This window comes from Streptomyces antarcticus, assembly GCF_026627255.1.
GTDB classification, from domain to species: Bacteria; Actinomycetota; Actinomycetes; order Streptomycetales; family Streptomycetaceae; genus Streptomyces; species Streptomyces antarcticus.
In genome coordinates, this window is sequence record NZ_JAPNLM010000007.1 from 173,015 (window position 1) to 228,775 (window position 55,761).

Genomic DNA, 55,761 nt, shown 5'->3' on the forward strand with positions numbered 1-55,761 from the left:
GGGCACCGCGACCCCCCGACAACGTCTCGTCCACCGGCTCGGGGCCGTTGCACTCCCGCCAAGCCGGGCGGGGACGCGGGCGCCTCCTCGTTCCCGTTCGGAACGTCTCGGGCCCGCGCCAGGCCTCATGTGGACGGCCGCGGTCGCCGGCATCGTCGGGCTGTTCCGGCAGGGCCTGGTACCGCTGGGCAGCAAGCTCAACGGGGCACCGGACAAGGTGTGGTTCCTCGCCCTCCACGTGCCGGAGCCCGGGCAGTGGACGGTGATCGCCGTCATGATCGTGATCGGCTTCGCCGGGTTCCTGTGCGCCTACCTGGTGTACCGGAGCGAGGAGTGTCGCCTCGTTGCCGCGACAGGCGGGGCCGGCGGCGAGACGCCAACTGAGTCCTTCCGAGGTGTACTTCGGTGAAGGGGGCTGTCCTGGCCGACCCTCCCGATGTATCGTTTATCGATAACATCGACAAACGATAGGGCGGTGGGGTTGATGTCCGAAGACCGCAAGCTCCTGGAGCCGCTCGCCGCCGTGGTCTCCACCGGAACCCGCCTGCTCCTGGGCCTCCTCCTCGCCGGCGTCGTACTGAACATCGTCAGCGGCACCATCCCCTTCTGGTCCGGGGCGAGCACGTGTGTCACCGCCGACTGGACCTCTGGCACCTCCGCCACGGCCGACACCGCGTTCACGGCACTGGACGGAGCGAGCGTCAGCTCGATCCCCCGGTACTGTGCGGACAACCCCAGCACCGGCCAGCAGGCCCTGGGCGCACTGTCCGAGGCTCCCGCGCTCGTCCTGCTCGTCGGCGGCCTCGTCGTTCTCAACCAGCTGCTCCGGGCGGCGGCCCGTAACGGAGTCCACACCCGGCAGACCGCGTCCAGGATCCGATTCCTCGGATGGTGGCTCCTGATCGGCAGCCTGGCGGCCGAGCTCGCGCAGGCCGTTTCTCAGGCCGCCCTGCTCACCACTCTCACCGGGGGTGCCACGCTGGCCGGAGTAGCCCTCCACACCGCGACGTTTCCCTACCTGGCGGTACTCACCGGCTTGGGGCTTCTCGTGTTCGGCCGGATCGTGAGCGCCGGCGCGACCATGCGCGAGGACCTCGAAGGGATCGTCTGATGCCCGTCGAGGACACCGAAGGGCACGCCATCCACGTCCACCTGGACCGGCTGCTCGAGGCGCGGGGCATGACACTGGCCGAACTCGCCACACGCGTCGGCGTCACCAACGTCAACCTCTCCATCCTCAAGAACGGCCGCGCCAAAGCCATCCGCTTCACCACCCTGACCAACATCTGCAGGGTGCTCCAGTGCCAACCCGGAGACCTGATCAGCTACCACCCGGACCACGACGTGCAGCGGGAGCGGAGGGGAGACGCCCTTTAGGGCTGCGGCGGCAGGTCTGCCGGCGTCGCCGAGCGTCGTTCTTCGAGCCGGAACCGGCCTCGAACCTGCTGCGCTGAAGTGCCGGGTACTCGCTGATCCGGCCCCGGTCGTGCCACCACCCCCGGACGGCCATCGGCGTCCAGCGGGGGCATGGGAAGCGAGGGGGCGGCCGCGCTTCTCCAGATCATGCCCGAGGACCGGACCCGGCCGTGAGGATTCCTGCGGGAACCGGCCGGCACGGTCCAACCGGAGGGGAAACCCAGACTCGCGGACCGCCGGCTGTGTGATCCGCCGATCTGTGGGGAGACGCCCAAGGAGTCCGGATCAACCCGGAGCGGGGGATCCGAGGAGAAAGGACGCTACCGATGAGTGACTCCGACGCCCGCGGCGACGACGTCTACCAGCCCCAGCCGGAAGACGGGCCTTCCGAGGCCCAGCCGGACATGGACGACAGTCTGGGGGAGCCCAACGCCGACGAGATGCTTGACCAGGGCCACTCACCGGTCGAGCGGCCTTACGGGAGTGACCGCAACGCCACGACGGGCGAGCAGCAGCGAGAGGGCGAGAGCCTCGACGAACGCCTCGCACGGGAACTTCCCGACCAGGCTCCCCCGGCCGGTGACGGCATCGGGGATCTGGTGGACGGTGACGGCGAACCGGTCGACCCGCAAGCGGGCGGGGCCCGAGCCGGGCGACTGGCACCCGTCACCGGCTCCCCGTACGAGAACAACGTACTGGCCCGTGACGTGGGCATCGACGCCGGAGGAGCATCCGCCGAGGAAGCGGCCGTACACGTCATCGAAGAGCCCTAGTCGGTCCAGGACGTCGTAGTGGCGGGGCGGGCCCGCCCATCGCCGCGCGGTCGGTGGGACGCTCAGCTCCGTCGGCGAGCGGCCCACCGACGTGTCGCGCGCACCAACAGATGGAGGGAAGGCAAGGTGACCTCATCATGAGGACAGAAGAGCAACAGGCCCACGCCGCCGACGACTCGGTGGGCGTGCTGGTCTCACGCGCCTCGCAGCAGATTTCCGAACTGGTCCGCGAGGAGATGCAACTGGCCCGGGCGGAGATGACCCAGAAGGGCAGGCGCTACGGGAAGGGCGGCGGCCTCTTCGGCGCGGCCGGCCTGATCGGCATCCTGGCGCTCCAGGCCCTGGTGGCCGCCTGTATCGCGGCTCTCGCGCTGGTCCTGCCGGTGTGGGCGGCAGCCCTCATCGTCACCGCGGTCCTGGGAGTCGTCGCGGCCGTGACCGCGCTGGCGGGCAAGAAGCAGATCGCCCGGGCCGGCACCCCCGCCCCCGAGCAGACCATCGACAGCGTCAAGGCCGACCTGGCCGAGATCAAGGAGAAAGCACACCGATGAACGACGACGCCCGAACCAACATCGGCACCCCCACCCCCGCCACCACCAGCTCCGATGAAACGGAACTGCGCGAGCAGGTCGCGCGCACCCGCGAGGAGCTCGGGCAGACCGTCGAAGCCCTCGCCTCGAAGACCGACGTCAAGGCCCAGGCGAAGGAGAAGGCGGCCGCGGTGAAGGAACAGGCCGCCGACAAGGCCGCCCTGGTCTCCGGCCAGATCCGCGAGAAGGCCGGCCGGGCCGCACAGCTGCTGAAGGACAAGACCCCCGACCCCGTACGGGAGAAGACCGCGCGGGCGGCAGTCCAGGTACGCCAGAGCGCGGCCAGGGCGGGCCAGTACGCGGCGGACAAGACCCCCGACCCGCTCCTCGAGAAGGCCGGCCGTGCGGCGACGGCCGCGCGCGCCAACCGCACCCCACTGATCGTGCTCGGCACCGCACTGAGCGTGTTCCTGCTGGTGCGCCGCAGCCGGGGACGCCGCCGATAAGGCCTCCGAGGCCGCGTACGAGCCGGCCGGGCCGGCCCTGCCCCGGGGCGCCCTCAGCGGCGCGTGGTCGTCGGCGCCGCGTGAACCCGGGCACGGTGTGTCGAAGGCGGCGAGCCGCGCGACGGTCCTCGCCGAACGCCGTCCTCGCCGACGGCCGCCAGCGCCGCGCGGGCCAGCCCATGGGTAACCCGGGACACCGATCTCGCCGATGGACCGGACCGCCGCCCGGCAGGCTTCGTCCGCACGACCCGACCTCAGAGGTTCCGGCGCCGCCGGCAGTAACGGACGCCGGCGTCCGTGTCGCCGGTGATCCGCCGGTGATCCGCCGGTGTCACGGGTCCGTGAGGACCTGAGGCCGTCCCCGGTGGAGCCCGCGCGGCTCCGCCGCCACGTCGGCGCCGTAGAGCCCGCGGACCCAGTTCTCCTGGTAGACGGTGTCCAGGTAGCGTTCCCCCAGGTCAGGGGCTATGGCAACGGCGGTGACGCCGCCGTCCGGGTGGCGGGCGAGCCAGTCCGTCGCCCCGCTGACGACCGTGCCGGTCGACCCGCCGAAGAGGAAGCCGCGGCGGGCGAGGGCCCGGCAGGCGCGCACGGAGTCGGCCTCGTCGACGAGTACGGCCTCGTCGACCAGGGACGCGTCGAGCAGCGGCGGCGGTACGCTCATGCCCAGGCCGGGAATCATGCGCCGCCCCGGGGCGCCGCCGAAGGACACCGAACCCGTGCTGTCGACGGCGACGATCCGCACGGGGCGGTGCCACTCGCTGAAGAAGCGGGCGCACCCCATGAGCGTGCCGGTGGTTCCGGCTCCCACGAACAGTACGTCGAGCTCCGGGAAGCCCCGGGCGATGGCCGGCGCGGTCGTGCGGTAGTGGGCCTTCCAGTTGGCCGGGTTCGTGTACTGGCTGAGCCATACGTACGTGCCGTCGGCGTCGCACAGGTCGCGGACGTAGGAGAGCCGGGCGGCGAGGAAACTCCCGCCGGACTCGTACGCGTTGATGACGTGGACGCTGCTGCCCAGGGCCTCCATCATCAGCCGGGTGGCCAGGTTGCAGCGGGAGTCCGTCACGCAGAGGAACCGGTACCCCTTGCTGGCCGCGATCACGCTCAGGGCGACGCCGAGGTTTCCGGACGAGGATTCGACCAGGATGGAGTCCGGTCCGAGAGTGCCGTCCTGCTCGGCGGTCTCTACCATTTCGGCCGCGGCCTTGAGCTTGACGGAACCGGCGAAGTTGAACCCCTCGCACTTGAGGAAGAGCGGGCAGCCGAGTGCCGGGCGCAGGTCGACGAAGAGTTCCTCTTCGTTGAAGGCGTGGGGAACGGATATGACGTGCACGGTGGTCTCCTCGGGTGGCCGAAGGGCTGCTGGCGGAGGGTGGGGCACGGCTCATCCGTACCTGCGCAGTTCGTGGAAGAAGTCGTCGACGACCTGTAGTTCGCCGGACCGGGCCACCTCGTCGTAGACGTACTTGCCGACGGCGAGGTCGAGGACCCCGAGGCCGAACGGGGAGAACACCGTGGTCCGGTCCGCCGGTACGGCGATCCGCCCGGCCATCACGTCGTCCAGGGTGCCGGCGACGAACCGGCGGTTCCCGGTGAGCCGTTCGGTGAGGTGCGGCGAGGTTTCCGCCCTGAGGCAGTGGTCGATGTCGTCGACGATGTTGGTCGAGGCCAGCAGGACCCCGGGGGTGAGGTCGCGCAGGGACAGGTGCAGCACCAGCGGATGGTGGCCGAACCAGGACGGGTCGCTCAGATGGGGCCGGTCGGCGACGGTGGCGATGACAAGCAAGTCGCTGGCGCGTACGAGGTCCTCGGCGGCGGCGTGCACGGTGACCCGGCCCCCGGCTCCGGACTGTTCGAGATAGGTGCGGAACCCGTACGCGCTGTCGGACGACAGGTCGTGGACGCCGAGTTCGTCGAAGGTCCATCCGGTGCCCGCCAGGAAGGTGTGGACGTAGCGGGCGATCAGCCCGGCCCCGATGAATCCGATACGGGACGGGCGGGCGCGGCCGCGGCTGAGCCAGTCGGCGGCCGACGCGGCGGACGCCGCCGTCCGGCTGGCGCTGATGATGGAACTCTCCAGGCAGGCGTACGGGTAGCCGGTGGCGGGGTCGTTGAGGATCAGGACGGCCGAGGCCCTGGGTATCTCCGCGGTCACGTTCTCCGGGAAGCTGGAGATCCACTTCAGGCCGTCCACCGGCGCGGCTCCCCCGAGGGAGGCGGGCAGCGCGATGATGCGGGCCGAGCGGCGGTCCGGGAACCTGAGGAAGGACGACGGAGGGTTGACGGTCAGGCCGGCGCCGTGCAAGCGGTAGGTGTCCTGGACCACCTGTACGAGGTGCTCCTCGCGCCCCAGCAGGGCATCGTGCACCTGGGTGCCCGAGACGACGGCGAAGGGCGGTACGCGGAGCCGGGCCCCGGACGGGTGCGGCGCCGTGAGATCGGTGGCGGTCATGGCCGGGTCACCTCGATGGTCGGGGAGCAGTCGTTCGGATGCAGCGGTCCGCCCATGGCGACGACCACGTCGCGGGGGCCCTGGAACGCTTCGCGGCTGTGTGCCGTGCGGAGGTTGTCCAGGATCAGGAGGTCTCCCTCCTGCCACGGACGCCCCGCGGCGTGGGCCTTGTAGGCGGTGTCGATGAGGCGGACGGTCTCGGGGGACACGGGGTCGCCGTTGCCGTGGAAGGTGTTGAAGGGCAGTCCGTCGGCTCCGTATTCGGCGGTGAGGTAGTCGTGCACCTCGGGGTCGATCGTCCATTCGTTGAGGAAGGCGATCTGGTTGAACCAGCAACGTCGACCGGTCACCGGATGCCGTAGCACGGCGCTGCGCCGCTGCCGGGTGTGCAGCGTGCCGTCGGGCTGCCATGAGAGGTCGATCGCGTTGGCCCGGCAGTACCTCTCGATCGCGCGCGGGTCGTCGGTGCCGAACGCCTCCGCGGTGGAGGCTCCGATGTCGTTGCCGTAACTGCGGGCGAGCAGCCAGCCCTCGCGGACGAAGCGCTCGGTGACCGCGGGCGGGAGCGCGTCGAACACGTCGGCCGAGTCGGCCACCGCGGTGGCGCCGCCCGCGGTGGGCGCGCCGAGGCAGGCGAACATCATCACGGAGGGGAACGCCAGCGTGTAGCTGAGCTCGTGGTGCATGCACATCGGCTGGTTCGATGGCCATGGAGACGAGGAGTACACGCCGTTCGCGTAGGTGCGCCGGGGTGCGAAGGCTTCGGTGTCCCCGACCGGCGGGGTGCCGAACCCGTCGAGGATCCCGCCGACCTGGCCGGGCTCGCGGATCCCGAGGCCGCGGACGAGGACGGCACCGTGCCCGGCGACCGCGGCGCGCAGCGCGTCGCGGTTCCCGGCCACCCAGCCCGCGGCTCCGGCGGGAGCGTCGGCGTAGAGGAGGGGCGGGAGGCCCGGCCGCGGCCGGCCGTCCGGGAAGGGGGAAGGGGCGGGGGAGGGCATGGACGTGGGCTCGGGCGTGGGCGTGGGCTCGGGCGTGGGCGTGGGCGTGGGCGTGGATGTGTGCGTGGATGTCTGCGTGTGCGTGGACATCGTGATTCCTTTCGGTCTCGTATCCAGCCGTGTCAGCCGTGTCAGCCGTTTCGGCTCCTTACGCCCCGCGGCCGGCGATCAGCCGGGCCAGGTCCGCGAGGCGGGGGTGGTGGGTGAGGTCCTTGAAGGAGATCTCCCGGTCCAGGGCGACGACGACCCGCAGGGCCGACAAGGAGGTGCCGCCAAGGTCGAAGAAGCGGTCCTGCGGGCCGATCCGGTCCACGGGGATGCCCAGGACCTGGGACCAGACGGCGGCGAGGCGCAGTTCGGTCGGCGTGTCCTCCCGCTCCCGGCCGTCCTGGGCGGCGTCGCCCCGCGCCGCGAGCGTGAGCAGCGCCTTGGTGTCGGTCTTGCCGTTGGCGGTCACGGGCAGCCGCTCCAGCCAGTGGAACGCCGACGGGATCATGTACGCGGGCAGCGAGCCGCCCAGCAGGTCGCGCAGACCGTCACTCGCCAGGGCCGCCGGCGCCGTGTAGAACGCCGCCAGGTACGGGCCGCCGCTGTCCCGTCGTACGGGGACGACGGCGGCGTCGCCCACCCCCGGGGCGCGCAGCAGGGCACTGGCGACTTCGCCGAGTTCGATGCGGAAGCCGCGGATCTTGACCTGGCTGTCGCGGCGGCCGAGGAACTCCAGCTTGCCGTTCGGCAGCCACCGGCCGTAGTCGCCGCTGTGGTAGATCCGGCTGCCCGGACGGCAGGGGTCGGTGGTGAAGGCGTACCGGGTGCGTTCGGGGTCGTTGACGTACCCGCGGCCGACACAGATCCCGGAGAAGACGATCTCGCCGGGCGTACCGAGCGGTACCGGCTCCCGGGCGGGGCCCAGGAGGCAGACGCGTACGTTGCCGATGGGCCGGCCCAGCGGGATGCGGTCGGTTGCGTCGGGGACGCGGTTCATGACCTCGTGGTGGGTGTCGTCGGAGGTCTCGGTGAGCCCGTAGGCGTTGACCAGCGGGATACCGGGCTGGTTCGCGAACCAGCGCTCGACGAGTTCCTTCCGTACGGCCTCGCCGGTCACCGACACGCAGCGCAGGTCGGGCAGGTGCCGCGGGTTCCGCTCCAGGGCGGTCAGCACCGCGTCGAGGTAGGACGGCACCACCTGGAGCACGCCGACCCGGCCCTCGGCGACCGTGTCGAGGAAACGCCCGATGTCCAGGACGGCCTCCTGCCCGACGATCAGGGTGCGCCCGCCGGCGAGCGGCCCGGCGAGCAGCTGCCACAGGGAGATGTCGAAGCACTGCGGCGCCGTCTGGGCGACGGTCCGCCCCGGGCCGATGTCCAGGTCGTCGATCTTGGCGTAGAGGTGGTTGAGCATCCCGAGGTGCTCGCACATGACGCCCTTGGGCTCACCGGTGGAGCCGGAGGTGAAGTAGATGTAGGCGAGGGAGTCCGCCGGGACGTGGACGCGGGGGTCGTCGGCGCGGAGCGTGTCGTCGTACGCGGTTTCGATGCTCACGGTCCGCACCTCCGCCAGGGCGTCCAGCGCCCGGTCGAGCGTCGTGGTGCTGCCGGTTTCCGTCAGCGCGAAGCGGCACGAGGAGCGGGCGAGCATGGTGGCGATCCGGTCGGCCGGGAAGTGCGGCTCGACCGGCAGGTACGCCCCGCCGGCCTTGAGGACGGCGAGGACGGCGGCCATCCAGCCCAGGTTGCGTTCGCTCACCACGGCCACGGGCTCCTCCCGGCGAAGCCCCAGCGCGAGCAGGGCGTGGGCCATCCGGTTCGCGCGGGCGTTCAGCTCCCCGAACGTCCAGCTCTGCCCGTCCTGTACGGCCGCGACGGCGTGCGGGTGGGCGCGGGCCCGGCGGGCGAAGAGCTCGTGGGCCCTGAGGTCCGGCAGTTCCCGCCGGGGTCCGGCGAGCGCGGTGACCTGGTGGCGCAGTTCCTCCGCGCTCACCAGGCCCTGCGGCCCCGGCGCGCCTTCCGGGTCCTCGGCGATCAGCCTCAGCGCGGTGAGGTGGTAGCCGACGATCCTGGCGGCGTGGTCGCCGTCGATCACATCGGTGCGGTAGCGCATCCGCAGGAGGTACCGCCCGTCCCGGGCCGTCAGCGCCACCCGCAGCGCCGTACCGGCGCCGGTGGGGCCGAGTGCACCGTACGGGTCGAACACCGCCGGGGGCGCGGACACCGGGAGGCCCTGCTCGACCCGCAGGGCGTCGACGGGAAAGGCGCGGTGGGCGGTCATCGCGGACGCGGCCCGGTCGGCGGCGCGCACGAGCGTGCGCCACGAGCGGGAGTCGGTCGTCAGGTGGCAGGGCAGGGGGGAACCACCCGGCTCGGCGATGTAGCCGCAGCCGGCCCCGCGTTCCCCGGACAGCGTGCCGAGGACCTTCAGGTGCGCGGCGAGCACCACCGAGGACAGGGTCACGCCGAGGTCGTGGGCGAGGCGGCGCAGGGCCGTCGCCAGGTCGTCGGGGATCTCCGCGTCGTGCTCGGCCGTCCCCGGTACGGGTGTGGGGCACCACGGCGGTACGGGGGTGAACCTGCCGGCCCTGAGCATGGTGCTCCAGAACTCCGCGTCGGTGGTCGTCGTCTCGGGCCTTCCCATCGGTCTCACCTTCCTGGCTTGCTGTTCACGGCCGGATGCGGCCGCTGCCGGTGGCGTCGCCGCCACCGCGGTTGCCACCGCCGTTGCCACCGCCGCCGTTGCCGCGGTCCGTCTGCCGGGCCGGGTTTCCTCCCCAGCACGCGTGCGGGGGGACGCTTTCCCCCTTCATGAGGAAGGAGTCGGGGGCGAGTTCGGCGCCGTCGCCGACGGTGACGCCGTAGTGCACGAAGGCGCCGACGCCGAGCGTGCAGCCGGAACCGACGGTGGTGCGGTCCGACTTGAAGGCGCCGTCCTCCTGTGAATGGCACTGGACCACGCTTCCCGCGTTGAGGGTGCAGTCGTCGCCGAGCGTGACCATCGTCCGCTCGGTGAGGGAGCAGCCGTCGTCGAAGATCCGGCTTCCCGCCCGGACGCCCAGCAGCCGCCAGACGAAGCTCTTGAACGGGGTGCCGTTGAAGAGCCGCAGGTACGTCTCGGACGGGACCTTCCAGAAGCGCTCGCGCTGCCAGAAGCGGCGGTCGTAGATCGAGCAGAACAGCACACCGGGCGGGTGCCGGAGGGTGACGGTGCGCTCGACGACGACGAAGTACAGGGCCGTGAACAGCAGGGCCAGGACGTTGGCCAGGGCGACGACCGTCGCGCCCAGCACGTCGTAGAGTTCGGCCGCGACCGCGAACAGGAGGCTGATCAGGAGGAAGTACAGCCACCGCACGAACAGGTACCACGCCATGGTGGCGGCGTTGTGCCGGTTCTTGGCGGCGAGCAGCCTTCGCCGTCCGCCGCCTGTCGTCAGCCGGTCGAAGCTGCTGTCCCGCCGGACCGACCGGGGTATCTCGAAGCTCGGTGAGCCGAGCAGCCCCACGTTCTCCCTGATCCTCCCGTCGACGGGCACCATGACCTTGGTCGCGAGGAGGCAGTTGTCGCCCGTCCTGCCGTGCGGGGGGTACGCGATCCGGTTCCCGAGGAAGTTGTGCGAGCCGATCGCCACCGGGGACACCCGGAACGAGGTGCTGGAGAGCTCGGCGTTGTTGAGGGAGAGCCCGTCCGCGACCATCGTGCCGGTGCCGACGGAACTCAGGTACGGGGAGTCCTGCTTGACCTCGGTACCGAAGTTCGAGCCGGTCTGCTCCACGGGGGAGAGGGCGTACCCGAGGCAGCGCAGGTAGGGGACGATGCCGGAGCTGTCGCCGAACAGGCGCGTCAGAAAACGCCGGTTGGTCATCAGCGTGATGGTCCGGTGCACCCCGTACCGGAAGCCGTAGAGCGGATACACCGTGCCCGGTGTGATGGCCCGGGACAGCAGCCGGGGCACCGTGGCGATCACCAGGATGCCGAGCGGGATGGCCCCGAAGAAGAGCACCGCCGAGGCCGTGACCGCCTCCGCGTAGAACGTCCACGCGGTCAGGGCCGTCGGTCCCGGTTCCAGGGCTGCGGCCAGTTGCGGGGCCTCGGCCAGCAGGAGGCCCACGCCGCCGAAGGACAGCGGCAGGTAGACGAGCAGGACGGCCAGGACCTGGAGGACGCCGTGTGCGGCGCGGCGGACGGTGCCGCAGGCGGCCGGGCCGACCACCGGGTAGGGGGTCCCGGCCCGCAGCGCGGGAGAGCCGTGCCAGTGCTCACCGTCCGGTACCACTTGGCCGCGGTGCAGCGAGGAGGCGTGGGCGAGCCGGGCGCGGTCGCCCACCGCGGTCCCGATGTCGAGGACGCAGGCCTCGCCGACCACGGCGTCCTCGCCCACGGAGACCGGGCCGGTCTGGATGAGGCCGGCCCGCGCCCGGTAGCAGGTGAAGTACACGTCCTTACGGATCACCGCGCCGTCGCCGATCACGAGGAGGTCGGTGCACACCGGCACGTTCCGGGAGAAGACGGCGGCGCCGCGACCGATCCGCGCGCCCAGCGCTCTCAGGTAGAGGACGTAGAGGGGCGAGCCGACGAAGAGCACCGGCGGGGCGGACCGGACGAGGGTCTTGACGGCCCAGAACCGGAGGTAGCCCAGGCTCCAGATCCGGATCTGGCACGGCCGCCACCGGCCGATGAGCACCCACTTCGCCAGGACGGGAAAGGTACACAGCCAGACGAGGACGATCGCCCCGAACAGGACCGACCGCAGGTACACGCCGGCGGGCCCCGGTCCGGCGGAGATCCACTCGTAGCCGGTGACGCCGATGAGCGCGACGAGGTAGGAGTACCCGAGGAACGCCAGGAGCTGTAGGGCACCGCACAGCAGGTAGTGGGGTGCCCCCGTCGCGGCTTCCGGCATCGGCGGCGCCGGCGTCGGAGCCCGGGCCGCGGTCCCTGTCTGCGCAGGAGGTACGGATTCGGGTGCGGTCAGGGCCGCGGCCAGCCGCCCGATCGTCGGATGGCGGTAGACGTCCCTCATCGATACCGGTGGCAGGCCCTCCGTCTTCCTGACCCGTGCGCAGAAGCGGGCCATCACCATGGAGTCGGCGCCGAGTTCGTCGAAGAAGTGGCTGTCGACGGAAACCCGGTCGAGTCGGGCGACGTCCGCGAGCACCCGGGCGTAGAGAAGCTCGGTCCCTGTGTCCGGCGCACTGGCGGCACGGCGCCCCGGGACCGGCTCCCGGCAGCCCGGGGGCGGTGTTTCTACGGGTCGACTGGTCACGACGGGCTCCCTCGGAGGTCCACGACCGGGCCCTGCACGTCACCGTCCGGCTCTGGCGGGCCGGTGCAGGCGGTGGCCGGGCGGCATGACCTTGATTCGGCGCCGAGGGAGGAAAAGATGGGCACACCGTATAAATGGTTCATTAGATGTAAATAGCAGCAAAAATAATAAAAAGTGAGATATATACTTATTTCGTACGTTTCTCCAGCAATCCCTCCGTCGCTTGGCGACGAACGAGCGGTAGAGGGCGAAGAGGAAACGGTCCGTGTAGGAGAACGGGGGCGGACCGGGGCCTCTCCTCTCGCACCGTCGCCTCGGGGGTGATCGGGCTGTGCGGCGCTGCGGTCCCCAGTAAGGCCCACCTGCATCAGGAGGACACATGAGTACCTCACGCATCCGCCGCAGCGCCGCAGTCGCGGCAGCGGCGTTCGCTCTCCCCATCGCCTTGGGCGTGGCCGCCCCGGCGTTCGCCGGCTCCCAGCAGGCAGACCCGTACGGGCCGGCCTGCGCATCGGTGCCCAAGGAGGGCTCCGGCAGTCTCGAGGGGATGGCCAAGGACCCCGTGGCCACCGCGGCGTCGAACAACCCGGCGCTTTCGACCCTCGTCACCGCCGTGGAGAAGGCGGGTCTGGTCGACACCCTGAACAATGCCGAGGGCATCACCGTCTTCGCCCCGACCAACGAGGCGTTCGCGAAGATCCCCAAGGCCGACCTCGACAAGATCCTCGCGGACAAGGCCGAGCTGACCAAGATCCTCACGTACCACGTGGTCGGCGAGAAGATCACTCCGAACCAGCTCAGCGACGGGTCCTTCAAGACGCTTGAGGGAGGCACCCTGACCACGACCGGATCCGGTGAGGAGTTCACCGTCAACGGCAAGGCGAAGATCGTCTGCGGCGACGTCCAGACCTCCAACGCCACGGTCAACATCATCGACACGGTGCTCACACCCATGTGACCCCGCCCCTCGCGGTCCCCTTCCGCCATGCCGTGCGCCCACCCCCGGGCGCCCGGTGTCGCGGGAGGGGACCCGGTGTTGCCCGCGGCGGCCTCTGCCGCGCGCTCCTCGACTCCAGGCACGCCGCGGGCAGGCCAGGCGGGTGACGGCGCTCTGGCCGACGGGGGGCGAGACGTCATTTATGCTTCGAAGCGGCCGCGGGGCGGTGGCGCGGTGGCGCGCCGCTGTACGCGGGACCCGCGAAACGGGGAGCCCGGTCGGTCGAGGAATGCGGCTCGCGCCGGGGCTCGCGCCGGGCAGGGACCACATGATGTTGATCACGAAGATCCGGGGAATCGAGTGGCCGCCGGCACGCGCTCAGTGGTGTGGGGTGCCCAGCCTCCCCGCCCGCGAACAGAAGATCCCCCAGGGAGAAGTGAGGTATGGCTGTGATCTGCGTCGGAGGCATGATCGGAATCGGCAAGACGAGCGTGGCCGAGCTGCTCGCCAAGGAGCTGGGCAGCGAGGTCTTCTACGAGAGCGTGGAAGACAATCCGATCCTGCCGCTCTTCTACACGTCGAGCCCCGAGGAGATCCAGGCCAAGCGCTACCCCTTCCTGCTCCAGCTCTACTTCCTCCAGACGCGGTTCGCCTCCGTCAAGGAGGCGTACAAGCAGGGTGACAACGTCCTCGACCGGTCCATCTACGAGGACTGGTACTTCGCCAAGGTCAATCACGATCTGGGCCGGATCAGCCCCCTCGAGATGCGGGTGTACGAGGGGCTGCTGGGCGAGATGATGCGCGAGATCGACGGCCTGCCGTACCGCAAGGCACCCGATCTCATGGTCTACCTCAAGGCGGACTTCGAGACGGTGCTGCACCGCATCGGGCTGCGGGGCCGTGACTTCGAGCAGGACGAGAGCCTCGTCGAGTACTACCGGACCCTGTGGACCGGCTACGACGACTGGGTGCACACGCACTACTCGGCCAGCGAAGTCCTCGTCGTCGACATGAACAACACCGACGTGGTGAACAACCCCGATGACGCGGCCCGCGTGGCGCGCGAGGTCAAGGACGCCCTGGCGACGGCCAGACACCGGCGCTGAAGCCGTTCCACGCCGGTCGCCTCCACGCCCCCTGCCGAGCCCGTCTCACTTCGCCGTCCGACATCTGGACCGTCGTATCCAGGCCGCCCTGCGCGCCGATCCCTCGCTGGCCGACCAGGCCGTGGAGGAGCTGCTGCGGTACCTGAGCGTCGCCAAGTCCTTCATGAGGACGGCGCTGGAGGACGTCGTGGTGGGCGGACAGACCATCGAGGCCGGCACGACGGTCGTCCTGTCGTACAACACCGCGAACCGCGACTTCGAACGCTTCGGGGATCCCCACCTGCTCGACCTCCGACGGGAGTCCGGCGGGCACCTGGCCTTCGGCCACGGCATCCACCTGTGCCTGGGCGCGCAGTTGGCGCGCGTCGAGATGCGGGTCGCGTTCTCCGCGCTGCTCCAGCGCTTTCCCACGCTGCGCCTGGCCGTACTGGCCGAGGACGTCGCCGTGCGCCCGGAGAGCGCGGACATCCATGGGGTGAAGAGCCTGCCGGTCACCTGGGACGTGTGACCGCACGTCCGCGACGGGGAGGGGGAGGGGGAGGGGGAGGGGCCGTGGTGCCGTGGGGGCCCCGGCCGAGCCGTTGTTTATTTACGGGTCGACCCGTAAGGTAAATGACATGAGTTCCTCTCCGCCTCCCCGGGGGCGTCCCAGAGATCCCCGTTCGCACGATGCGATCGTCGGCGCGACCGCTGAGCTGGTGGCCGAGGTCGGCTACGCCGCGACATCGATCGGGGCGGTGGCCGCACGGGCCGGCGTCGGCAAGGACACGATCTACCGGCGGTGGCCGGGCAAGCCGGAGTTGGTCTTCGAAGCCGTCTTCACGGCCACCGACGACGCTCCCGCCCCGGACACCGGAACGCTGGCCGGGGACCTGACCGTACTGCTGCAGGGCCTGATCGACGAGTTCCACGCGCCTGCCGCCGCGGCGGCCCTCCCGGGGCTGCTCGCCGACTTCGCCGCCGACCCGGAACTGAAGGCGCGCATCCGCGGCGACTTCCTGGCCCCGTCGAAGGAACGACTGCTGGTCGTCTTCGAACGCGCCGTGCTGCGCGGGGAGATCGCGGCTGAAACACCCGTGGACCTGGTCCTGGACACCCTGGCGGGAGCCGTGTTCTTCCACGTGGGGCTGATCGGGGAACACCCTGCCCCGCAGCTGGCCCCACTCCTGGCCGCTGTCGTGGCCAAAGGAATCGAGGTCCGATGAACGGCTGGCTCCTCGCGGCAGGGATCACCGCGCTCGGCGTCGCCGCGGTGCACGTCGTCGGCGGGCACCGGGATGTGGTGCGTCCCCTGCTCGCCGGCGGGATCGCGGACGAACCCAAGCGCGTCCTGCACGCCGTGTGGCACATGGTGAGCGTCGACCTCACGCTCTCCGGACTCGCCCTGATCTGCCTCTCCCTGACGGACGGTACGCGGGAGACCGGCCTGGTGGCATGGTTCGTCGCCGCGCACTTCGTCTCCTACGCGGCCGTCTTCCTGGTCGTCACGCTCTCCGTCGGCTGGCCCAGGCCCCTGCTGCGACTGCCGCAGTGGATCCTGCTCCTGCCGGTCGGGATACTGACAGCGGTGGGCGCCGCATAGCCACATCCCGAAGAGACCCCCAGCGGCTGTCCCCGTCGGGGCTAGCGGCTGTCCCAGTCGAGGCGCAGGACGGCGAGGTCGTCGGTGTGGCGTCCGGCGTTCAGGGTCTGAGTCTCTTCGATGAGGCGGTCGACGAAGGCGCCGGGGTCCGCCGGGGGCAGCCGGTCGATGAGTTCCAGCAGCCCCGCGACTTCGAGCCGGCCGGCGGCGGTGCCGTTGTGGCCTTCGGTGAGGCCGTCGGTGTAGAGGGTCAGGGCTCCGGACGGCGGGAGCGGGATGACCGTGGCGTGCCAGTTGCCCAGTTTCGGGGCGACGCCCAGGGCGACGCCGTGCGCCGCGGGCAGCTGGCGGCTGCCTTCGTCGGTGGTGAGGAGGGGTTCGTGGTGGCCGGCGAGGTGGAGGGTGGCCGTGGCCGCCTCCTGGTCGAGGGTGAGGAGGGCGCAGGTCGCGAACAGCGGCAGGCCGCCGCGCTCGGCGTGCAGGATGCGTTCCATCAGGTGCAGGAGAGCGGGGCCCCGGTGTCCGCCGAGGACTAGGGCGCGCCAGGCGATGCGCAGGCAGACGCCGAGGGCGGCGGCGTCCGGGCCGTGGCCGCTGACGTCTCCGACGACGGCGTGCAGCAGCCCGTCATCGCCTTCGACCACGTCGAGAAAGTCGCCGCCGAGGAGGGCGCGTTCGGCTCCGGGCAGGTAGCGGGTGGTGACGGTCACGGTAGAGGTGTCGAGGATCGGCTGCGGCAGCAGCCCGCGTTCCAGACGGACGTTCTCCTCGGCCCGCAGGCGGGCGGCCTGCGCTTCGGCGCTCGCGCGTTCGGTCCGGCTGCGGTAGACGGCGTAGCGGACCGTCCGGTGCAGCAGATCGGCGTCGACCTTCCCCTTGACGAGGTAGTCCTGGGCGCCGGCGGCCATCGCGTCGGCGCCCGCCTGCGCTTCGGACAGGCCGGTCATGACGATCACGGCGGCGTGCGGGGCCACGCCGCGGAGGGTGGTGACCGCGTCGGTGCCGGCCATGTCGGGCAGGTGCAGGTCCAGCAGGACGCAGTCGATCGGGCCGCGGGCCAGTTCGGCGCGGGCCGCTGCGAGGGTCGTCCTGGTGGTCAGCTCGAACCGGAGCCCGGTGTCGTGGAGGAGTTCCCCGACGATCAGGGCGTCGCCTTCGTCGTCCTCGACGAGGAGGATGCGGTACACGGCCTCGCCGGGGGCGACATCGGGTGAATCGGTCACGGCTGCGGCTCCGCGCCGGCTCGGGTGGCCTCCGGAAGGATGGAGACGCCGGGGTTCTGGGGCGGTTCGGGGGCGAGGGTGAAGGAGATCCGGGCGCCCTCGCGGTAGTCCGGGTCGATGGAGATCGTGCCGCCCTGGAACTCGACGATCTTCTTGCACATCGCGAGGCCGATGCCGCTGCCGGAGTAGGCGTCCTTGGTGTGGAGGCGCTGGAAGATCACGAAGACCTTGGCGGCGTACTCGGGCGCGATGCCGATGCCGTTGTCGGTGACCGTGAAGCGCCACAGGTCGCCTTCCCGGGCCGCGGTGACGTGGATCTCCGGCGCCCGGCCAGGGCGGCGGAACTTGACGGCGTTGCCGATCAGGTTCTGCCAGAGCATGCCCATCTGGGTGGGGTCGGCGGAGATCGCCGGCAGCGGGTCCGAGGTGATGACCGCCCCCGACTCCTCGATGCTCACGTCCAGCGAGGACAGGGTCCGCTTCAGCACCTTGTCGAGGTCGACGTCCTGGTGGTCGTGGTGGACCCGGCCGACGCGGGAGAAGTCGAGGAGGTCGTTGATGAGGGTCTGCATGCGGTTCGCCCCGTCCACGGCGAAGTCGATGTACTGGTCGGCCTTGGCGTCGAGCTGCCCGCCGTACCGGCGCTGGAGGAGCTGGGTGAAGCTGGAGACCTTCCGCAGGGGTTCCTGGAGGTCGTGGGAGGCGACGTACGCGAACTGCTCCAGCTCGGCGTTGGACCGCTGGAGGTCGGCGGCCTGCGCGTCCAGACGCTGCCGGGTCTCCTCGGCGAACGCGAGCTCCCGTACGAGACGGCGGCGCATGAAGTCGATCTCACCGCTGAGGTGCCGCAGGTCGGCGGGGCCGGTCGGGGTGATGGGGTGGTCGAAGTCACCGCCTGCGATGGCCCTCGCGTCCGCCCCGAGCTGCTCCAGCGGCCCGTTGATGCCCCGTCGGAGCCCTTCGAAGACCAGGATGGCGAGGAGGGCGATGACCGCGGCGATCGTGGTGAACACCCAGTTCCTCAGGGCCGTCGTGGCCAGCAGGTCTTCCCTGGCCCGGGCCTGCTCCTCGCGCAGACGCTCCTGCTGGGTGGTCATGGCCGCCCGCACCTCGTCGAAGGCCGTCTTGCCCTCCGCCGCCCGCTCGGCGGCCAGGGGTGAGGCCTCTCCGGACGGTGAGGCGGCGATGGGCCGGGCGATCCGCTCCTGCCACGCGCGCACGGCGTCCTGGACCGCCCTCTGGTCGGCGGGTGCGGCCCGGTCACGGCCCAGCAGCTCCTGGAGCCGGGCGGTGAACTCCTTCTCCTCGGCGAGCCCCTTCTCGTAGGGTTCGAGGAACGACACCGTGCCGGTGAGGCCGTAGCCGCGGATGCCGGTCTCCTGGTTGAGCAGGGCCGACTCCAGGCGGAACGAGGTGCTCAGGGCGGGAGACCGCGTGTCCACGAGCTCCTCGCTCAGCGAGGCGGTGCGACCGAGCACCCACGCCCCGGTCGCCCCGAGCAGCGCCAGGACCACCAAGGCCGACGCCACGCCCGCGCGCAGCCAGCGCCGGGTCGTCCACGTGGCAAGCGGCCGCGTGCGCGGGCGCCCTTGATCGCCGGTCATCGTGTGAACCCCTCCGCAGTGGAGCCGCCCTCGAAGGAGTGCGGCCCGCACACTCTAAGGGGAAGGCGACAACCTGTGTTGTCGAGGACTGACCCGGGGGTCTAAGGTGCCGGACATGCCTGGCAAGAACTTCGTGTTGCGGACGACCCCGCAGGAGACGGCCGCGGTCGCGGACGCGGCGGTCGGCGCTCTCGCGCGGCGCCTGGCCCTGCGTCTGCTGGAATCCCCCGTCCATCCGTCACCGGACGATCCGGCGGGGGCGCTGGCCCTGCTCCACCTGCTGGACCACCTCCAGCAGGCCGCGGAACGCCTTCAGCGCGACGCGGCGGGAGCCGCGGCCCGCGCGGGAGCCGGCTACCCGCAGATGGGCGCCGCATGCGGCATGACCCGCCAAGGCGCACGCCGCCGCTGGCCGGGAATCTTCAACCACACCGACGAAGCACCCACGGAGCATCCGATGATGACCACCCCCGACCGGCCCTTCGACGTGCTCCTCGTCGAGGACGACATCGCGGACGCCATGCTCATCGAGGAAGCCCTCTCCGAGCGCGGCGCCCGCAACCTGGTCCAGGTCACCGACGGAGTCGCCGCGCTGGAACACCTGCGCGCGCCGGGCAGCGTCCGCCCGGACCTGATCGTCCTCGACCTCAACATGCCCCGCATGAACGGCCGCGACCTGCTCCGCGTCCTGAAGAGCGACGCCGACCTCCAGACCATCCCCGTGGTCGTCCTGACCACCTCCGCCGCACCGGACGACATCGTCGGCGCGTACAGCAGCCACGCCAACGCGTACGTGACCAAGCCGGTCAACCTCGAGGAGTTCGAGCAGGCCGTGCAGAGCATCGACGCCTTCTACCTCGACACCGCGAGCCGCCCCCGCACCTGACCCGCCCCGCACCTGACCCGCCCCACGCGTGATCCCCCGCACCCGTATCCCCGACGTGGACGGCCCGCGTAGGCGAGCGGCGGCGGGAAGGATCCTGCCACCGAGGTGTGGGGTGATGACCCGCTGGACGGGGGTAGGCGGTGTTCCCGGACGTCCGACGTCGGACGTCGGACGAAGAGACGAAGAACAGAGGCAGCAAATGGTCGCGGGGCAGCACAGGGGCGATCGTGCGGGGCTGCCGTCGGCAGTTGTGGACTGCGCGCTCTACGAAGACGGGCACCGCGTTCCCGGGCAGGTGGACCTGGGCAAGGTCATGGAGCGGATAGACCCGCGGGCGGGGCGCTTCGCGTGGATCGGCCTGTACGAGCCGACCGAGGAGCAGTTGCAGGAGGTCGCCGAGGCCTTCGGCCTGCACCCGCTGGCGGTGGAAGACGCCGTCCACGCCCATCAGCGCCCGAAGCTGGAACGCTACGACGACATGCTGTTCCTCGTCCTCAAAACGATCGTCTACGTGGACCACGAGAAGGTCACCGCGACGAGCGAGATCGTCGACACGGGCGAGATCATGGTGTTCGCCGGACCCGGCTACGCGATCACCGTCCGCCACGGCAGCGCCCCGCCGCTCGACGACGTCCGCCGCCGCTTGCAGGAGGACCCGCAGCAGCTGGGCTGTGGTCCCGCCGCCGTCCTGCACGCCGTCGCGGACATGGTCGTCGACCGCTACGTCGACGTCGCCGACGCCTTCGCCGGTGATGTGGACACCCTGGAGAGCGAGGTCTTCTCCCCGGACCGGCCGGTCGACGCCGGGCGCATCTATCAGCTCAAGCGTGAACTCCTCGAGTTCAAGCGCGCGGTGATGCCCCTGGCCCCGGCGCTGCAGCGCCTCAGCGAAGGCGCCGTCCCACAGGTCCCCAAGGAGGTCGCCGCCTACTTCCGGGACGTGGCCGATCACCACCAGCGGGTCAGCGAACAGATCCTGTCCTTCGACGAACTCATCACCGGCATGCTGAGCGCCAGCATCGCCCAGCTGGGCGTCCAGCAGAACGCCGACATGCGCCGCATCAGCGCCTGGGCCGCGCTCATCGCCGTCCCCACCATGATCGTCGGCGTGTACGGGATGAACTTCGACCACATGCCCGAGCTGAAGTCGCCGTACGGCTATCCCGCGGTCTGGGTGGTCATCGTGACCGCCTGCACCGTCATCTACCGCGCCCTGCGCCGCAACAGATGGCTGTGACCGCCCGGTCCGGAAGGCGCGACGAAGGCTGTACTCCGGAGGCGCCGCCCCTGTTCTGATCCCGATCCTGATTCCGATTCCGATGGCGACGGGCCTTGACCACGAGGGATCAGTGCCGGGTCCGTCGCGTGGAGGCGATCACCAGCGAAAGGACGCCGGTCACGGTCAGACTCCCGATCATGACCAGGCCCACACCGATCATGTAGAGCCCGCTCCCGTCGTCCGACCAGTCGTAGTACGCGGCGACGGTCAGCCCGATGCTGGTGCCGAACACCGCGGCCACGCCGTACGAACGGGAAGCGGCCCAGGACACCATCGCCAGCAGCGTCAGCCCCAACCCGATCACCTGCCACGCCTCGTACGGACCGGTCGTGGAACCGTCGGTTTGCACGTCACGGTGCTGGTCCCAGCCCAGCCAGGCGGCCCAGGACGCCATCGCCAACCCGGCCAGCACCGGGACCGCCAACTGGTGGACAAGAGTCTTCGGCAGTTCTCTTCGCATGGCCCCAGTGTCGCGCCCCACCCGAACTCCCCCCAGAGCGCGCGTACTCAGTCCCGGCCTGAGTAACACGCGTCCGCGCGCGTGCTCGCCCGGATCGTCCTCCCGTCGGGCGGCATCACCATCGCGGGCCCCGGGCGGTCCGCGGCGCGGCCGAGGGTTGGGCAGGTGGGGAGCGGCGTGGTTGGCTTTGGGCCGTACGGATGAGCGAGGACTGCCGGAGGTGCCGGGACAGCCTCCGGGGAGGGCGTGGAGCGCTGTGGGAGTACGAGTACAGCAGCCGGCCGCGCTGCCGGGGCAGCTCCGGGACCGGGCACGCCTGGCGGCCGTGAAGGCGACGGGCCTGCTGGACACGGGGCCGGAGCAGGTCTTCGAGGACCTCGCCGGTCTGGCGGCCCGGGTCACCGTCTCGGGGCGGGCCTTCATCACGCTGGTGGACGAGCACCGCTCGTTCTGGAAGGCCTGCGTCGGTGTGGACGCGGTCGCGGTCCAGGACCGGCAGAACCCGGTCGAGGAGAGCTTCTGCTCCTTCCTCGTCGGCCTCGACGGGGCTCCGTTCATCGTGGACGACGCCGCCAACGACCCCCGCACCCGCGACCACCCGTCCGTCGCGACGATGGGCATCGGCGCCTGGGCCGGCTACCCCCTTCTCGGCTCCGGAGGGGAAGTCCTGGGCAGCTTCTGCGTCATCGACGACAACCCCCGCCCCTGGACTCCCGCCGACCTGACGACGCTGGAGACCCTGTCGCGCGCGGTGGGCGCGGAGATAGGCCTGCGCCAGTCCCTCACCGCCGCCCAGAACGCCCACAGCCTCTCCGCGGACCTCGCCCACTCCCTGCAGCAGGGCCTCCTGCCCCCGGCCCCGCCCGCCGTGCCGGGCATCGAGGTCGCGGCCTCCTACACCCCCGCCTCCCGCGCCGGACGCTCGGACATCGAGGTCGGCGGCGACTTCTACGACCTGTTCCGCACCCGCGGCACGTCCTGGGCCGCCGTCCTGGGCGACGTGTGCGGCAAGGGCGTCCAGGCCGCCCAGGTCTCCTCCATGGCCCGCTACACGATCCGCGCGGTCGCCAACGAGAACCACACTCCCGCCGACGTCCTGGCCCACCTGAACACGGCGATGCTCGCCCAGGGCGCCCCACGGTTCCTGACGGCCGTCTACGCTCGCTTCCGCCTCACCCCCGCCGGCATCGCCGGCACCCTCGCCCTGGCCGGCCACCCGCCCGCCTTCGTCCGCCGGGCCGACGGCACGGTCCGGGAGATCGGCGTACCGGGCCAGCTCCTGGGCGTCTTCGACCCCATCCGGCTGACCGACACCAGGTTCCGCCTCGGCCCGGGCGACCTGTTCCTCCTGTTCACCGACGGCGCGACCGAGGCCCGTGCCCGCCCCGGGCGCCCGGACCGTACGCGGGACGTCTTCGACGACGCCGACCTGGCCCGCACCCTGGCCGCCACGGCCGGCATGAACGCCGCCGACACCGTCGGCCACATCAACAACGCCCTCGCCGCGCGCCACGCGGGGTGGGCCAGCGACGACACCGCCCTCCTCGCCCTGCGCGTCCCCGACGACCACCGAGGCTGAAGGCCCCGGCCATGGACACCAGCCCGGACCCTCACAGCCGGCTCACCGTCCTCGAAGGTCCCATCACCAGGCCCCCGGCCCGGGTCCCTCCTGCGCGGCACCTCGACCTGCCGGGACGAGGGGACGTTGCGAGCGGCCCTGGTCCGCGCCACCCTCACCGGCCTGCCCGTGACCGTCGAACTCGACTCCCTCGAACACGCCGTCGGGACCCTCCTCGGCCTGTGTTTTGGATCATGGGCCGCCCGAAGCGGTGCACGGCTCTGTCACCGGTATGTTGGCGGCGGGGCGGACACGGAACCGCACCGCCGGCGAACGGCCGGCAGACGCTGGGGAGCGCAGGTGGAGCAGCAGGTCGAGGTCCAGGTCCATGTCCTGGGCGATGAGGACGGTGTCCGCGTCATCGTGTGTGCGGGCGAGTTCGACCAGGAGACCCTGGAACCCCTCCGGGCGGCCTGCATGGCCGCCGCCGACGATCCCGGCGTACGCCGGATCGTCCTGGACGTCACCCAGGTCGCCTTCGCCGACTCCTCCATGCTCAACCTGATGGTCCGCATGCTGCGCACCGGTCGCCTGGTCCTGGCCGGCCCGGTGCCCCCTCGGCTCGGCCGGCTCCTGGACCTCACCCAGGCCCGCGACCTGTTCCCGACGGCTGACGGCATCGAGGCGGCACGCACCCTGTAAAGGCGCGGCAGATCGCGTCGTGCCAGTGCGGCGCGGTGCCGCGGGGCAGTGCCGCGCGGACGATGCGCAGGGCTTCGTCGGGGTCGATGCCGAGGCGGGCGATGACGGCGGCGGGCTCGCCGGATGCCGACGCCTCCACCGCCGCTACGAACGCAAGGCCGAACACTTCCTCGCCTTCGTCGGCATCGCGGCACTCCTGATCGGATACGCCGCCTCAACAAGCGGATCAAACCGAGAAACCAGTGAGCCGAGGCCGGGCTTCCTCGCGTCCGAAGGTCAGCACCTTCGCAAGCACCTCGCGCATCTCGTCAATGCTCTCGGCCGGCACGTCGAGCACTGCCTCGATCTTCGCGTCCTCCAACTCCAAGTCATCCAGACGATCGGGGTCCAGCGACACCGTGAGCAGGCTGCCCGTCAGAGCCACCTCAAGGACACAGCCATAGGCCGTGCACTGGTCCGGGGTCATCACGCAGTACGTGTCGAGCCCGAGCGAGATGTCCTGTACGGACGGTTCGCCGATAGCGCTCGTGAACAGCAGGAAGAAGCCCTCATCCTCCTCCGCCACACCAGCCTGCATCTCGCCTTCAGCGTCGACCTCGGCAGCCACCGCACGGGCTGTGAACCTGTATGTCATACACCGGTTCTACCAGGAGCCCAGCACAGCTCACGCTCACCCCCTCCGCCCACGAGTGCTGAAGCCACCTCCACAAGAAACGACGTCTTAGACCGACCGGCAAATGGTGCGGACCGGCGCTGGCCTACGGCTCCGAGGCAAGACAGGCACGGGCCTGAGTGATCATGGAGTTCTCTACGCTCAGTGATTACCGGAGGGCCCGTGCCTGCTGTCCCATCTTGCCTGCTCGAACCCCTGTGGGACCAGTTCGCCGACCTCCTGCCCGTACGGGACGAGTACGCGCCGACCCACCCACTGGGCTGCCACCGCCGCCGAGTCGCCGAGTCGCCGACCGGATCGTCTTTGAACATGTCGTCCAAGTCCTGGTCCACGGCTCCGGATACGAGCGGCTCTCCAGCCCCGGGTGCTCAGACCGCACGATCCGACGCCGTGTCAGACAGTGGGCCGAGATGGGGATATCGGAACAGGTCCACGCACTGGCACTGGAGGCGTACGACCGAATGATCGGCCTCGGGCTGGCCGAGATCTCGGTGGACGGCTGCATCACCAAGGCTCCTTCCGGTGGCGAGAAGGCCGGCCGCTCCCCGGTCGACCGCGGCAAGCAGGGCTGAAGCGCCCGGTTTCCTCCGACGCGGCCGGGGTGCCGCTGGGGATCGTCTCGGCCGGCGCCAACCGGCACGACTCACCTCTGCTCGGCCCCACCCTGCAAGCCACGAAGGATCAGGTCGGCGCCCTGCCGGACAACGTGAACGTCAATCTGGACCGCGGCTACGACAGCGGCAAGACCCGTGAACTGCTGGATGAGTTCGGCTTCACCGGTGAGATCGCCCGCAAGGGGATACCCGCCCCGATCCAGGCGGGGAAGCGGTGGGTTATCGAGCGCACGCACTCGTGGATGAACGGCTACGGCAAGCTGCGGCGGTGCACCGAGAGGGACGGCAAGGCCGTGGATTTCTACCTCTACCTGGCCGCCGCCCTCGTCACGCTCCGCATGCTTGTCCGCCGCGCGACCAGCCTCTACCGCTGGGACGACCGCCCCACCACCCGCCGCCTCAAGTGACCCATTTGCCGGTCGGTCTTAGCCGCAACCGGCGGCCGCCGGTTGCGGCCGAAGCCGGGAACGGACTCCGCCCCGCCGGGTCCTGATGGACAGGGCCCAGCGGGGCGGAGGACGGGATGGAGGACGGGGCGCGGGAGATTCGTTTCAGTGGCTGCGGCGCCCGGCCACGAGCCGGTACAGCAGGAGCAGGATGACCGAGCCCACGATGGCCGCGATCCAGGTGGACAGGTGGAAGAATCCGTTGATCGATTCGACTCCGAAGATGACCTTCCCGAGCCAGCCGCCGAGCAGTCCGCCGGCGATGCCGATCAGCATGGTGATCAGGCAGCCGCCGGGGTCGCGGCCGGGGGTGATCGCTTTGGCGATGGCGCCGGCCAGCAGTCCGATCAGGATCCAGGCGATGATTCCCACGGTGTGTCCCCTCAGCCCTTCAGTTCGGTGACCAGTGCGGTGCAGAACGCGGGCAGGTCGTCCGGGTTCCGGCTGGTGATGAGCGTGGAGGGCGCCGCCGTGCAGACGTGAACCTCTTCGTCCACCCAGTTGCCACCCGCGTTGACCAGGTCTGTGCGCAGACTGGGCCAGGACGTCAGGGTGCGGCCGCGCAGGACATCGGCCTCCACCAGCGTCCACGGCGCGTGGCAGATCGCCGCGACGGGCTTGCCCTGGTCGAAGAAGCTGCGGACCAGCGCGACGGCCTCCGCGTTCACCCGCAGCGCGTCGGGGTTGGCCACACCGCCGGGCAGGACCAGAGCGTCGAACTCCTCGGCCTTGGCCTCGCCCACGGTGAGGTCGACGGGGAACGTGTCGGCCTTGTCCAGATGGTCGAACGCCTGCACACGGCCCGGCTCGAGGGACACCAGGGAGGGGCTGCCCCCAGCCTGGACGACGGCCTGCCACGGTTGGGTCAGCTCGACCTGTTCGATGCCCTCGGTGGCCACCAGGAACGCCACGCGCATGAAAATGTCTCCTTCGGAAGTGAAAGTCACGATCTGTCTATCGACTGTCCCATGGTCGGAGGACGAAACATCGAAAGGGGATCAACTACAACATCCCGGGCTGGTCGGCACCGTGTGCCGCATCCGGTAAGGACTCCGTGGTCAGGTCGCCATGCAGAAGGGTCACTCACCATGTCGGACGCCGTGTCGGACGCCGTACCGCTGCCGGTTCATCTCGACGAGGAGGTGCACTGACTCGCGGCTACCCCTGCCCTGCCGTCCGAGCTCGTACGTCGCCTCCTCGCCCATCGCGAGGGATCGGGCAGGGGCGGCAGCCTGTACGACCAACTACCGGCGGCTTCCCCACCCGGTTCCGCCGGCCGACGATCCCGACGAGGGCGTACGCAGGGAGCTCGCGAAGCACCCAGACCTCCCACCGGCGCTGCGCGACGAGCTCGCCGCAGACCCCGATCCGACCGTCACGCCTCGCCGTACGCCTACTCCGTGCATCGGCCGCGATGGGAGAACCCGGTGGCGTCCGGCCGACGACTGGCAACTGGCCCTGAGGGAGGTGGACTTGCCGGTCGAATCCCTGCATCGCCTTGCCCCCGACCCCGACCGCATGGTGCGCCGCGTGACAGCGGCCCATCCCCGGCTGCTGGCGGAGGGCTTGGCGAGGCTGCTGGTCGACCCATCGGAGTCCTTCGCGAGCGCCGCGGCGGGCAATCCCGACCTGTCGTCCGCGGCCATGCACAGGATCCTCGCCCTGGCAGGCCTGTGACATCGGATCGCACGTCGCCGACGGCGGCGAAGCCGTGGACGCCCGTACCGTGCGTCGACTCCCCTCCCTGGGCCGCTGTTCGAAATCGATTACCTCACCGTCGAACGCCCAAAAATCTATGCTGGCTGGAGTAGACATTGGATTCCGGTCTGGTTATGGTTTCTCTCGTAGCCCAGAGAGACCGAAGGGCCTGGCAGAGACGAACTGCCGGGCAGCAGTACCCGCAAGACAGGTAGTCGCAGTTCAGCAGTGCGGTGCGGTGGTGGAGTTCCGAAGCCAGAGCGGTTGCAGGACGGCGACGGGACTGGCGACCGGACCGGGTGGCCCGCAGTCATCAGGGGCTGCCGTCGGCAGTACGCAGTACCCAGCAGTGAAGTCAGTGAGTGGTACCTCGGTGAAGGCGTCGGCTGCGGGCGCGCGCATCGGGAGGTTCGGCAGTGGGGTTCCAAGCCAGAGCAGACGCAGGACGGGCGACGGGGCTGGCTGCCGAAGGCGTGGCGCTCGGTCAGGTCACGCGCAGTACGAGCAGTTCGCATCACCAGCAGTTCGCATCACGAGCAGTACGCAGTTCCCGTTGGTAAGCAGTTGATCGCCTGAGGGATGAACGGAGGGATTGGGCGCCATCAGGATCGCCCGGACGGAGTGTTGAGTCCGGGTACCGCAGGACATCGATAGTGAGGTGGTCTCCGGTCAAGCAACCGCGATCCCCGCAGCCCCGGCAGCATTCCGGTCGGGCACGCGGACACAGAAGGCCGGCGCAGGATCAGGGCCGGCAGATGGTGTAGCAGTTCCTTCGGGGCCCTGGTGCCACAGGCACCAGGGCCCCTCCACGCGTTCCAGCACAGCTCGCGCGCGAGGCGACTCGCCGACCAGGGCACGCACCGGTCGGCGCAACCTCGCGAACGCTTGATTCGTTGATCCCAGGTCCAGCCCTGCGACCGAAGCGAGCCACCATGAGCCACCCGACCGGCCTGTCACCCGAAGCTGTCGACGCCCTCCACCGCCTCAAGGACCAGCGTGACGTCAACACCGTGATCCTCCACTGCGCCCCGGCGCCGCATGCGCTGGAGGTCGAACTGGTAGGCAACCTGACCCACGAAGAGCTCCTCCAGGCCCTTCCGCCGGACGCGGCGCGCCTGGTCGTCCACGAACTGGCCTTCGCCACCCGGGAGGGTTCGCGCAGGCATGAGACGGTGCTGATCCAGTGGGCCCCGGCGGAGGCCGGCGGACAAGAGGAGCCCTGTACCGAGGGATACGCGGCCCTGAAGGAGTTCCTCACGGACACTCGCATGCATCTCACCGCCGGGCAGAAGGACCAACTGGACTACCGAAGGCTGGTCGCCCTGAACGGCTGAAGGCCCATACGCCGCACGCGCGTCGAGCGGCAGGCGAAGGGCCGGATCAGAAGGTTGACCGAACGCGATGTCAGTGGTCCGTGCAGAGATGGGCGGACTCAGCTTCCTGAACTGCTGGAAGTCCGCCGCGAAGCCCGTGTACTCGTCCTCGTCCTCGGCCCACGCCTCGACCCACGCCTTGGCCGATGCCTTGGTCGATGTCCTCCGGTTCATCGACGGCAGCGAGGACGAACAGATGGATCCGGACGATGCCGTCAAGGTCCTGGAAGGCATCACGCCATGACGGCCGACACCCCGCTGGGCAGCCCGGATGGCAAGGGGGACGTTCGTCGTGGTCGACAGCAAGCGCCTTGAGAACTTACCGACAAGCCCCCGGGCAAACGACCCCGTTCAGTCCCACCAGTTGAACATCAGCTCGCCGACTGTGCTGGGGCGCCAGTAGCCCACCTGTTCCAGCTCTTCTTCGGCGAGCTCACTGGTGTCAGCCGACAACGGCTGGCTGATGCTCGCCCTCCTCGCCCTCGGCGCGCTCTTCCTGGCCGGCTTCTTCCGCTGGGTCCGTGCCAGGGAACGCGCAGGCAAGGAACCGCTGCTCTCCACCAGCCTGTTCCGCATCCGCACCTCCAACCTCGGGCTCGTCACCCAGAACACCCAGTGGCTGCTCCTGATGGGGGTGTCCTTCACGGTGGCCTCCTACCTGCAGGTCGTCCGCGGCTACGACGCGGTCCAGACCGGCGTGATCTTCACCGCGGCCACCCTCGGAATCCTCGTGTCCTCCCTCGCAGCCGAACGCCTCGCCAAGCGCCGCGCACAGCGCACGCTCATCCTCACGGGGTTCGTCACCACGATCGTCGGCATCATTGTTCTGATCATCGTGGTCGGCGGCTCCCCCAGCCCCTGGGCCTTCGCGCCCGGACTGCTCCTCATCGGCCTCGGACTCGGCGTGATGCTCACCCCCTCGGTCAACATCGTCCAGTCGAGCTTCGCCGAGGACCAGCAGGGCGAGATCTCCGGCCTGTCCCGCAGCGTCTCCAACCTCGGCTCCTCCCTCGGTACGGCAGTCGCAGGCACCATCCTCGTCGCCGGCCTCACCAGCCACGCCTACGCCGCTGCGATGATCACCCTGGGAGCCGTCGGACTCATCGGCCTCACCGCCGCCGCACTCCTTCCTCACCACCCGCCACACGCCCCCGCCCCCACCGGCCGACAAGACGCACCCAACCCGGCCGGCGATAAGTGAGCAAGAGGTCGTTCTCCGATGAGGCGGCGCGAATGCGGGTCAGCATCCCTAGCGACCGGTCACGCCTACCTTGGTCCGGGCTCCGGCAACGCTGGCCGGCCGGGCACGCCCTGATGAGGCTGGCCGCTGCCTCCCGCCAACCGGCCGGATGCCCCTGGCGCCCGGCCGCGCAGGCCCGCCGAGGGCTTCTCACTCCTCCTCCCAGATGGCCGGGGCACGGCAGGGGCCGCAGGCTGCCAGGCGGGTCCGGCAGGTCCGGCAGGTCGGGCAGACAGAGCGAATAGCGGACCAGCATGTTGATGTGATGCCGCACGAACGTGCCGTGCCGCAGCGTCGAGGTGAGGGCAGATCGCGCCCGGCGCCCTGTACCGCGCGGGTGGCGATCAGCGTGGCGGGGTCGGCTGCGAGGCCGCACAGTAGCGAGGCGACGGTGAATGCGCCGGTACCCAGCAGGAAGATCCGCCCACGGCCGTAGAGGTCCCCGAGCCGGCCGCCGGTGATCATCCCGAGGGTGAACGTGAGCGCGTAGGCGGCGTGGATCCACTGCGGCCGCACACGGTGTCGGCGCGGCGGGCACGTGGCGCGGTGGCGGCGGCGTTGAGGTGGCGGGGCAGCCGCTGCGCGGTGCCGGAGCCGGCGGTCACTTTCGCGGGCATGCTGGGCATCACCGCGGGGCCGACTCACCAGGCGGGGCGGATCGGCCCCGGTGAAGTAAGGCGGGTGAGGTCGGCGACGAGTTCGCTGAAGCGTGCCTCGCCCAGCGCCTCTCGCCACGGTGCGACGGCAGTTTGGGCCGCCTGGTCGGCGGCGCGAGTGGCGGCCCAGCCGGTCTCGGTCAGCGCCAGCAGCCGCGCGCGGGCGTCGTGGGGGTGCGGGTGCCGCACAACGTATCCCTTGCGGACCAGCTCCTCGACCAGCTGGGCGGCGGCCTGCTTGGTCACCCCCAGGTGCTCGGCCAGTCCGGCCGTGGTGGCGCCGCCCAGGGAAATGCGGGCGAAGGCGAAGCCGTGTGCGGGCCGCAGGTCCTCGAATCCCTGTTGGGACACGCGAGCGTGGATCTCCTGCACCAACTGTCCGGAGAGTGCCAGCACGAGTGCGGAGAAGGCCAGAGCGTCATCCATACCTTGACTATAACTCGTCAAGCTGCTTGTCTTTATAGACAAGTAAGTTGTCTACCAGGAGGCTGGCATGTCCTTCATCCGCAGTGACGAGGCCGTCGTGCACGAGATGCACGGTGTCCGCTTCGTTTCCTACGTCCGTCCGGGCACGGGCAGCCGGGACCTGGCCGCTTGGCGCGGCGAGATCCCGGCCGGCACGGTGGGTCCGGCCCACATGATCAGTCACGAGGAAACGTTCTACGTCCTGTCCGGTCGCCTGCGGCTCACCATCGGCGGCGAGAGCGCCGAACTCGGCGCCGGTGACGCGGCGGTGGCTCCGGCAGGGTCCGAGCTGGCGGTTGCCAATACCACCGACCAGCCCGCGCACATGTGGGTCACTACACGGGCCGGGCTCAGCGCCAAGCTGGCCGACGGCAGCACCATCACGCCGCCCTGGACGCGTTAGACCGACAGAGGGCCGGTGGTCACGCCTTCCGGGTCAGTGCCGCCTCGGTCACCACCGTGCCGTCTGCCGTCTGCCGTATGCCGTCCGCTGCCCGGCAGGTTGACCTGCTGGGCAGTCGGCCGTGAGCGGGATGTGCCGGGTGCCGATATCGGCGGGTCCACGTACGTGTCGCGTGACCGGTCGACCGGTCGACCGATCGACCGATCGACCGATCGACCGATCGACCGATCGACCGACCGACCGCCGGGCGGGGAGCAGGGGGATACATGGAGTGGGTCGGGGGCCGGGGGCCGGGGGCCGGGGGCCGGGGCTGAGGCTGCCGGGTGCCTGGAGGCGGCTTTCACGCCCGGCGCCCGCCTCGGGACGGGGTACGACGATCCGACAACGCCCGTCATCGTGACGCGCATCGAGGAGGTGGCCGAGATGCGCGTGCCCAGCGGCCGTCTCGTTGTCGATGCGCCTTGGGACGACGACGACACCTACAGGTACGCGCGAGGGGTGCCGACGAGGCCCCCGACGGGAACTGGCGGTGCGGATTCCCCCGGGCGTCTACCGGGTGGAGATCGCGTGGACGGCGGGCCCGTACGAGTTCTTCGGTGAGCGGTTCGACGGCGTTGAGTGTGCCGCGACCCGCCCGTGCGTCAGCAACGATCACGTGGCCGGGTGGGAGGTGGGTCTGGGCGTCGACGACGACGTCGACGGGCTTCGGCCGGGCGAGGTACCCCGCTTCGGCGCGGACGCCAATGTTGGCTGCTTCGCCGACGCAGGTGCGTGGACGACTCTGTGCGCGCCCTTTCGCACGCGCGTGGACGGCCGTTGGGAGCCGCGAGACCGAGGGCGTCTGCCGGACGGGTGCGAGCGGATCAGTGACAAGTCGCGACAAGCCGATCTGGTCACGTTCACGGCCCAGTCGGGCGGCGTCGTCTGGCTGGGCCGTACCGCGACCGGCGACGTGGCCACGATCGTCGTCACCATCGGTATGACCGGCGCCAAGGCCTGACACGGCACCCGCACGGGGCTTGGAGCTGGAGTTCGCCGGGCCTCCACACTCCCTTGAAGGCCCAGGCGAGGTGTCCGCCGACGGGCATCCCCGCCCGGTCTGGACGAGTGAGGGACGATGATCTCCTGAGCAGGTTCGTCGTCCCCCCTGCCGGCGTCCGCGCGGGTCCGGAAGAGTGGGGTTCGTCCGCTCCTGGGGACGCAGGGCAGGGGAGAGAGCGGGCGGAATGAGCACAGCTGATGAGTGGGTGTACTGCGGTGACGAGGGCCATTTGGTCCGGCCGGTGCCCGGGCGGTTGTACGTGAGGCTGACGGGCGGACCGCTCGACGGCCAGCTCCTCGACGTCACCAACCTGCCCGACCAGGAGCGGGTGGACGGTGTGCTTCTGGCCACGGATCGGGGCCTGTTCGGGCCCGGCGGGCGTGCGCTCTACAGTCCCGCGGAGCCCGCCGACCGGGAGGGCCCGTTCCTCTGGGACGGCGACACTCCCTGACCGCTCCCAGGTCGCTCTCGGACCACTTCCTTCGCGCTGGCGGGGCTTACCGTCCCCGCGGCCCGCGAGCAGGTCGAGGAGCAGGCCGTTCTGCAACAGGGCCGGCTTTCCCTTTCGGCCGCGGGCGGGCTCGGACACGGTTAAGGTCATGATCAATCCGTGCCGACATGGGTGCGCGGGACAGGACCGGTTCCCAGGCGCTCTGGAACATGACCGGACCGCCTCCGGCCCCGGTGCTCCGACGGAACACCGGGGCCGCGCTGTGTACCCCGCCCTCAGAAGCGTGGCACAGCAGGACCCGCCGAGAATGCTGCGGAGCCGAGGGCTACGGCCTGGAGGTCTGACCCCCGGCCGGATGATCTGCTGGAGCCGGCCGCCGTAGACCGCGGGCAGCCCCACGTGACGCAGGGTGTCGGACACCGTGAGAGCGATGGGCACGAGCCACGTCGCCACGTCTCTGGTCGACCTCGACGCCGCCGAGGATGTGGCGCGGACGCTCGGCCGACTGGTGAGGGTGCGGCCGGTGCCTTCGTATCTACGTATCCCCGTATCATCCGGCAGCGGGAACGGCCGGCCGAGAGGAAGCACCTTCATGTCCTGGAGCGAGGTGTCGGGCGGGCAGCTCGCCGAGCTCGCCGCGTTCGCACTGGAGTACGCGGGTGACGCGCCGGTGGCGGGCGCGGGCGCCGGTGCTGGTACGGGCGCAGGAGCCGGCGTCCGAGACGTGTTCCTGTTTGCCGACGACATCGCGGACCGGTACCTGTACACCTTCGCGGACCTGGCCGAGGCCCGCGAGCACCTGGCCGACCCGACCCACGGCTACCTCCGGTGCGCGCTGGCCTGGCGACCCGGCCCGGACGTGCTCGCCGTTCAGGCCCAGGAGATCGGGAGCAGTACGTCCTTCACGCTGACCCGGCGCCGCTTACCGGAAGGGCCGGCCGGCGAGGTCGTACGCACCGAGGGGACGCGAGCGGTGCTGCCGCCCTCGGGAACGGCGGCGAAGACGAAGGCGGACCCGGAGCCTGAGCCGGGCGATCCGGCGGATCCGACGGAGTCGGCGGACCTGGCGGAGCTGGAAGGCGCGCTCGAGCGGGCCGTCGACTCCGGGGAGGGGCTGGTGAAGGCGGAGGACCGGCTGCGGAGGTGGGCCGGCCCGGGGGGCGAGGAGGGCTGGGAGGCTGCCGAGAGGTGGTTGCGCAGCCGCTTTCCGATCGAGGACGCGTACGAGGGCGGGTACGAGGACGCGTACGACCCGGCGGACGACGCGTCTCCGGAAGGCGCCTCGGAAAGCTCCCTGGGCGGGGTCCGCACGCCTGGGCGGTACGTGATCACCTTCCGCGAGGGCGACGCCCCGACACCGACCGGCCCGGTCGCGGCCCTCGCCGCATGGGACCGGGTCGCCCGGGAGGCCCGCGAGGTGCTGGGGCTGTCGGCGGGCGCGCCGGACGAGACAGCCGTGGCCCATCCGGTCACGGGCGTCCGCCTGGCCCTGGACCGGACGTCGGGCCGGTACGAGGTGTCCCTACCCCTTACGGGTGACACCGTGCCGCCGACAGTGGCGCTGGAGCAGCTCTGCCAACTGGCGCTGAGCGTCCAGTTGGAGACCGGCCTGCGCGCCGTCGACCCGCAGGCCGGCCTGTACGTCGACCAGCTCGGCGGGGCGAAGTGGGCACGCCGGTTGAGCCTGTTCGCCCGAGCCGTCCGTTCGTTCCGCCCGGGCCCCTCGTGATGGTGACCGGGCGGTTCGGGGCCGGACGCTGACCCCAGGCGCATCCCCGTGGCCGCCCCCGTCCAGTCGGCGGGCACCCAATGGAAGTCAATCCGAGGAGTTCGGCATGGGTGTTTTCGTGGTGCGAACAGGGCTGTCCGTGTAGCGTCAGCGTCAGCTGTCATGGTTCCGAAGTACCGGTCACCCGTGAGCGCAAGTTTCACGGGTGATTTTGCTGTTCAGCGTCTCTGAGGACCAGGGCGATCACCTCCGGCTCCCGCACGGTGCGGGACCGGTTTCTAGTCCCTTGGAGGACACATGGCCAGCGGAACCGTCAAGTGGTTCAATTCGGAAAAGGGCTTCGGCTTCATCGAGCAGGACGGCGGCGGCCCGGACGTCTTCGCCCACTACTCGAACATCGCCAGCTCCGGCTTCCGTGAGCTCCAGGAAGGCCAGAAGGTGAACTTCGACGTCACCCAGGGCCAGAAGGGCCCCCAGGCGGAGAACATCACCCCCGCCTGAGCTTTCCCCGCTCATGACGGGCGCCGCGGTCTCAGCGGCGTTGCCGTATGAAAGCCCGGCCGGCGCGGTTTGCCGGCCGGGCTCCGGCATGTGCGGCTCGGGCTCCGGCTCGCGGGAGAGGGGAGGCCGAAGCGGGCTTTCCTCGCCTTTGCGACACTGGTCGGGTGACGGACAGCGAACGGCAGACGGGCCGCCGCCTGGAGCGGGCGATCCTGGAACTGCTGGAGCGGCGTGGCCCGACCGCGACGATCTGCCCCTCCGACGCCGCCCGGGCCGTGTACGACGGGGACGGCGACGGCTGGCGCGCGCTCATGGAACCGGCCCGGCAGGCGGCCCGGCGGCTGGTCGCGACCGGCGAAGTGGAGATCACTCAGGCAGGCCGCCCCGTCGAGCCGGCGGGGGCACGCGGTCCGATCCGCATCCGCCGCGCCCCCTGACACGACCCGCCCGGACCTGACGCGCGATCGTCCGGCGGGATCGGGCCGGAGCTGTGGTCGGGTGCCCCCGGGATCCGCGGTGGGAGGGTTGACCGGGGCCGAGGCTGGGCAGCCGCTGGCCGTGAGCTCGAAACCCAGGCCGGCCACGACCCCCGACGGGCACCACGTCGTCATCGACGGCCGCCGGTGGCGTGCCACCGATCCGGCCCTGGACGAAGACGCCGGAGCACGGCTGCGCGTCCACTTGATGGCGGCACGGCGCGCGGTCGGCGCAGCCCGCCGCGCCGACGACCCGCAGGCCGAACGCGCCGCCCGGGACCGGGTGCAGACGGCGAAGGTGGCGCTCGGGGAACGTGGCGTCCCCTGGTGGGAGCAGAGCGCGGAGGAGCGGCGCGCCCGCTGGACGGAGGGACTGGCCGCGCTCGACGCATGACCCGGCGCATGACCCGGCGCATGACCCGGCGCGCGACCCGGCGCGCAAGGGGACCGTGCGGGCGTACGAAGCCTCGTGCGGGGCCCGCACGGCACCCCGGACGTCTGGGCGGATACCGGCGAGGCCGTCCCCGTACGTCTGGCCGGTATCCGACCGTGACGCGGGCTTCCAGCACGGCTCAGGCGCCCCTCACCGGCAGCCCCACAGGGTGACGGCCCTTGAACGCCTCCGGGGTCGCGTCGCGTCCGGTCACCCTGCGCACCTGCCGTCAGGGAGGACAGGCGGGCGGGGAGGACCGGCGGTCACGAGGTCCGGCCGTCCGGCCGTCTCCGCGGTTCCGCCGTGCCCGGCACGGCGTACGTGTTCCAGCCTCGGGCCCTCGCCCCGGTCGCGCACCTTCGGGCCGGCGTCGCGGTACGGGCGTTCGAGCCGGACGGGACGGCCGCGTCGGCCCTGGTGGGCACGGGCCGGGTTGCTTGGATGTGGCCATGAGTCCAGTGCACTGGTTGTTCGGCGACCAGCTCGGCCCGCACTTCACCGCCACCGCCGCCGGCGGGAGGCCGCGGAACACCCAATGGCTGCTCATCGAGTCCCGGGCCGTCTTCCGCCGCCGCCGGTTCCACCGGGCCAAGGCCCATCTGGTCCTCAGCGCCATGCGCCACCGGGCCGCCGACCTCGGCCACAGCGCGCGGTACGTCGAGGCGGAGACCTACCGGGAAGGCCTGGCGCGCGCCGTGGGTGACGCACCCGTCTCCGTGCACCACCCCACCTCCCGCGCGGCCCTCGCGCTGGTGGACTCGCTGCCGCAGGTCACGGTCCACCCGGCCCGCGGGTTCCTGGTCGGCCACCGGGAGTTCGCCGACTGGGCCGCACGGCAGAAGGGCCGGCGGCTGCTCCAGGAGAACCTCTACGAGCACACCCGGCGCACCCACGACATCCTGATGGAAGGGGACCGGCCGGCCGGCGGCCGCTGGAACCTCGACCACGACAATCGCGAGCCCCCGCCCCGCGGCCGGGCCACCCTGGGCGCGCCGGGGCCGTACCGGCCCCGGGAGGACGAGATCGACGAGGGCGTCCGGCGGGACCTGGACCGCTGGGAACGCGAGGAGGGCATCACCTTCGTGGGCCGCGACGGCCCGCGCCTGTTCCCCGCGAGCCGCCGCGAGGCGCTGGCCGCGCTCGACCACTTCGTCACGCACCGTCTCGCCGGCTTCGGCGCGCACGAGGACGCCATGCTGGCCGCCGACCCCGTGATGAGCCACAGCCTGCTGTCCTCCTCCCTCAACCTCGGGCTCCTCGATCCGTGGGAGTGCGTGAGCCGGGCCGAAGGCGCCTGGCGGGCCGGGCTCGTTCCGCTCAACAGCGCCGAGGGGTTCGTCCGGCAGGTCTGCGGCTGGCGCGAGTACGTGTGGAACCTGTACTGGCACCTCGGCGAGGAGTACCGGCACCGGAACGACCTGCACCACACGGCGCCCCTGCCCGCGTGGTTCGCGGAGCTGGACGCGGACGCGCCCGGGGCCCGCTGCCTGTCCACCGTGCTGGCGCAGGTCCGGGACACGGGGTGGACGCACCACATCCCCCGGCTGATGGTCCTCGGCAGCCGGGCGCTGCAGCAGGGCTGGGAACCGGCGCAGGTGACGGACTGGTTCCACCGCTGCTTCGTCGACGGCTACGACTGGGTGATGCTGCCGAACGTGGTGGGCATGTCGCAGTACGCGGACGGCGGGCTGATGACCACCAAGCCCTACACCTCCGGCGGCGCCTACATCCACCGGATGAGCGACCTGTGCGGGGGCTGCCGGTACCGGCCCGGTGACCGTACGGGGGAGCGGGCCTGTCCGTACACCGTCGGCTACTGGTCCTTCCTGGACCGGCACCGCGCACGGCTGGAGGGGAACCCGCGCATGGCCCAGGCCGTACGGGGGCTGGACCGGCTGGCGGACGTGGCGCAGGTCGTCCGGGCCCACCGCGACGCGGGCGACGGCCCGCCCTGAGGCATCCGCGGGCGCGCCCCGCCGGTGCGGCATCGGGCCACCTACAGTGGAAGACCAGCCGGGGCGAGTACGGACCGGGCTCCCCGTCCCCCGGGCTCCGGTCCCCCGGGGCTCCCCATCCCGGGCTCCCCATCCACAGCCCCCCAGCCCGGCCCCCTCGCGGGGCCGACCGCGACAGATCCGCAGGAGACGCACATGGGCGCCGCCCCGCCGCACGCCACGGGCCCGGACGGGCACGCGGACGCCCTGTTCGGCCTGGAGGACATCGACACCGGGCGGGAGAGCCGCCGCCCGGCGGACGCCGGCCCGCTGTTCCGCGACTCCCCGGCCGCGCGCCGCCTGCTGTCCGTACGGGCCATTCACGCCGAGCCCGCGGCCGCCGCATCGCCGCGCGGGCGGCAGGTCCTCGCCCGCTTCCCCGGGGCCGAGGTCGTCCCCGTGGACTCGCACTGGCGCATCCCGGACCTCCACGGCAACGAGGGGAACGTCGACCGCTGGGTCCGCATCAAGAGCGAGGTCCTGGTCCTGGGGGAGCGGAAGACGCTGACCACCCGCCCCAACGGACGCTCCGCGGACTGGATCGCCCCCGGGCACGCCAACGGCTGTGCCATGGCCTGCGCCTACTGCTACGTCCCGCGCCGCAAGGGTTTCGCCAACCCGATCACCGTGTTCACCAACATCGAGCGCATCACCGCCCACCTCTCCCGTCACGTCGCGCGCCTCGGCCCCAAGCCGGAGGCGAACCAGTGCGACCCGACCGCATGGGTCTACGACATCGGGGAGAACAGCGACTGCTCGGTGGACGCCCTGATCAGCGAGAACGTCGGGGATCTGATCCGCGCCTTCGCCCGCTGGCCGACCGCCAAGGCCTCCTTCGCCACCAAGTTCGTCAACCCGGACCTGCTGCTCTGCGACCCGCGCGGCCGCACCCGCGTACGGTTCTCCGTCATGCCGCAGGAGGACTCCAAGCTGCTGGACATCCGCACGAGCCCGGTGGCGAGCCGGATCGCCGCCGCCGGGGACTTCCTCGAAGCGGGGTACGAGGTCCACTTCAACCTCTCGCCCGTGGTCATCAGGCCCGGCTGGGAGCGGGACTGGGCCCTCCTGCTGACCCGCATGGACGACGTCCTGCCCCGCGCGGTGAAGGAGCAGGCGGCAGCGGAGGTGATCATGCTGACGCACAACGAGGACCTCCACGAGCTCAACCTCGGCTGGCACCCGCGCGCCGAGGACGCCCTGTGGCAGCCCGGTCTCCAGCAGCCCAAACGCTCCGAGAACGGCAGCGCGAACGTCCGCTACCGCGACGGCGTGAAGGCCGGGGCGGTCGAGACGGTGCGCACGCTCGTCGCCACCCACGCGCCGTGGCTGCGCATCCGCTACGCCTTCTGAAGGCAACTCCCGCAAGCCCCGCCCCTGCCGGCCGGGCGCCGGGCGCCGCCCGCGCGCCCGTGCCGCTCACTGTGATGGTCAGGGGGCGAACAGCTTGTCCTGCTCCGCTCGGAGGGCGTCGATCAGCCGGTTCGGTGGCAGGGTCACGTCCGCGTAGGTGAGCACGGCGTCCCGCGGCACGGCGCGGCGCAGGACGCAGCCCTCGGCGACGCCCATCGGCAGCAGGTCCTGCGTACGGGCCGTCCCGTGGGCCTCGGCCACGCCGTAGGTGTCGTAGCCGCCGATGCCGTCCACCGTCGCTCCGGCCGACAGGTCGCGCTTGGCGGTGGCGACCACGTCGACCCGCGGTCCGGCGGTCGGCGTCAGGGCCGGATCGGCGAAGTCGACGGCGCGCGCGATCGAGTGGGGCACCTCGAAGTGGCACAGGTGGTAGGGGGCGTAGAAGCTGTACAGCGGACCCTTGCCGAGCTTGTACAGCTCCAGGTAGTGCCGCTGCCTCGGGTCGTCGTGGGTGCCCAGCACGTACACGCCGGGACCGGGTTTCGCGCCGACCACGTAGTCCACGACGCCACCGAGCTCGCGCAGACGGTCCGGGTCGTAGTGCGCGGTCAGCTCGTCCACGTGGCCGGTGTGCGTGCGCCCGTACATCCCGCGCCGGCCGACCGTGAAGCCGAAGGCGTTCGCGACGACGGCCTGTTCGAAGGAGACCTTCGTCCCGTCGGCGAAGCTGGTGACCATGTGTACGTTCTGGCCCCAGCGTTCGGCGAAGTGCCGCTGCGTCGTCGGCGTACGGTACTCGTCCTGGAGGCCCTTGACGTTGCCCGCCACCAGGGGTGTCACTCCGAGGCCCCGGACGAAGCGCAGCAGGTTGCCCTGGACCGCGGGCTGGTCGCCGTCGGCGGCGGTCAGCACGACCCCGGCCTCGCGCGCCCGGTGGGCGAGCAACGGGCCTACCGTACCGTCGAGTTCGGCGTTCATGGTCACCACGGGCAGCCCGCGCCCGATGGCCGCCGTGGTGACCCGCGCGCCGAACTCCACCGCGCCCGTGGCATCGACCAGGCAGTCGATGCCCTCGGCGGCGAGCAGGGCGAACGCGTCCTCGGTCACCACCGTGCGCCCGGCGGAGACCTCCGCCTCGATGCGCCCCGTCGTCTCCGCGCGTACGGGCCGGATACCGGCCTCGGCGCAGGCGCGTTCGGCGCTGGCGAGGGTCCGGTTGGCGACCGCGGCCAAGCGCATCCCGGGTACCGAGCGGACGATGTGGCGGGCGAGCCCGCGCCCCATGAAACCGGCGCCGACCAAGGCGACGCGGATCGGACGGTCCTGTTCCTCGCGCCGGCGCAACGCGGTGTCGACGATGATCATCGCGAGCTCAGCGGGGCGCCGTCGGCGTGCGGCAGCCGCGCCGTGCCGGTCAGCAGCGGCCAGCTCGCGTCCTTGGCCGAGACCAGTTCCACCGCTGCCGGCCACTGCACCCCGAGCACCGGATCGTCCCAGCGCAGTCCGCGTTCGGCGCGCGCGGTGTAGGCGGCGGACACCTGGTAGAAGGTCTCGGCGTCGTCGGTCAGCGTCAGGTAGGCGTGCCCGAAGTTCCGGGGTACGTGCATGGCCAGCCGGTTCTCCGCGGTGAGAGCCGCTCCGAAGTGAGCGAGGTAGGTGGGGGAGTCGGGCCGCAGGTCGACGATGACGTCGTAGACGGCCCCGCGGGTGCAGCGGATGGTCTTGGCCTCCGCGTTCGGCGCCAGCTGGTAGTGGAATCCCCGCAGGGTGCCCTTGCGGTGGTTGAAGGACAGATTGCACTGCTCGACCACCGGTTCGAGCCCGGCCGCCTCGAATTCCCCGCGGCAGAACGAGCGGGCGAAGAAACCCCGCTCGTCCTCGGCAGCCTCCAGCTCGATGAGCGCGGCACCTTCCAGCGGGGTTTCGTGAACCAGCATGGCGATTCCCTGAGGTGAGTCGTGTCGGCACGGGAAAGCGAGGCTACGACCGCGGGTCGAATTCGGGCAACAACCCGTTCGACCTGCCGCGCTACTTCCACGCCTTCTTCCGCGCTGCCTTCCGTGTGACCTTCCGGGTGTCCTGCCGCGCGACGGGTCCGCCGGCTGTTTGCCGGACGGCCTTTCGACTGCTTATCGTCCGCACTTGAACACGGTGAGCCTGTTCATAGCGGGAGTTGACGCCGAACCGGACCCGCTCGCTATCCTCGCGCAATGCGTCCGCTGCCCGTCGCAGAGCCAGGAAATCCGGATATCCGGTCCGCCACCCGCTATTTGCTGTGGCTCGCGGGCCGTACCGCCCGCCCGCTGACCGCCGCCTCCTTCTGCGGGCTGCTCTGGCTCGGATCCCAGGCGCTGATGCCGGTCGTCATCCGCGAGGCCATCGACGAGGGCCTCGTGCCCGGCGACATGGACGCGGTGCTGTACTGGTCGGCCGTGCTCCTCGGCCTCGGTGTGGTGCAGGCCCTCTCGGGGACCGTGCGCAGGCGGCTCAACCTGTACAACGCGCTGTCGGCCGGCTTCCGCACCGTCCAGCTCGTCGTCGGGCACGCCAACCGGCTCGGCGCATCCCTCGAACGACGGGTGGACGGCGGTGAGATGGTCAGCATCGGCACCTCGGACATGAACTCGATCGGCAACGCCTTCGACATCGTCGGGCGGACGGTCGGCGCGGTGTTCGCGGTGGCCCTTGTGGCCGTGGTGCTGCTCGACCAGTCCGCCTCGCTGGCCCTGATGCTGCTCGTGGCCCTGCCCGCCATCATCCTCCTGATGGGCTACACCCTGCGCCCGCTGCATCGCCGCCAGGGCGCCTACCGCGAACTCCAGGGCGAGCTGACGTCGCGGCTCACCGACGTGGTCGCCGGGCTGCGCGTCCTGCGGGGCGTAGGCGGCGAGACCTCTTTCGCGCGGTCCTACCGCGAGCGGTCCCAGCGGGTACGGGACGCCGGATCGCGGGTCGCAGGGGCGGAGGCCCTGATCCGGGCCGCCCAGGTGCTGCTGCCCGGGCTGCTGGTCGCCACCGTCACCTGGATCGGCGCGCGGGCGGCCCTCTCGGGCTCGGTCACCCCCGGCGAGCTGGTGGCCTTTTACGCCTACGCCGCGTTCCTCGTGGAACCGCTGGGCATCTTCACCGAGACCGCCGACCGGTTCGCCCGCGCCCACGTGGCCGCGCGGCGCGTGGTGGCCGTACTGGCCCTACGGCCGGAGACGCGGCCGGAGACGCGGCCGGCACCGGCACCGGTGCCGGTGCCTGAGGGTTCCGCGCGTCCGGCGTCGGTGGCCACGGTGGGCACAGGCCACGCGTCCGTGGCCCCCATGGCCCCCGTTGGCGCGCACCCCGCGCCCGTGCCGCCCGCGCCCGTGGCCCCACCCCCCGGGCCCCCGGCCGGCGCACGTCCCGGCGACGAGTCCGCCGGACCGGACCGGGCCCGCCGTGCGCCGGTCCTGGTGGACGAGCGCTCCGGCCTGACGGCGCCCGCCGGAGTGCTCCTCGCCGTGGTCGCACCCCCGGCGGAGGGCGTACGCCTCGCCGACCGCCTCGGCGGCTACACCGACGCCCCCGTCACCTACGACGGGCTGCCGCTCGCGGGGCTGCCGACGCGGGAGGTCCGGCGCCGGATCCTGGTCGTCGACAACCGCTCCCGGCTGTTCCGGGGGCCGCTGCGCGACGCGCTGGACCCGCACCACCGCGCCGACGGGGCCGCCATCGCCGCCGCCCTGCGCGCGGCGGCGGCCGAGGACGTGGTCGAGGCGCTCCCGGACGGCCTGGACACCGAGATCACCGGCGACGGGCGCCGGTTCTCCGGCGGCCAGCGGCAGCGCCTCGTACTGGCCCGGGCCCTGCTCGCCGACCCGGACGTGCTGGTCGTGGTGGACCCCACCTCGGCGGTGGACGCGCACACCGAGGACCGGATAGGGCGGCGCCTTCGGGCCGCGCGCGCCGGGCGGACCACCGTGCTGATCAGCTCCAGCCCGCTGCTGCTCGACCGGGCGGACCAGGTGGCCTTCCTGCCGCGCGGCCGCTTGAGCGCGTCGGGCTCCCACCGCGAACTGCTGGCCGGCGACGAGGAGTACCGCCTGGTCATCGAGCGCGAGACCGGCGGGGGCGCACCCGCGGACCCGAGCCCCGACCCCTTCGCAGCCCCGCCTACGGGCCCACCGCCCGCCCCCCTGGCCTCCCCCCGGAGCACCGAATGAGCAGGGCCCCGCTGCCCGTCGCCGGGACGGCGGAGGTACGCGCCCACGCCCGCGCGCTGGCCCGCCGCCACCGCGTGGACCTCGCCTGGATGCTCGCGCTGCACGGCCTGGCCGCGATCTGCGGACTGCTCGGGCCATGGCTCATCGGCCGGCTCATCGACGAGGTGGTCCGCGGCACCACCGCCGACGCGGTCGGCCGCCTCGGCCTCGCCCTGCTGCTGTCGCTCGTCGCGCAGGCCGTGCTGACGTACTGGGCGGTCCAGCGCTCCTGCCGGTTCGGGGAGAAGGTCACCGCCGAGGTCCGGGAGGACTTCGTCGACCGCGTCGTCGTCCTGCCGCTGTCCACGGTGGAGGACGCCGAGCCCGGCGACCTCATCACCAGGGCCTCGCGCGACACCGACGCCCTGACCAACACGGTGCGCTACGCCGTTCCCGAAACCCTGATCGCGGTGATGACCTGCCTGTTCACCTTCGGCGCGCTGATCCTCGTCGATCCGCTCACCGCGCTGCCGAGCCTGGTCGTCATCCCGCTGCTGTGGACCGGCACCCGCTGGTACCTGCGCCGCTCGGGCGACAGCTACCGCAGGCGCGGCGCCAGTTACGTCGCACTCGGCGACGACCTCGCCGAGACGGTGCCGGGCGCGCGCACAGCCGAGGCGCTGGGCCTGCAGTCGGCGCGGCGACGGGTGCTGGACGGCGCCCTCGGCGAGGCGTACGAGGCCGAGCGGCACACGATGTGGCTGCGCAGCTCCTGGTACCTGCTGGTGGAGTTCAGCTACGTCGTGCCCGTGGTCGCCACGCTGGCCGTCGGCGGCCTGCTGCACACGGGCGGCCTGGCCACCCTCGGCGAGGTGGTCACGGCCACCCTGTACGTCCGGCAGCTGATCTTCCCGCTGGACGACGTGCTGAGCTGGATGGACGAGCTCCAGATCGGCTCCGCCTCCCTCGCGCGGGTCCTGGGCGTGAGCAAGCTGCCCGCCGACCGGCGGCCCACCGGCGCGCGGCCCGGCGGCAAGGAACTCGTCGCGCGCTCCCTCTCGTACTCCTACCTGCCCGGGCGGGACATCCTGCGCGGAGTCGACCTCCGCCTCGCCCCGGGCGAACGCCTCGCCATCGTGGGCCCGTCCGGCTCGGGGAAGTCCACGCTGGGCAAGCTGCTCGCCGGCATCTACGAGCCGGGGAGCGGAGCGGTGGAACTGGGCGGGGTGCCCCTGCTGGACCTGAGCACCGAGGAGCTGCGCGGCAGGATCGCCCTGGTGACCCAGGAGCACCACATCTTCCAGGGCACCCTGCGGGAGAACCTGACGCTCGCCCGTCCGGCCCCCGAGGAGGAGATCGGACGCGCGCTGAAGACCGTCGGCGCCGAGCAGTGGGCGGCGGACCTGCCGCGAGGTCTGGACACCCGCGTGGGCTCCGCCGGGTACGAACTCACCGCCGCGCAGGCCCAGCAGGTGGCGTTGGCCCGGCTGGTGCTGACCGACCCGCACACCCTCGTGCTCGACGAGGCCACGGCGCTGCTCGATCCGGCGACGGCCCGGCACGCCGAACGGGCGCTTGCGGCGCTGCTGAGCGACCGCAGCGTCATCGCCATCGCGCACCGGCTGCACACGGCCCAGGACGCCGACCGCATCGCGGTGGTCGAGGACGGCCGGGTCAGCGAACTCGGCAGCCACCACGAGCTGCTGGCGGCCGACGGCGCCTACGCCGCCTTGTGGCGTGCCTGGCACGGCAATTGAGATCGTTGCCGGAAACGAGGTCTCGGTCCTAGCCTTGGAGATATGAATCCAAGGCAGCCACATGTGGATTGGGACAGCCTTTTCGGCGTCGACTACGACCATTTCGACCTTCCGGACCTCACCCCGGAACTGAGCGCCAAAGAAGCATCGGACATGATCCGGCTCGGCGGTTTCGAGCCCGGCACCACCCTTCTCGACGCGCCCTGCGGACACGGTCGGCACGCGAATGTGCTGGCCTCCAGGGGATATACGGTGACCGGCATCGACCGTGACGAGCGATTCCTCTCCATGGCGGCCGAAGAGGCCCGGCAGATGGGCGTGGACGTCGAATACCAGCACGTCGACCTGCGCGAAATGTCCTTCGACGCCGAATTCGACGGAGTGGTGTCCTGGTACAGTTCCTTCGGCTACTTCGACGACGAAACCGACCGGGACATCCTCCGCCGCTACCGTCGCGCGCTGCGCCCCGGCGGCCGGTTCCTGCTCGACATGCACTCTCCGTACCGGCACATCCCGAGCGTGCTCGCCAACCACGAGATGCACGTCGACGTCCTGCGCCGCGGTGCGGACATGGCCATCGACATCCAAGAGCTCGACGCGGTGGCCAGCCGCTACTACGCGGAGAAGATCACCATCCGGGACGAGAAGGTGGAGCGGGCCCACTACAGCGTCCGCATGTTCAACGCGCCGGAGATCCTCGACTGGTTCCGTACCGCAGGGTTCTCCGCGGCGCGCGTGATGGACGAGCGCGGCGGCACGTTCACGGTCGGCAGCCGGCGCCTCATCGTGCTCGGCACCGCCTGAGGCCCGTCCGCCCGTCCGCCCGTCCGCCCGTCCGCCCGTCCGCCCGTTCGTCAGGGGCGCCGCGGGCGCGCCGCCCGGGCCTCCCTCCTAGACACCCCGCACATCCGCACACCCGCAGGACACCCCACCCCCAAAAGGCAGCCAGTTCACCGTGAAGGAGCGTTCCGTGGTCGTCAGTTCCGCCCAGAGTTCCGCCCGGCTCATGGCCTCGATCGACAGGTTCCGCACCACCGGCATCGACGTGGAGCACCTGCGCGCGCACTACGCGGCACACCGCTGCGCCCAGTTGCCGAAGGTCGCCGACGTCTCCGAGCTGCGCACCGCGGCCCGCTCCGCCTACGAACTGCTGCGCGGGGAACCCGTACTGGACGCGCAGGAGCACACCGACGAGGCGGGCACGCTCGGCTACGGCTTCCGGCTGCTGCGCATCGACGCGAAGTCCGACTCGCCGGAGCACACCGAGCGGGTCACCTCCGTGTTCCGCGAGTTCGGGCTGCTGGGCTGGGCCGAGCGGATGGCCGCCGACCTCCTGCCCACCGTCAACCGGATCACCGGCCGCGAACTGCGCTACGAACGCGTCTTCCTGCTGGCCTACCGGGAGGGCGACTACATCGGCCCGCACGGCGCCGAGCAGGACACCGACCTCAACCGCTTCAACCTCCAGTTCCCCCTGTGCTACGACTCGGTCGGCTCCATGCGCATCCTGCGCGAGGGCTACCTGGAGCCGATGTACGACCACGACGGCGACGCCCGGCTGCTCGGCCCCCGCATGTGGCACGAGGTGCCGCCGCTGTTCCGGCTGCCGGGCGGCCCGGATCCGCTGCGCCTCGTCGTCTCGCTGCGCCTGATGGCCGCGTAGTGACGCCGCCCGGACCCGGGGGAGCGGCCGAAGCGGTGGAGGCCGAAGCGCTGGAGGCCGAGGCGGTGGCGGCCGAGGTCTTCCGGCGCCACGGCGTGGACTTCGCGCAGGCGCGGCGGGCGGCCGGCTGGACCAACGCCACCTGGCTGGGCGGCGCTCTCGCGGTGCGCGTCGCGGGTACGCCGGGCTCCGGGGACCTGGAGCGGGAGACCCGCCTGGCGGCCGTACTGCCGCCCGAGGTCGGCTACCCCCGGGTGCTGGAGAACGGCACCTCGCGCGGCCGGCAGTGGGTGGCGACCGCACGGATCCCCGCCGTCCCGCTCGACGAGGCCTGGGCCGGCCTGGACTGGGACCGGCGGATCGAGGCCACCCGGCAGCTCTGGGCCAGGGCGCGGGCGGTGCACCGGGCCGACCCGGCCGCCGCCGCTCCGCTGGCCCGGCCGCGCAGCCCGTTCTACGCCGCGTCGCCGGGCGAGTCGGGGGACACGCTGCGGTCCCTGCACGCGGCCGGGGTGCTCACCGACGGCGAGCTCGACCGGCTGCTCCCCGCGCTCGACCGGTACTGGGCGGCGCTGCCCGGGGAGCGGCCCGTCCTCAACCACGGCGACCTCTCCCCGGTCAACGCCCTGTGGGACGGCACCGGGGTGGTGTCGCTGCTCGACTTCGAGTTCGCCGTACTCGCTCCCGTGCACCTGGACCTGAACGAGCTGGTGAAACTGGCCTTCGCACCCCCGGAGGCGGGCACCGCGCAGACCGGTCCGGACGCGGCGGGCCGCCTCCGGCTGCGGCAGGCCGTACGGGATCTGGCCCGGCCGTTCCTGCGCACGCGGGCGGGCGTGGACCTGCTGATCGGGCACAGCATCCAGTTGGAGGCGTGGGGCCTGGAACGGGAGCTGGCCAAACCGGGCCGCGAGGCGTTCCGTACGTGGGAGCCGTACCGGATGCTCGTCGCGTGCGCGCACCGGGACGGCGGCTGCTACGCCCCGCTGCTGCGCGACTGAACGCAGGACCGGACGGGGGCGCCGCCGAGGGGCGGGCAACGACCGGAAGACCGAGCCGAGAAGGGACCTCACGGTGATACGGACGCTTTTCGTGGACGCGGGCGGCGTGCTCTACAACAACATCAACGAGGAGACGGACTTCCTCGTCCGGGTGGCCGACCGGTACGGCGTGGACCGTACGGAACTGGCCCGGCGCGTCGAGGAGGCGGCGCCCTCGTACGAGGACGGCGGCACGCACGTGCACCGGGTCTTCGAGCGGATCGTCGCGGCCGGCCGCGGCCGCCCCTGCGGCGGGCCGGCGGACCGGAGCTGGCTGGACCGCGCCTACACGGACAGCGTGCACGCGTACGAGGACAGTTTCCGCGCACTGCGCGCACTGCGCCGGGAGCGGCCGGGCCTGGCGGTGGTGCTCACCAACAACGAGGCCGAGCACTGGGACCGGCTCAAGGACGCGGCCTTCGGCCACTTCGCGCTCTTCGACTCGGTGTGCTCGTCGTGGCGGGTGCGCCGGGTGAAGCCGTCCGGATCGTTCTTCGCCGAGGCCCTGCGCAGATGCCGGGCGACGGCCGCCGAGACCCTGCTCGTCGACGACCGCGTCAATGTCCTGCGGGCGGGGGCCGCACTCGGGATGCGCACGCTGCACGTGTCCACGCCCGAGGTCCTCGCCCGTCGGCTCCGACAGGCGGTCGGGGGCGGGAGCCTGCCGGCCACCTCGTGACGGCCCCGCGGGCAGCCGGGCTCAGTCGGTGATCTCGTGCCTGTTGTCCAGCACCTTCCGGAACGCCATGACGATGTCGTTGACGGCATCGAGGGGCGCCAGGAGGACCTCGTGGCCGAAGCTGACCACGCTCTCGTGGATGCTCTTGGCCACGGGAAGGTCGAACCGGGAGGGGTCCACCCGGGCCAGGTAGTCGGGGCCGGTGGCGAACCGACGCCGCGAGCTGGGCCGGTTGAGCGGATTGTCGTTGAGCGGCCGGTGCGTCTGCATCACCGGGAAGCCGAGCTCGGCCGTCAGCGCCTGCGCCACGCGCTCGACCGGAGCGACCGCGAGCAACTCGTCCGGCAGCCGCACCGCGTAGCGGTAGTAGGCGCGGTCGGTCGTCCCCGGCGACGTGTCCTGGACGGTCAGCCCGAGCTCGCCGAGCCGGTCGTCCAGGTGCTCGGCCGCCCGTACCCGACGGGCGTTCTGCCCGTCCAGCAGACCGAGTTGGTCCAGCAGCACCGCGGCATGGAACTCGGAAAGGCAGGCGTTGCTGCCCATCAGCCGCCCCGTCTCCTGGAGTTCCATCTCACCGATGCCCACCTCGTCGCGCCGCAGGATGCGTCCGTCCGCCCGCAGGTGCTCCGCGCGGCCGGCGATCTCCGGGTCGTCCGTGACCACGGCCCCGCCTTCGCCGCAGGTCAGCAGCTTGCTGCCCTGCATGCTGAAGACTCCGGCCGCGCCGAACGCCCCCACCGGCCAGTTCCCGTACCGGGCACCGTGGGCGTGGGCGCAGTCCTCGATCAGGGGCAGCGCGTGCCGCTGGGCGATGTCCAGCAGCGAGTCCAGGTCGGCGACCGCCGAGTAGGCGTGGACCAGGGTGATGGCCCGGGTCCGCTCGGTGATCGCGGCCTCCACCGCGGCGGGATCCAGGCAGTAGGTGGCGGGATCTACGTCGACGAGGACGGGCACGGCGTTGATGCCGAGCACGGCGGAGGCGGAGGCCACCCAGCTCAGCCCGGGGACGATCACCTCGTCCGACGCTCCGACCCCGCAGGCCTCCAGTGCGATGGCCAGCGCGGCGGTTCCGGTCGCCGTCGGCACGCAGATAGCGGAACGGCAGTAGTCGGCGAATGCCTCCGCGAATTGCCGCTCGTAGGATTGCCGCCCCTGATAGGCGCAACTGATCGTCCAGCGGCCGCTCGTCAACACGTCTTCGAGACTTTTCAATGCCCGGTCGCCGGGTTGTGGCCAGCGCGGCCACTCACGGTCGGTCAGCCGAGGCCCGCCGGAGATCGCCAGTGAAGTTCCCATGGTTGCCCTCGCCTTTCCAGGAAGCGACGAATGAGAGCGGAATTTACGCGCCTCCGTGCGGCGTACGCCACAGGGCGCGGGGCCCCGTACCCGCCGGACTCCGGGCCTTGCGGCACCCGTTCGACTGAGGAACGCGCGCAGTCGAACGGGTGGGTACGCTGCGCTGGACCGGCCACCGGAATGGCGGTCCGCTTCTTCACGGCCTCCGCGTCTTCAGGGCCTCCGCTTCTTCACGGCCTCCGCTTCCTCGCGGCCAATGGCGGGAACAGGGAAAACCATCCGGCAAGGGGAGTCAGCGATGTCCGGTAATCCTGAAGCGAAACACGGATCCGCCCGGCGCGCGCGGGTCGTCGTCGTGGGGGGCGGTCTCGCCGGACTGGAATGCGCCACGGCCCTGGCGGGACACGGGGTCGATGACATCCTGGTCCTGGAGGCGGGCCCGGGGGAGGACCTGGACCACATCCACCGGGCGTACAGCCGCGAAAGGGCCTCGGAGATGGTGTTCGCCCCAGAGGGCGACCCGTACTTCCACCGCCCCTGGTCCTCGCGGACGCGGCCGCACTACACCGGCATCTCGGGCCTGCGCCGCCGGCTCGGCGGCCGGTCGCTGTACTGGCACGGGGTGATCCTGCCCCTCGAGGACTGGGCGCTGCGCGAGCCGTGGTGGCCGGCCGCCGTCGTGACCGACCTCACCACGGGCCACCGGGGCGGCCCCTCCCTCTACGAGCAGGTCACCGCCGACCTCCTCGAGTGGAGCGGCGCCCCGGCCGGGGACGCCGCCGGACCGGGGACACGCCGGTTCGGCGGGCGGTCCTTCCTGCCGCTGCCCCGGGCCTGCCGCGCCGTTCCAGGCGGCGACCGCTGGGAGGCGTACACCCCGCTGGAGCGCTGGCGCGACGGGGACGGGCGCGTGGCGCCGCCGCCGGGGATCGGCGTCCGCTGCGGCACCGACGTGCTGGCGGTGGAGGTGCGCGGCGGCCGGGCCCGGGGCGTCGTGATCGGTGACGGTGCCGGCGGGACGCGGACGATCGCCGCCGACACCGTGGTCCTGTGCGCGGGGACCGTGGAGAGCACCCGGCTGGCCGTCCAGGCCCTGACGGTGGCGGGCGTGCTGCGCGAGCCGCGGCTCGGCGGCCTCGCCGACCACATCGTGCAGGGCTTCGTGGTCCGCCTGCCCTCCGGCGGCCCGCCGCCCGGCTCCTTCTACGTTCCGACGAGTCCGGCCACGCGGTCGTACCTGCGGATGGACGTGACCCCGGACGGTCCCGGCGCCTGCCTGCTGGACGTCCGGATCACCGGGGAGCAGCTCCCGGACGAGCGGAGCGCCGTCGAGTGCCGGCCCTCGGCCGCGTTCCCCTGGCCGACCCGGGTGCGGACCGGGCTGGGGACGGAGGACCGCCAACTGGTCGCCGCGCAGCGCCAGGTGCTGCGGGACTTCTGGCGGGCGGCCGCCCCCGAGGTCGGAGTACGGGCGCGGCCGCTGGAGTTCACCGCGTTCGGGGACGCCGACCGGGACAACACCCGGGTCCTGCCCGGGCGTACGCGGCGCCAGCCCGTCGGCCGGCCGGAAACCTGGACCAGTCTGCTCGGCACCGAGGACCACGAGGGCGGCAGCCTGCCGCTGGGCCGGGTGCTGACCCCGCGCCACGAGTTCGCCGGCCTCCCCGGCCTGTACGCGGCGGGACCCGCGGTCTTCCCCCGGCTCGGCGCCGCGAACCCGTCGCTCACGACCATCGCCCTGTCGCGCCGGCTCGCCGCGATCCTCGCCGCCGGGCCCCGCTGACGCACACCACACCCAGGAGGAAACGTGCCAGGACCCGGATACCGCTTCGTCGGCGAGGAGGAGCGGGAGAACGTGCTCGCCGTACTCGACCAGTGGAGCGCAGGCCGCGAGACCTTCGACGCACCCGAGGAGGGCGTGTGGGTGCGCCGTTTCGAGCAGGCCGCGGCCGACCGCTTCGGCGCCGCCCACTGCCTCGGCGTCAACAGCGGCACCTCGGCGCTGATCGCGGCGCTCGTCGGCCTCGGCATCGGGCCCGGCGACGAGGTGATCGTGCCCGGCTACATGTTCGTCGCCTCGATCGCGTCGGTGCTGTACTGCGGGGCCGACGCCGTACTCGCCGAGATCGACGAGTCGCTGACCCTCGACCCGGCGGACGTGCGGGCGAGGATCACCCCGCGTACGAAGGCGATCATGCCGGTGCACATGCTGGGCGCACCCGCGGACATGACCGCGCTGCGGGCCTTGGCCGACGAGTACGGGCTGCACCTCGTCGAGGACTGCGCGCAGAGCGCGGGCGGCAGTCACGCGGGACGCGCGCTGGGGACGATCGGCGCCGTCGGGGCCTTCTCCCTCAACCACTTCAAGGTGATCACCGCGCTCGCGGGCGGCTTCGTGCTGACCGGCGATCCGCTGGTGTTCCAGCGGGCGTACTCCTTCCACGACCAGGGGTGGTTCCCGTACCGCCGGGACCGGGGGGAGGGGCACCGGCTGCTCGGCATGAACCTGGGGCTCGGCGAGCTGCACGCGGCGGTGGCGCTGGCGCAGCTCGGCAAGCTCGACCGCGTGCTGGAGCGGGTCAGGGCGGTGAAGCGGGAGATGGACGAGCGGATCGGGGACCTGCCCGGGGTGCGGCGCCGGACGCTTCACGACGCGGAGGGCGAGTGCGGGACCTTCGCCGTGTACGTCTTCGAGGACGCGGGGCACGCCCGGCGGACCGCCGAGCACCTCAAGGTCAAGCCGCTGGCGCAGTCGCCGACGCACCACTACGGGAGCCTGCCCGCGCTGACCGCGTTCGGCCGCGGGGACCGCTCGGCCGTCCCCTTCCGGGCCCCGGGCACCCTGCCGCCGGCGCATTCCTACGAACCCGGCTCGCTGCCGCGCACGGACAGCGTCCTGGGGCGCTCGCTGGCGCTGGCTACGGGGGTGTCCGACAGCTACCTGGGGGCGGGGTTCGGGGTGCACGCGGGCTCGTCGTCGCAGGAGATCCGCGAGGCGGCGGCCACCTTCCGGCGGGCCGTCCTGGGCGGCGGGACCGGTTGAGGGGCGGGGCCGGCTGAGGGGGCGCGGCCGTCTTGGGCAGTGGGACCGGTTGAGCGGTGGGGCCGGTTGAGGGGCGGGGCCCGTTGCGAGGGTGCGGGTCAGAGCACCTGGGCGCGGAGCCGGCCGGTCAGTTCCGCGGCCAGGCCGCGCCGCGCGTACACCAGCCAGGGCCCGTCCAGCCGGTGGCCGCCGGCCAGGTCGTCGACGTCGCCCCCGGCCTCCCGTACCAGCAGGGCGGCCGGGGCCCGGTCCCACACGTGTCCGCCCTCGTCGACGGCCGCGTCCACCCGTCCTTCCAGCAGGTCGCCGATGAGGCAGACCGGGGCGTCGACCCAGGTGGTGCCGGTCTGGACGCGGGCGGCCGGCGAATCCGGGAAGAGGAAGCCGCCCACCCGGGCGGAGCGCAGCGCGACCGTCTCGTCCGGCATCCGCAGCCGGCGGCCCGCCGACAGCGGCTCGGCGCCGGCGGAGGCGTACGTGCCGGACCCGGACCGGGCCCACCACCTGCGGCGTTCGGTGGGCCGGCTGAGGACTACGGCCCTGAGCGCGCCGTCGACCTCCAGCGCCACGTGGGTGCCCCAGGCCCGCTCGCCCGCCAGGAAGGGGATCGTGCCGTCGATCGGATCGAGGATCCAGCGGCGTGCGGTCCCCGCGTGCCCGCTCGCCGCCGGAGTCGGCCCGCTCTCCTCGCTCAGGACCGAATCCCCCGGCCGCTCCGCCGCCAATACCTCCAGCAGGGCCTTCTCCACGGCGAGGTCCGCCTCGCTGACCGGACTTCCGTCCGCTTTCCGGTGCGAGCGGGGTCCGTTCCGGAAATGGCGGAGCGCAATTGCGTCGGCCAGGTCCACCAGGCGGTGCGCGAGCCGTATGTCGCTGTCGATGTCCATCCCAACACCCTAGCCAGGCAAGCGAGTTGAACGCAGTAGCGGACATTCGCCGCTGAAGGCGCCGGTGTTAGCCTCGGGCATGCTCATGGAGAACAAGCTCGTGGAACGCCGGAGCCTGCTCCGGCTCGTCTCGGACCAGTTCCCGGATTGCCTTCCCGGCGGAGCGGAAGCGTTCGAGCCGGAATTCTTCCCGCTCGGCGAGGACAGCTGGTCCTACCGCTGCGGACCCCTGTGGATCAGTGTGCGCCGCGATCTCGACGGGCATTTCCCCGGAGCCTACGAAGCGGCCGTGCGGCTGCGGGCGAGCGGAATGGATTTCGTCCTCGCGCCCCTGGCCGGACGGGACGGCCGCGTCGTGTACACGGTCGCGGGGCTGCCGGTCGTCGTCTTCGCGTACGCCGAGCGGGCGCTCGCCGCCGCCGCGGACCCGACTGCGGCCCAGCTCGGCCTGCTCGTGGCCCGGTTGCGCAGGATCCACGGATTCTCCTCGCCCGCCGAACTCGGCGCCCAGGTGCCGGTGGAGGACTTCCGGTTCCCCTTCGAGACCGATCTGGAGAAGGCGGTCCAGGCCGCGCTGGACGGGGCGGCCGCCGAGCGCGGCCCGTACGGCGGCCCGCTGGCGGAGCTCCTCTCCGTACGGTCGGACCACCTCGCCGCCCTTCGGCGGGAGGCGGCACGGGTGGCCGCCCGGTGCGCCGCGCTGTGGCGGGCCGAGCGTCCGGTGCTGACGCACGGGGACCTGAGCCCGGACAACGTGCTGTTCGGCGCGGGCGGGGAGATCCTGGACTGGGGCGGGGCCATGTGGGCCCCGCCGGAGCGCGACTGGTCGGCCCTGATACGGGCGTTCGGGGCCCGGCCCGGCGGCCGGGAGCCGTTCCTGCGGTTCTACGAACTGCGCTGGACCCTGGCGGAGATCGCCGAGTACGCGGCCCGCTTCTTGGCGTCCCACCTGGGCGACGCCGACGACCGGGCCATGTGGGACAGGCTGACCCGCTACCTCCCCGAAGGCTGACCCGCTGCCTCCCCCCGGGGCTGACCCGCTGCCCGCCGAAGGCTGACCCGGCCTCCTCCGCCGCCGCGGCGGAGGGGACCCCCGGTGGCTACGACGAGATCTGGGCCCTGCTGTGGTCCCCGAGGACGAGCCGGTGGGCGTGCGGCACCGGCGGCGCCGGGGTGACCTGGACGTGGCGGCCGATGAGCGAGGCCTCGATGCGCCGCACTCCGGTGATGGACGCTCCGCGCAGCACGATGGAGAACTCCAGCTCGCTGTCCTCGACGAGGCACTCCTCGGCGATCGAGGTGAACGGTCCGACGTAGGAGTCGGCGACGACCGTACCAGCGCCGATGACAACGGGGCCCACGACCCGGGAGTTGCGCACGACGGCGCCCTCCTCGATCCGGACCCGGCCGATGATCTCGCTGTTCTCCACCAGACCGTCGCAGTGCGGCTCGATGGTCTCCAGCACCAGCCGGTTCACCTCCAGCATGTCGGTGACGTTGCCGGTGTCCTTCCAGTAGCCGGTGATCTGGCTGGACCGGACGTCCCGGCCCTCGTCGATCAGCCACTGCACGGCGTGCGTGATCTCCAACTCGCCCCGCCAGGACGGCTTGACGGCCCGGACGGCCTCGTGGATGGCCGAGGAGAAGAGGTAGACCCCGACGAGCGCGAGGTCGCTCTTCGGGTGGGCCGGCTTCTCCTCCAGGCCGCGCACGCGCCCCGACGCGTCGAGTTCCGCGACGCCGAAGGCACGGGGGTCCGAGACGTGGGTGAGCAGGAGGTGCGCGTCCGGCCGGTGGGCGCGGAATTCGCGGATCGGCCGGTCGATCCCGCCGACGACGAAGTTGTCCCCCAGGTACATCGCGAAGTCGTCGTCTCCCAGGTAGTCGCGGGAGACGAGGACCGCGTGGGCCAGGCCCAACGGCGCCGACTGGGGAATGTAGGTGACGTCGAGGCCGAATTCCGAGCCGTCGCCCACGGCGTCCGATATCTCGCGCGAGGTGTCCCCGACGACGATTCCGACGTCCTTGATTCCCGCGGCCGCTATCGCCTCCAGCCCGTAGAACAGCACGGGCTTGTTGGCGACCGGGACTAATTGCTTGGCCGAGGTATGGGTGATGGGCCGGAGGCGGGTCCCCGAGCCGCCGGCGAGTACGAGGGCTTTCATCGTGTTCTCCCTGGGTGGTGTGGCAAGAAAGGTACGACGCTTGGCGCGTATCTGTCCCGGCATGATCCGGGCGCGTATGAACTGTGTATGTATGCGCGCCGTCAGGGCTGGTCGGGCTGGCCGGATTTTGCCGTAGGGAGGGCTAGTTACATTCCCGGAGGCACCTTCCTCGGTGGGAATCGCGATGGTCGGCCCGTCCGGGACGGCTCAGGGGCGGTCGTATCCGTTCCCGGTGGGGGCGTTTA

General features: G+C 71.6%; 55 protein-coding genes and 3 pseudogenes (1 of these 58 running past the window's edge). 40 read left to right on the forward strand and 18 right to left on the reverse strand.

Annotated elements, in window-relative coordinates; translation table 11 throughout:
* The 6 genes from OTB16_RS39550 to OTB16_RS13560 all read left to right on the forward strand — a co-directional run.
* A protein-coding gene (locus tag OTB16_RS39550; protein ID WP_420717685.1) for a hypothetical protein crosses the window boundary here: on the forward strand, positions 1-409 show its 3' portion. Its footprint begins 401 nt before the window's first position; 409 of the gene's 810 nt are visible here — the last part of the coding sequence; its start codon lies beyond the left edge, outside the window; its stop codon occupies positions 407-409.
* A gap of 75 nt (positions 410-484) precedes the next feature.
* A complete protein-coding gene (locus tag OTB16_RS13540) occupies positions 485-1,111 on the forward strand; it encodes a hypothetical protein (RefSeq protein WP_267720385.1) in 627 nt (208 codons plus the stop codon).
* Positions 1,111-1,377: a helix-turn-helix domain-containing protein gene (locus OTB16_RS13545; protein WP_267720386.1), complete on the forward strand. Its 267-nt coding sequence runs from the start codon at positions 1,111-1,113 to the stop codon at positions 1,375-1,377. Before OTB16_RS13540 ends, OTB16_RS13545 begins: the two co-directional genes overlap by 1 nt.
* Positions 1,378-1,742: 365 nt before the next feature.
* Positions 1,743-2,189, forward strand: a complete 447-nt coding sequence (locus OTB16_RS13550) for a DUF5709 domain-containing protein (protein WP_267720387.1) — start codon at positions 1,743-1,745, stop codon at positions 2,187-2,189.
* A gap of 137 nt (positions 2,190-2,326) precedes the next feature.
* Complete coding sequence (locus OTB16_RS13555) at positions 2,327-2,740, forward strand: phage holin family protein (protein WP_267720388.1); 414 nt, start codon at positions 2,327-2,329, stop codon at positions 2,738-2,740.
* Entirely contained in the window at positions 2,737-3,225 is a 489-nt protein-coding gene (locus tag OTB16_RS13560) for a DUF3618 domain-containing protein (RefSeq protein ID WP_267720389.1), read from the forward strand. Before OTB16_RS13555 ends, OTB16_RS13560 begins: the two co-directional genes overlap by 4 nt.
* A gap of 331 nt (positions 3,226-3,556) precedes the next feature.
* On the opposite strand, the gene sbnA is transcribed toward OTB16_RS13560, so the two are convergent.
* From sbnA to OTB16_RS13585, 5 genes are all read right to left on the reverse strand, one after another.
* A complete protein-coding gene (gene sbnA / locus OTB16_RS13565) occupies positions 3,557-4,558 on the reverse strand; it encodes a 2,3-diaminopropionate biosynthesis protein SbnA (protein WP_267720390.1) in 1,002 nt (333 codons plus the stop codon).
* Between the two features lie 51 nt (positions 4,559-4,609).
* A complete protein-coding gene (gene sbnB, locus OTB16_RS13570; protein ID WP_267720391.1) occupies positions 4,610-5,677 on the reverse strand; it encodes a 2,3-diaminopropionate biosynthesis protein SbnB in 1,068 nt (355 codons plus the stop codon).
* On the reverse strand, positions 5,674-6,678 hold the full coding sequence (locus tag OTB16_RS13575) for a TauD/TfdA family dioxygenase (RefSeq protein WP_267720504.1): 1,005 nt from the start codon (positions 6,676-6,678) through the stop codon (positions 5,674-5,676). The genes sbnB and OTB16_RS13575 overlap by 4 nt, the downstream gene beginning before the upstream one ends.
* Before the next feature lie 148 nt (positions 6,679-6,826).
* Positions 6,827-9,310 carry a non-ribosomal peptide synthetase gene (locus OTB16_RS13580; RefSeq protein WP_267720392.1) on the reverse strand — a complete coding sequence of 828 codons (2,484 nt, stop codon included), beginning with the start codon at positions 9,308-9,310 and terminating at the stop codon, positions 6,827-6,829.
* Between the two features lie 25 nt (positions 9,311-9,335).
* Positions 9,336-11,933, reverse strand: coding sequence for a Pls/PosA family non-ribosomal peptide synthetase (locus OTB16_RS13585; RefSeq protein WP_420717686.1), 2,598 nt, complete (start codon positions 11,931-11,933; stop codon positions 9,336-9,338).
* 379 nt (positions 11,934-12,312) lie between these two features.
* On the opposite strand from OTB16_RS13585, the gene OTB16_RS13590 reads away from it, so the two are divergent.
* From OTB16_RS13590 to OTB16_RS13610, 5 genes are all read left to right on the forward strand, one after another.
* A complete protein-coding gene (locus tag OTB16_RS13590; RefSeq protein ID WP_267720393.1) occupies positions 12,313-12,891 on the forward strand; it encodes a fasciclin domain-containing protein in 579 nt (192 codons plus the stop codon).
* 422 nt (positions 12,892-13,313) lie between these two features.
* Positions 13,314-13,976: a deoxynucleoside kinase gene (locus OTB16_RS13595; protein ID WP_267720394.1), complete on the forward strand. Its 663-nt coding sequence runs from the start codon at positions 13,314-13,316 to the stop codon at positions 13,974-13,976.
* Positions 13,912-14,484 carry a cytochrome P450 gene (locus OTB16_RS13600; RefSeq protein ID WP_420717687.1) on the forward strand — a complete coding sequence of 191 codons (573 nt, stop codon included), beginning with the start codon at positions 13,912-13,914 and terminating at the stop codon, positions 14,482-14,484. The genes OTB16_RS13595 and OTB16_RS13600 overlap by 65 nt, the downstream gene beginning before the upstream one ends.
* A 109-nt stretch (positions 14,485-14,593) precedes the next feature.
* Positions 14,594-15,181, forward strand: coding sequence for a TetR/AcrR family transcriptional regulator (locus OTB16_RS13605; protein WP_267720395.1), 588 nt, complete (start codon positions 14,594-14,596; stop codon positions 15,179-15,181).
* Complete coding sequence (locus tag OTB16_RS13610) at positions 15,178-15,558, forward strand: hypothetical protein (protein ID WP_267720396.1); 381 nt, start codon at positions 15,178-15,180, stop codon at positions 15,556-15,558. The genes OTB16_RS13605 and OTB16_RS13610 overlap by 4 nt, the downstream gene beginning before the upstream one ends.
* 41 nt (positions 15,559-15,599) lie before the next feature.
* Here the strand turns inward: OTB16_RS13610 and OTB16_RS13615 are convergent, their stop codons facing one another.
* A complete protein-coding gene (locus tag OTB16_RS13615) occupies positions 15,600-16,781 on the reverse strand; it encodes a PP2C family protein-serine/threonine phosphatase (RefSeq protein ID WP_267720397.1) in 1,182 nt (393 codons plus the stop codon).
* The gene (locus tag OTB16_RS13620) at positions 16,778-18,385 is read right to left on the reverse strand and encodes a sensor histidine kinase (protein ID WP_267720398.1); all 1,608 of its coding nucleotides are present in this window, start codon (positions 18,383-18,385) and stop codon (positions 16,778-16,780) included. The genes OTB16_RS13615 and OTB16_RS13620 overlap by 4 nt, the downstream gene beginning before the upstream one ends.
* A gap of 115 nt (positions 18,386-18,500) precedes the next feature.
* Between OTB16_RS13620 and OTB16_RS13625 the strand changes: the two genes are divergently transcribed.
* Both OTB16_RS13625 and OTB16_RS13630 read left to right on the forward strand, forming a co-directional pair.
* The gene (locus OTB16_RS13625) at positions 18,501-19,271 is read left to right on the forward strand and encodes a response regulator (RefSeq protein WP_267720399.1); all 771 of its coding nucleotides are present in this window, start codon (positions 18,501-18,503) and stop codon (positions 19,269-19,271) included.
* 250 nt (positions 19,272-19,521) lie between these two features.
* Positions 19,522-20,508, forward strand: coding sequence for a magnesium and cobalt transport protein CorA (locus OTB16_RS13630; RefSeq protein WP_267720400.1), 987 nt, complete (start codon positions 19,522-19,524; stop codon positions 20,506-20,508).
* A gap of 109 nt (positions 20,509-20,617) precedes the next feature.
* Here the strand turns inward: OTB16_RS13630 and OTB16_RS13635 are convergent, their stop codons facing one another.
* Positions 20,618-21,010: a hypothetical protein gene (locus OTB16_RS13635; protein WP_267720401.1), complete on the reverse strand. Its 393-nt coding sequence runs from the start codon at positions 21,008-21,010 to the stop codon at positions 20,618-20,620.
* Positions 21,011-21,266: 256 nt separating this feature from the next.
* Between OTB16_RS13635 and OTB16_RS13640 the strand changes: the two genes are divergently transcribed.
* The 3 genes and pseudogenes from OTB16_RS13640 to OTB16_RS13650 all read left to right on the forward strand — a co-directional run.
* The gene (locus tag OTB16_RS13640; protein WP_267720402.1) at positions 21,267-22,589 is read left to right on the forward strand and encodes a PP2C family protein-serine/threonine phosphatase; all 1,323 of its coding nucleotides are present in this window, start codon (positions 21,267-21,269) and stop codon (positions 22,587-22,589) included.
* 339 nt (positions 22,590-22,928) lie between these two features.
* Positions 22,929-23,270, forward strand: coding sequence for an STAS domain-containing protein (locus tag OTB16_RS13645; RefSeq protein ID WP_267720403.1), 342 nt, complete (start codon positions 22,929-22,931; stop codon positions 23,268-23,270).
* Positions 23,271-23,385: 115 nt separating this feature from the next.
* A pseudogene (locus tag OTB16_RS13650) lies at positions 23,386-23,493 on the forward strand (IS5/IS1182 family transposase); the annotation flags it as partial.
* A gap of 3 nt (positions 23,494-23,496) precedes the next feature.
* Here the strand turns inward: OTB16_RS13650 and OTB16_RS13655 are convergent.
* Positions 23,497-23,877 carry an Imm10 family immunity protein gene (locus OTB16_RS13655; RefSeq protein ID WP_324290818.1) on the reverse strand — a complete coding sequence of 127 codons (381 nt, stop codon included), beginning with the start codon at positions 23,875-23,877 and terminating at the stop codon, positions 23,497-23,499.
* 228 nt (positions 23,878-24,105) lie between these two features.
* Here OTB16_RS13655 and OTB16_RS13660 point away from each other — a divergent pair.
* Positions 24,106-24,964: pseudogene (locus OTB16_RS13660) on the forward strand (IS5 family transposase).
* Positions 24,965-25,108: 144 nt separating this feature from the next.
* Here the strand turns inward: OTB16_RS13660 and OTB16_RS13665 are convergent.
* A complete protein-coding gene (locus tag OTB16_RS13665) occupies positions 25,109-25,375 on the reverse strand; it encodes a GlsB/YeaQ/YmgE family stress response membrane protein (RefSeq protein ID WP_267720405.1) in 267 nt (88 codons plus the stop codon).
* Positions 25,376-25,386: 11 nt separating this feature from the next.
* Positions 25,387-25,920, reverse strand: coding sequence for a type 1 glutamine amidotransferase domain-containing protein (locus OTB16_RS13670; RefSeq protein ID WP_267720406.1), 534 nt, complete (start codon positions 25,918-25,920; stop codon positions 25,387-25,389).
* 151 nt (positions 25,921-26,071) lie between these two features.
* Here OTB16_RS13670 and OTB16_RS39555 point away from each other — a divergent pair.
* The 5 genes and pseudogenes from OTB16_RS39555 to OTB16_RS13690 form a co-directional block, all read left to right on the forward strand.
* A pseudogene (locus OTB16_RS39555) lies at positions 26,072-26,362 on the forward strand (hypothetical protein); the annotation flags it as partial.
* 171 nt (positions 26,363-26,533) lie between these two features.
* The gene (locus tag OTB16_RS13675; protein WP_267720407.1) at positions 26,534-26,680 is read left to right on the forward strand and encodes a hypothetical protein; all 147 of its coding nucleotides are present in this window, start codon (positions 26,534-26,536) and stop codon (positions 26,678-26,680) included.
* Between the two features lie 953 nt (positions 26,681-27,633).
* A complete protein-coding gene (locus OTB16_RS13680) occupies positions 27,634-28,035 on the forward strand; it encodes a hypothetical protein (protein ID WP_267720408.1) in 402 nt (133 codons plus the stop codon).
* A gap of 67 nt (positions 28,036-28,102) precedes the next feature.
* Entirely contained in the window at positions 28,103-28,318 is a 216-nt protein-coding gene (locus tag OTB16_RS13685; protein ID WP_267720409.1) for a hypothetical protein, read from the forward strand.
* A gap of 195 nt (positions 28,319-28,513) precedes the next feature.
* Positions 28,514-29,275 (forward strand): MFS transporter, encoded by a 762-nt coding sequence (locus OTB16_RS13690; RefSeq protein WP_324290819.1) that lies wholly within the window; start codon positions 28,514-28,516, stop codon positions 29,273-29,275.
* 189 nt (positions 29,276-29,464) lie between these two features.
* Here OTB16_RS13690 and OTB16_RS39560 read toward each other — a convergent pair whose 3' ends face one another.
* Both OTB16_RS39560 and OTB16_RS13700 read right to left on the reverse strand, forming a co-directional pair.
* A complete protein-coding gene (locus OTB16_RS39560; RefSeq protein ID WP_420717688.1) occupies positions 29,465-30,049 on the reverse strand; it encodes an MFS transporter in 585 nt (194 codons plus the stop codon).
* Positions 29,956-30,396 (reverse strand): MarR family winged helix-turn-helix transcriptional regulator, encoded by a 441-nt coding sequence (locus OTB16_RS13700; RefSeq protein ID WP_267720410.1) that lies wholly within the window; start codon positions 30,394-30,396, stop codon positions 29,956-29,958. Before OTB16_RS13700 ends, OTB16_RS39560 begins: the two co-directional genes overlap by 94 nt.
* Before the next feature lie 67 nt (positions 30,397-30,463).
* On the opposite strand from OTB16_RS13700, the gene OTB16_RS13705 reads away from it, so the two are divergent.
* The 9 genes from OTB16_RS13705 to OTB16_RS13745 all read left to right on the forward strand — a co-directional run bounded on the left by OTB16_RS13705 (position 30,464) and on the right by OTB16_RS13745 (position 38,814).
* Entirely contained in the window at positions 30,464-30,838 is a 375-nt protein-coding gene (locus OTB16_RS13705) for a cupin domain-containing protein (protein WP_267720411.1), read from the forward strand.
* 454 nt (positions 30,839-31,292) lie between these two features.
* Positions 31,293-31,838, forward strand: coding sequence for a DUF4241 domain-containing protein (locus tag OTB16_RS13710; RefSeq protein ID WP_267720412.1), 546 nt, complete (start codon positions 31,293-31,295; stop codon positions 31,836-31,838).
* A 226-nt stretch (positions 31,839-32,064) separates the two neighbouring features.
* Positions 32,065-32,331 carry a hypothetical protein gene (locus OTB16_RS13715; protein WP_267720413.1) on the forward strand — a complete coding sequence of 89 codons (267 nt, stop codon included), beginning with the start codon at positions 32,065-32,067 and terminating at the stop codon, positions 32,329-32,331.
* Positions 32,332-32,761: 430 nt separating this feature from the next.
* The gene (locus OTB16_RS13720) at positions 32,762-34,060 is read left to right on the forward strand and encodes a hypothetical protein (protein ID WP_267720414.1); all 1,299 of its coding nucleotides are present in this window, start codon (positions 32,762-32,764) and stop codon (positions 34,058-34,060) included.
* A 297-nt stretch (positions 34,061-34,357) separates the two neighbouring features.
* Positions 34,358-34,561 carry a cold-shock protein gene (locus OTB16_RS13725; protein ID WP_010982331.1) on the forward strand — a complete coding sequence of 68 codons (204 nt, stop codon included), beginning with the start codon at positions 34,358-34,360 and terminating at the stop codon, positions 34,559-34,561.
* A 164-nt stretch (positions 34,562-34,725) separates the two neighbouring features.
* Complete coding sequence (locus tag OTB16_RS13730; protein WP_267720415.1) at positions 34,726-34,998, forward strand: DUF3253 domain-containing protein; 273 nt, start codon at positions 34,726-34,728, stop codon at positions 34,996-34,998.
* A gap of 121 nt (positions 34,999-35,119) precedes the next feature.
* Positions 35,120-35,431 carry a hypothetical protein gene (locus tag OTB16_RS13735; RefSeq protein ID WP_267720416.1) on the forward strand — a complete coding sequence of 104 codons (312 nt, stop codon included), beginning with the start codon at positions 35,120-35,122 and terminating at the stop codon, positions 35,429-35,431.
* A 488-nt stretch (positions 35,432-35,919) separates the two neighbouring features.
* Positions 35,920-37,425, forward strand: a complete 1,506-nt coding sequence (locus OTB16_RS13740) for a cryptochrome/photolyase family protein (protein ID WP_267720417.1) — start codon at positions 35,920-35,922, stop codon at positions 37,423-37,425.
* Between the two features lie 195 nt (positions 37,426-37,620).
* Entirely contained in the window at positions 37,621-38,814 is a 1,194-nt protein-coding gene (locus OTB16_RS13745) for a spore photoproduct lyase family protein (RefSeq protein WP_267720418.1), read from the forward strand.
* A gap of 78 nt (positions 38,815-38,892) precedes the next feature.
* On the opposite strand, the gene OTB16_RS13750 is transcribed toward OTB16_RS13745, so the two are convergent.
* A complete protein-coding gene (locus tag OTB16_RS13750; RefSeq protein WP_267720419.1) occupies positions 38,893-40,179 on the reverse strand; it encodes an NAD(P)H-dependent oxidoreductase in 1,287 nt (428 codons plus the stop codon).
* Positions 40,176-40,751: a dTDP-4-dehydrorhamnose 3,5-epimerase family protein gene (locus tag OTB16_RS13755; RefSeq protein WP_267720420.1), complete on the reverse strand. Its 576-nt coding sequence runs from the start codon at positions 40,749-40,751 to the stop codon at positions 40,176-40,178. Before OTB16_RS13755 ends, OTB16_RS13750 begins: the two co-directional genes overlap by 4 nt.
* A 273-nt stretch (positions 40,752-41,024) precedes the next feature.
* On the opposite strand from OTB16_RS13755, the gene OTB16_RS13760 reads away from it, so the two are divergent.
* The 6 genes from OTB16_RS13760 (at position 41,025) to OTB16_RS13785 (ending at position 48,125) form a co-directional block, all read left to right on the forward strand.
* Positions 41,025-43,007, forward strand: coding sequence for an ABC transporter transmembrane domain-containing protein (locus OTB16_RS13760; protein ID WP_267720421.1), 1,983 nt, complete (start codon positions 41,025-41,027; stop codon positions 43,005-43,007).
* Positions 43,004-44,743: an ABC transporter ATP-binding protein gene (locus OTB16_RS13765; RefSeq protein ID WP_267720422.1), complete on the forward strand. Its 1,740-nt coding sequence runs from the start codon at positions 43,004-43,006 to the stop codon at positions 44,741-44,743. The genes OTB16_RS13760 and OTB16_RS13765 overlap by 4 nt, the downstream gene beginning before the upstream one ends.
* A gap of 63 nt (positions 44,744-44,806) precedes the next feature.
* Positions 44,807-45,547, forward strand: a complete 741-nt coding sequence (locus tag OTB16_RS13770) for an SAM-dependent methyltransferase (RefSeq protein ID WP_267720423.1) — start codon at positions 44,807-44,809, stop codon at positions 45,545-45,547.
* Between the two features lie 166 nt (positions 45,548-45,713).
* Positions 45,714-46,406, forward strand: coding sequence for a StsF protein (locus OTB16_RS13775; RefSeq protein ID WP_267720424.1), 693 nt, complete (start codon positions 45,714-45,716; stop codon positions 46,404-46,406).
* 35 nt (positions 46,407-46,441) lie between these two features.
* Positions 46,442-47,407, forward strand: coding sequence for a phosphotransferase family protein (locus tag OTB16_RS13780; RefSeq protein WP_267720425.1), 966 nt, complete (start codon positions 46,442-46,444; stop codon positions 47,405-47,407).
* A 73-nt stretch (positions 47,408-47,480) separates the two neighbouring features.
* Positions 47,481-48,125: an HAD family hydrolase gene (locus OTB16_RS13785; protein WP_267720426.1), complete on the forward strand. Its 645-nt coding sequence runs from the start codon at positions 47,481-47,483 to the stop codon at positions 48,123-48,125.
* A 21-nt stretch (positions 48,126-48,146) separates the two neighbouring features.
* Here OTB16_RS13785 and OTB16_RS13790 read toward each other — a convergent pair whose 3' ends face one another.
* Positions 48,147-49,421: a DegT/DnrJ/EryC1/StrS aminotransferase family protein gene (locus tag OTB16_RS13790; RefSeq protein ID WP_267720427.1), complete on the reverse strand. Its 1,275-nt coding sequence runs from the start codon at positions 49,419-49,421 to the stop codon at positions 48,147-48,149.
* A gap of 298 nt (positions 49,422-49,719) precedes the next feature.
* On the opposite strand from OTB16_RS13790, the gene OTB16_RS13795 reads away from it, so the two are divergent.
* Positions 49,720-51,204 (forward strand): FAD-binding protein, encoded by a 1,485-nt coding sequence (locus OTB16_RS13795; RefSeq protein WP_267720428.1) that lies wholly within the window; start codon positions 49,720-49,722, stop codon positions 51,202-51,204.
* A gap of 24 nt (positions 51,205-51,228) precedes the next feature.
* Positions 51,229-52,464 carry a DegT/DnrJ/EryC1/StrS family aminotransferase gene (locus OTB16_RS13800; protein ID WP_267720429.1) on the forward strand — a complete coding sequence of 412 codons (1,236 nt, stop codon included), beginning with the start codon at positions 51,229-51,231 and terminating at the stop codon, positions 52,462-52,464.
* Between the two features lie 98 nt (positions 52,465-52,562).
* On the opposite strand, the gene OTB16_RS13805 is transcribed toward OTB16_RS13800, so the two are convergent.
* Entirely contained in the window at positions 52,563-53,351 is a 789-nt protein-coding gene (locus OTB16_RS13805; protein ID WP_267720430.1) for an inositol monophosphatase family protein, read from the reverse strand.
* Between the two features lie 79 nt (positions 53,352-53,430).
* Between OTB16_RS13805 and OTB16_RS13810 the strand changes: the two genes are divergently transcribed.
* A complete protein-coding gene (locus OTB16_RS13810; protein WP_267720431.1) occupies positions 53,431-54,363 on the forward strand; it encodes a phosphotransferase in 933 nt (310 codons plus the stop codon).
* 88 nt (positions 54,364-54,451) lie between these two features.
* Here OTB16_RS13810 and OTB16_RS13815 read toward each other — a convergent pair whose 3' ends face one another.
* A complete protein-coding gene (locus OTB16_RS13815; protein WP_267720432.1) occupies positions 54,452-55,516 on the reverse strand; it encodes a glucose-1-phosphate thymidylyltransferase in 1,065 nt (354 codons plus the stop codon).
* Positions 55,517-55,761 lie beyond the last annotated feature (245 nt).

Excerpts from the sequence above, each read along its gene's own strand:
- OTB16_RS13540 (WP_267720385.1), top strand. The coding sequence starts at position 485 with ATGTCCGAAGACCGCAAGCTCCTGGAGCCGCTCGCCGCCGTGGTCTCC.
- OTB16_RS13545 (WP_267720386.1), top strand. The coding sequence starts at position 1,111 with ATGCCCGTCGAGGACACCGAAGGGCACGCCATCCACGTCCACCTGGAC.
- OTB16_RS13550 (WP_267720387.1), top strand. The coding sequence starts at position 1,743 with ATGAGTGACTCCGACGCCCGCGGCGACGACGTCTACCAGCCCCAGCCG.
- OTB16_RS13555 (WP_267720388.1), top strand. The coding sequence starts at position 2,327 with ATGAGGACAGAAGAGCAACAGGCCCACGCCGCCGACGACTCGGTGGGC.
- OTB16_RS13560 (WP_267720389.1), top strand. The coding sequence starts at position 2,737 with ATGAACGACGACGCCCGAACCAACATCGGCACCCCCACCCCCGCCACC.
- sbnB (WP_267720391.1), bottom strand. The coding sequence starts at position 5,677 with ATGACCGCCACCGATCTCACGGCGCCGCACCCGTCCGGGGCCCGGCTC.
- OTB16_RS13575 (WP_267720504.1), bottom strand. The coding sequence starts at position 6,678 with ATGCCCTCCCCCGCCCCTTCCCCCTTCCCGGACGGCCGGCCGCGGCCG.
- OTB16_RS13580 (WP_267720392.1), bottom strand. The coding sequence starts at position 9,310 with ATGGGAAGGCCCGAGACGACGACCACCGACGCGGAGTTCTGGAGCACC.
- OTB16_RS13590 (WP_267720393.1), top strand. The coding sequence starts at position 12,313 with ATGAGTACCTCACGCATCCGCCGCAGCGCCGCAGTCGCGGCAGCGGCG.
- OTB16_RS13595 (WP_267720394.1), top strand. The coding sequence starts at position 13,314 with ATGGCTGTGATCTGCGTCGGAGGCATGATCGGAATCGGCAAGACGAGC.
- OTB16_RS13600 (WP_420717687.1), top strand. The coding sequence starts at position 13,912 with ATGACGCGGCCCGCGTGGCGCGCGAGGTCAAGGACGCCCTGGCGACGG.
- OTB16_RS13605 (WP_267720395.1), top strand. The coding sequence starts at position 14,594 with ATGAGTTCCTCTCCGCCTCCCCGGGGGCGTCCCAGAGATCCCCGTTCG.
- OTB16_RS13610 (WP_267720396.1), top strand. The coding sequence starts at position 15,178 with ATGAACGGCTGGCTCCTCGCGGCAGGGATCACCGCGCTCGGCGTCGCC.
- OTB16_RS13620 (WP_267720398.1), bottom strand. The coding sequence starts at position 18,385 with ATGACCGGCGATCAAGGGCGCCCGCGCACGCGGCCGCTTGCCACGTGG.
- OTB16_RS13625 (WP_267720399.1), top strand. The coding sequence starts at position 18,501 with ATGCCTGGCAAGAACTTCGTGTTGCGGACGACCCCGCAGGAGACGGCC.
- OTB16_RS13635 (WP_267720401.1), bottom strand. The coding sequence starts at position 21,010 with ATGCGAAGAGAACTGCCGAAGACTCTTGTCCACCAGTTGGCGGTCCCG.
- OTB16_RS13670 (WP_267720406.1), bottom strand. The coding sequence starts at position 25,920 with ATGCGCGTGGCGTTCCTGGTGGCCACCGAGGGCATCGAACAGGTCGAG.
- OTB16_RS13680 (WP_267720408.1), top strand. The coding sequence starts at position 27,634 with ATGAGCCACCCGACCGGCCTGTCACCCGAAGCTGTCGACGCCCTCCAC.
- OTB16_RS13685 (WP_267720409.1), top strand. The coding sequence starts at position 28,103 with ATGTCAGTGGTCCGTGCAGAGATGGGCGGACTCAGCTTCCTGAACTGC.
- OTB16_RS13700 (WP_267720410.1), bottom strand. The coding sequence starts at position 30,396 with ATGGATGACGCTCTGGCCTTCTCCGCACTCGTGCTGGCACTCTCCGGA.
- OTB16_RS13705 (WP_267720411.1), top strand. The coding sequence starts at position 30,464 with ATGTCCTTCATCCGCAGTGACGAGGCCGTCGTGCACGAGATGCACGGT.
- OTB16_RS13710 (WP_267720412.1), top strand. The coding sequence starts at position 31,293 with ATGCGCCTTGGGACGACGACGACACCTACAGGTACGCGCGAGGGGTGC.
- OTB16_RS13715 (WP_267720413.1), top strand. The coding sequence starts at position 32,065 with ATGAGCACAGCTGATGAGTGGGTGTACTGCGGTGACGAGGGCCATTTG.
- OTB16_RS13720 (WP_267720414.1), top strand. The coding sequence starts at position 32,762 with ATGGGCACGAGCCACGTCGCCACGTCTCTGGTCGACCTCGACGCCGCC.
- OTB16_RS13725 (WP_010982331.1), top strand. The coding sequence starts at position 34,358 with ATGGCCAGCGGAACCGTCAAGTGGTTCAATTCGGAAAAGGGCTTCGGC.
- OTB16_RS13740 (WP_267720417.1), top strand. The coding sequence starts at position 35,920 with ATGAGTCCAGTGCACTGGTTGTTCGGCGACCAGCTCGGCCCGCACTTC.
- OTB16_RS13745 (WP_267720418.1), top strand. The coding sequence starts at position 37,621 with ATGGGCGCCGCCCCGCCGCACGCCACGGGCCCGGACGGGCACGCGGAC.
- OTB16_RS13750 (WP_267720419.1), bottom strand. The coding sequence starts at position 40,179 with ATGATCATCGTCGACACCGCGTTGCGCCGGCGCGAGGAACAGGACCGT.
- OTB16_RS13755 (WP_267720420.1), bottom strand. The coding sequence starts at position 40,751 with ATGCTGGTTCACGAAACCCCGCTGGAAGGTGCCGCGCTCATCGAGCTG.
- OTB16_RS13760 (WP_267720421.1), top strand. The coding sequence starts at position 41,025 with ATGCGTCCGCTGCCCGTCGCAGAGCCAGGAAATCCGGATATCCGGTCC.
- OTB16_RS13765 (WP_267720422.1), top strand. The coding sequence starts at position 43,004 with ATGAGCAGGGCCCCGCTGCCCGTCGCCGGGACGGCGGAGGTACGCGCC.
- OTB16_RS13790 (WP_267720427.1), bottom strand. The coding sequence starts at position 49,421 with ATGGGAACTTCACTGGCGATCTCCGGCGGGCCTCGGCTGACCGACCGT.
- OTB16_RS13795 (WP_267720428.1), top strand. The coding sequence starts at position 49,720 with ATGTCCGGTAATCCTGAAGCGAAACACGGATCCGCCCGGCGCGCGCGG.
- OTB16_RS13805 (WP_267720430.1), bottom strand. The coding sequence starts at position 53,351 with ATGGACATCGACAGCGACATACGGCTCGCGCACCGCCTGGTGGACCTG.
- OTB16_RS13810 (WP_267720431.1), top strand. The coding sequence starts at position 53,431 with ATGCTCATGGAGAACAAGCTCGTGGAACGCCGGAGCCTGCTCCGGCTC.
- OTB16_RS13815 (WP_267720432.1), bottom strand. The coding sequence starts at position 55,516 with ATGAAAGCCCTCGTACTCGCCGGCGGCTCGGGGACCCGCCTCCGGCCC.